Source organism: Pseudomonas sp. TTU2014-080ASC (assembly GCF_001446935.1).
GTDB lineage: Bacteria > Pseudomonadota > Gammaproteobacteria > Pseudomonadales > Pseudomonadaceae > Aquipseudomonas.
The window spans coordinates 975,603-1,028,249 of the sequence record NZ_LKKK01000002.1; the positions used below are offsets into that span (position 1 = coordinate 975,603).

56 protein-coding genes (1 of these 56 cut by a window edge) are annotated in these 52,647 nt (G+C 58.9%); 22 read left to right on the plus strand and 34 right to left on the minus strand.

What is annotated here, in order from left to right; all coding sequences use genetic code 11:
• The 12 genes in view from AO726_RS09945 to AO726_RS10000 are tightly spaced (at most 11 nt apart) and all read right to left on the minus strand, a layout consistent with a single transcriptional unit that may run on beyond the window.
• Positions 1 to 405: the 5' portion of an MMPL family transporter gene (locus AO726_RS09945; RefSeq protein ID WP_058067902.1), read on the minus strand. Its footprint begins 1,935 nt before the window's first position; the window shows 405 of its 2,340 coding nt (coding positions 1–405); the start codon lies at positions 403 to 405; its stop codon lies beyond the left edge, outside the window.
• The gene (locus AO726_RS09950) at positions 395 to 1,003 is read right to left on the minus strand and encodes an outer membrane lipoprotein carrier protein LolA (protein ID WP_058067903.1); all 609 of its coding nucleotides are present in this window, start codon (positions 1,001 to 1,003) and stop codon (positions 395 to 397) included. The genes AO726_RS09945 and AO726_RS09950 overlap by 11 nt, the downstream gene beginning before the upstream one ends.
• Positions 1,000 to 1,425 (minus strand): acyl-CoA thioesterase, encoded by a 426-nt coding sequence (locus AO726_RS09955; RefSeq protein ID WP_058067904.1) that lies wholly within the window; start codon positions 1,423 to 1,425, stop codon positions 1,000 to 1,002. Before AO726_RS09955 ends, AO726_RS09950 begins: the two co-directional genes overlap by 4 nt.
• A complete protein-coding gene (locus AO726_RS09960; protein WP_058067905.1) occupies positions 1,418 to 2,959 on the minus strand; it encodes an HAL/PAL/TAL family ammonia-lyase in 1,542 nt (513 codons plus the stop codon). Before AO726_RS09960 ends, AO726_RS09955 begins: the two co-directional genes overlap by 8 nt.
• The gene (locus tag AO726_RS09965) at positions 2,940 to 3,875 is read right to left on the minus strand and encodes an LpxL/LpxP family acyltransferase (protein ID WP_058067906.1); all 936 of its coding nucleotides are present in this window, start codon (positions 3,873 to 3,875) and stop codon (positions 2,940 to 2,942) included. Before AO726_RS09965 ends, AO726_RS09960 begins: the two co-directional genes overlap by 20 nt.
• Positions 3,872 to 4,654 (minus strand): glycosyltransferase family 2 protein, encoded by a 783-nt coding sequence (locus tag AO726_RS09970; RefSeq protein WP_446737416.1) that lies wholly within the window; start codon positions 4,652 to 4,654, stop codon positions 3,872 to 3,874. Before AO726_RS09970 ends, AO726_RS09965 begins: the two co-directional genes overlap by 4 nt.
• Positions 4,599 to 6,284 (minus strand): acyl-CoA synthetase family protein, encoded by a 1,686-nt coding sequence (locus AO726_RS09975; protein WP_058067908.1) that lies wholly within the window; start codon positions 6,282 to 6,284, stop codon positions 4,599 to 4,601. The genes AO726_RS09970 and AO726_RS09975 overlap by 56 nt, the downstream gene beginning before the upstream one ends.
• Positions 6,281 to 6,826 carry a COG4648 family protein gene (locus AO726_RS09980; protein WP_058067909.1) on the minus strand — a complete coding sequence of 182 codons (546 nt, stop codon included), beginning with the start codon at positions 6,824 to 6,826 and terminating at the stop codon, positions 6,281 to 6,283. The genes AO726_RS09975 and AO726_RS09980 overlap by 4 nt, the downstream gene beginning before the upstream one ends.
• A complete protein-coding gene (locus tag AO726_RS09985; protein WP_058067910.1) occupies positions 6,826 to 7,086 on the minus strand; it encodes an acyl carrier protein in 261 nt (86 codons plus the stop codon). The genes AO726_RS09980 and AO726_RS09985 overlap by 1 nt, the downstream gene beginning before the upstream one ends.
• An 11-nt stretch (positions 7,087 to 7,097) precedes the next feature.
• Entirely contained in the window at positions 7,098 to 7,358 is a 261-nt protein-coding gene (locus AO726_RS09990; protein WP_058067911.1) for a phosphopantetheine-binding protein, read from the minus strand.
• Positions 7,333 to 8,142: a lysophospholipid acyltransferase family protein gene (locus tag AO726_RS09995; protein ID WP_177330545.1), complete on the minus strand. Its 810-nt coding sequence runs from the start codon at positions 8,140 to 8,142 to the stop codon at positions 7,333 to 7,335. The genes AO726_RS09990 and AO726_RS09995 overlap by 26 nt, the downstream gene beginning before the upstream one ends.
• Positions 8,121 to 8,837 carry a beta-ketoacyl synthase chain length factor gene (locus tag AO726_RS10000; RefSeq protein WP_058067912.1) on the minus strand — a complete coding sequence of 239 codons (717 nt, stop codon included), beginning with the start codon at positions 8,835 to 8,837 and terminating at the stop codon, positions 8,121 to 8,123. The genes AO726_RS09995 and AO726_RS10000 overlap by 22 nt, the downstream gene beginning before the upstream one ends.
• A gap of 203 nt (positions 8,838 to 9,040) precedes the next feature.
• Here AO726_RS10000 and AO726_RS10005 point away from each other — a divergent pair, with 203 nt between their 5' ends.
• Complete coding sequence (locus tag AO726_RS10005) at positions 9,041 to 9,811, plus strand: ParA family protein (protein WP_058067913.1); 771 nt, start codon at positions 9,041 to 9,043, stop codon at positions 9,809 to 9,811.
• 103 nt (positions 9,812 to 9,914) lie between these two features.
• On the opposite strand, the gene AO726_RS10010 is transcribed toward AO726_RS10005, so the two are convergent.
• From AO726_RS10010 to AO726_RS10030, 5 genes are all read right to left on the minus strand, one after another.
• Positions 9,915 to 10,709 carry a universal stress protein gene (locus AO726_RS10010; RefSeq protein WP_058067914.1) on the minus strand — a complete coding sequence of 265 codons (795 nt, stop codon included), beginning with the start codon at positions 10,707 to 10,709 and terminating at the stop codon, positions 9,915 to 9,917.
• Positions 10,710 to 10,794: 85 nt separating this feature from the next.
• Entirely contained in the window at positions 10,795 to 11,238 is a 444-nt protein-coding gene (locus AO726_RS10015; protein WP_058067915.1) for a YiiD C-terminal domain-containing protein, read from the minus strand.
• Positions 11,239 to 11,332: 94 nt separating this feature from the next.
• A complete protein-coding gene (gene trxC, locus AO726_RS10020; RefSeq protein ID WP_058067916.1) occupies positions 11,333 to 11,767 on the minus strand; it encodes a thioredoxin TrxC in 435 nt (144 codons plus the stop codon).
• Between the two features lie 110 nt (positions 11,768 to 11,877).
• Positions 11,878 to 13,152: a bifunctional O-acetylhomoserine aminocarboxypropyltransferase/cysteine synthase gene (locus AO726_RS10025; protein ID WP_058067917.1), complete on the minus strand. Its 1,275-nt coding sequence runs from the start codon at positions 13,150 to 13,152 to the stop codon at positions 11,878 to 11,880.
• A gap of 135 nt (positions 13,153 to 13,287) precedes the next feature.
• The gene (locus AO726_RS10030) at positions 13,288 to 14,268 is read right to left on the minus strand and encodes a sulfite exporter TauE/SafE family protein (RefSeq protein WP_058067918.1); all 981 of its coding nucleotides are present in this window, start codon (positions 14,266 to 14,268) and stop codon (positions 13,288 to 13,290) included.
• Between the two features lie 246 nt (positions 14,269 to 14,514).
• Between AO726_RS10030 and AO726_RS10035 the strand changes: the two genes are divergently transcribed.
• Positions 14,515 to 15,210, plus strand: coding sequence for an aspartate/glutamate racemase family protein (locus tag AO726_RS10035; RefSeq protein WP_058067919.1), 696 nt, complete (start codon positions 14,515 to 14,517; stop codon positions 15,208 to 15,210).
• A 692-nt stretch (positions 15,211 to 15,902) separates the two neighbouring features.
• On the opposite strand, the gene AO726_RS10040 is transcribed toward AO726_RS10035, so the two are convergent.
• Entirely contained in the window at positions 15,903 to 16,349 is a 447-nt protein-coding gene (locus AO726_RS10040; RefSeq protein WP_058068005.1) for a thioesterase family protein, read from the minus strand.
• 397 nt (positions 16,350 to 16,746) lie between these two features.
• On the minus strand, positions 16,747 to 17,673 hold the full coding sequence (locus AO726_RS10045) for a transcriptional regulator GcvA (RefSeq protein ID WP_058067920.1): 927 nt from the start codon (positions 17,671 to 17,673) through the stop codon (positions 16,747 to 16,749).
• A 141-nt stretch (positions 17,674 to 17,814) separates the two neighbouring features.
• Between AO726_RS10045 and AO726_RS10050 the strand changes: the two genes are divergently transcribed.
• From AO726_RS10050 to AO726_RS10075, 6 genes are read left to right on the plus strand one after another with little or no spacing between them, the layout of a single operon-like run.
• Complete coding sequence (locus tag AO726_RS10050; protein WP_206542509.1) at positions 17,815 to 19,110, plus strand: aminotransferase class I/II-fold pyridoxal phosphate-dependent enzyme; 1,296 nt, start codon at positions 17,815 to 17,817, stop codon at positions 19,108 to 19,110.
• 26 nt (positions 19,111 to 19,136) lie between these two features.
• A complete protein-coding gene (locus tag AO726_RS10055) occupies positions 19,137 to 20,009 on the plus strand; it encodes a TauD/TfdA dioxygenase family protein (RefSeq protein WP_058067921.1) in 873 nt (290 codons plus the stop codon).
• On the plus strand, positions 20,006 to 21,040 hold the full coding sequence (locus tag AO726_RS10060; RefSeq protein ID WP_082629102.1) for a hydroxyacid dehydrogenase: 1,035 nt from the start codon (positions 20,006 to 20,008) through the stop codon (positions 21,038 to 21,040). The genes AO726_RS10055 and AO726_RS10060 overlap by 4 nt, the downstream gene beginning before the upstream one ends.
• 15 nt (positions 21,041 to 21,055) lie before the next feature.
• A complete protein-coding gene (locus AO726_RS10065) occupies positions 21,056 to 21,355 on the plus strand; it encodes a hypothetical protein (protein WP_058067922.1) in 300 nt (99 codons plus the stop codon).
• Positions 21,352 to 22,860, plus strand: coding sequence for a UbiD family decarboxylase (locus AO726_RS10070; protein ID WP_058067923.1), 1,509 nt, complete (start codon positions 21,352 to 21,354; stop codon positions 22,858 to 22,860). The genes AO726_RS10065 and AO726_RS10070 overlap by 4 nt, the downstream gene beginning before the upstream one ends.
• Positions 22,847 to 23,413: a UbiX family flavin prenyltransferase gene (locus AO726_RS10075; RefSeq protein ID WP_058067924.1), complete on the plus strand. Its 567-nt coding sequence runs from the start codon at positions 22,847 to 22,849 to the stop codon at positions 23,411 to 23,413. The genes AO726_RS10070 and AO726_RS10075 overlap by 14 nt, the downstream gene beginning before the upstream one ends.
• A gap of 167 nt (positions 23,414 to 23,580) precedes the next feature.
• On the opposite strand, the gene AO726_RS10080 is transcribed toward AO726_RS10075, so the two are convergent.
• Complete coding sequence (locus tag AO726_RS10080; protein ID WP_152987266.1) at positions 23,581 to 24,954, minus strand: MFS transporter; 1,374 nt, start codon at positions 24,952 to 24,954, stop codon at positions 23,581 to 23,583.
• Between the two features lie 99 nt (positions 24,955 to 25,053).
• Here AO726_RS10080 and AO726_RS10085 point away from each other — a divergent pair, with 99 nt between their 5' ends.
• The 4 genes from AO726_RS10085 (at position 25,054) to AO726_RS10100 (ending at position 27,575) form a co-directional block, all read left to right on the plus strand.
• A complete protein-coding gene (locus AO726_RS10085; protein ID WP_177330546.1) occupies positions 25,054 to 25,980 on the plus strand; it encodes a LysR family transcriptional regulator in 927 nt (308 codons plus the stop codon).
• A gap of 154 nt (positions 25,981 to 26,134) precedes the next feature.
• Positions 26,135 to 26,746, plus strand: coding sequence for a glutathione transferase GstA (gstA, locus tag AO726_RS10090; protein ID WP_058067926.1), 612 nt, complete (start codon positions 26,135 to 26,137; stop codon positions 26,744 to 26,746).
• A 6-nt stretch (positions 26,747 to 26,752) separates the two neighbouring features.
• Positions 26,753 to 27,181, plus strand: a complete 429-nt coding sequence (locus AO726_RS10095) for a Rid family hydrolase (protein ID WP_206542510.1) — start codon at positions 26,753 to 26,755, stop codon at positions 27,179 to 27,181.
• On the plus strand, positions 27,171 to 27,575 hold the full coding sequence (locus AO726_RS10100; protein WP_058067928.1) for a nuclear transport factor 2 family protein: 405 nt from the start codon (positions 27,171 to 27,173) through the stop codon (positions 27,573 to 27,575). Before AO726_RS10095 ends, AO726_RS10100 begins: the two co-directional genes overlap by 11 nt.
• A 43-nt stretch (positions 27,576 to 27,618) precedes the next feature.
• On the opposite strand, the gene AO726_RS10105 is transcribed toward AO726_RS10100, so the two are convergent.
• The gene (locus AO726_RS10105) at positions 27,619 to 27,906 is read right to left on the minus strand and encodes a hypothetical protein (protein ID WP_058067929.1); all 288 of its coding nucleotides are present in this window, start codon (positions 27,904 to 27,906) and stop codon (positions 27,619 to 27,621) included.
• Positions 27,907 to 28,044: 138 nt separating this feature from the next.
• Between AO726_RS10105 and pbpC the strand changes: the two genes are divergently transcribed.
• Positions 28,045 to 30,399 carry a peptidoglycan glycosyltransferase PbpC gene (gene pbpC / locus AO726_RS10110; protein ID WP_058067930.1) on the plus strand — a complete coding sequence of 785 codons (2,355 nt, stop codon included), beginning with the start codon at positions 28,045 to 28,047 and terminating at the stop codon, positions 30,397 to 30,399.
• On the opposite strand, the gene AO726_RS10115 is transcribed toward pbpC, so the two are convergent.
• The 4 genes from AO726_RS10115 to rloA3 all read right to left on the minus strand — a co-directional run bounded on the left by AO726_RS10115 (position 30,396) and on the right by rloA3 (position 33,576).
• Positions 30,396 to 31,454: a GGDEF domain-containing protein gene (locus AO726_RS10115; protein WP_241492085.1), complete on the minus strand. Its 1,059-nt coding sequence runs from the start codon at positions 31,452 to 31,454 to the stop codon at positions 30,396 to 30,398. The two genes, pbpC and AO726_RS10115, sit on opposite strands and share 4 nt — an antisense overlap.
• Positions 31,455 to 31,683: 229 nt before the next feature.
• Complete coding sequence (locus tag AO726_RS10120) at positions 31,684 to 32,133, minus strand: DMT family transporter (protein WP_058067932.1); 450 nt, start codon at positions 32,131 to 32,133, stop codon at positions 31,684 to 31,686.
• Between the two features lie 58 nt (positions 32,134 to 32,191).
• Positions 32,192 to 32,890, minus strand: a complete 699-nt coding sequence (locus tag AO726_RS10125; RefSeq protein WP_058067933.1) for an SDR family oxidoreductase — start codon at positions 32,888 to 32,890, stop codon at positions 32,192 to 32,194.
• 167 nt (positions 32,891 to 33,057) lie between these two features.
• A complete protein-coding gene (gene rloA3, locus AO726_RS10130) occupies positions 33,058 to 33,576 on the minus strand; it encodes a retropepsin-like aspartic peptidase RloA3 (protein ID WP_082629103.1) in 519 nt (172 codons plus the stop codon).
• A 157-nt stretch (positions 33,577 to 33,733) separates the two neighbouring features.
• Here rloA3 and AO726_RS10135 point away from each other — a divergent pair, with 157 nt between their 5' ends.
• Complete coding sequence (locus AO726_RS10135) at positions 33,734 to 34,615, plus strand: hypothetical protein (RefSeq protein WP_058067934.1); 882 nt, start codon at positions 33,734 to 33,736, stop codon at positions 34,613 to 34,615.
• On the opposite strand, the gene AO726_RS10140 is transcribed toward AO726_RS10135, so the two are convergent.
• From AO726_RS10140 to AO726_RS10165, 6 genes are all read right to left on the minus strand, one after another.
• Positions 34,609 to 35,097, minus strand: a complete 489-nt coding sequence (locus AO726_RS10140; RefSeq protein ID WP_058067935.1) for a GNAT family N-acetyltransferase — start codon at positions 35,095 to 35,097, stop codon at positions 34,609 to 34,611. The genes AO726_RS10135 and AO726_RS10140 overlap by 7 nt on opposite strands.
• A 12-nt stretch (positions 35,098 to 35,109) precedes the next feature.
• Positions 35,110 to 35,664 carry a DUF4136 domain-containing protein gene (locus tag AO726_RS10145; RefSeq protein ID WP_058067936.1) on the minus strand — a complete coding sequence of 185 codons (555 nt, stop codon included), beginning with the start codon at positions 35,662 to 35,664 and terminating at the stop codon, positions 35,110 to 35,112.
• 20 nt (positions 35,665 to 35,684) lie between these two features.
• Positions 35,685 to 36,287 (minus strand): DUF4136 domain-containing protein, encoded by a 603-nt coding sequence (locus AO726_RS10150; protein WP_058067937.1) that lies wholly within the window; start codon positions 36,285 to 36,287, stop codon positions 35,685 to 35,687.
• 49 nt (positions 36,288 to 36,336) lie between these two features.
• Positions 36,337 to 37,086: a methyltransferase gene (locus AO726_RS10155; protein ID WP_058067938.1), complete on the minus strand. Its 750-nt coding sequence runs from the start codon at positions 37,084 to 37,086 to the stop codon at positions 36,337 to 36,339.
• On the minus strand, positions 37,079 to 37,387 hold the full coding sequence (locus AO726_RS10160) for a MazG-like family protein (protein ID WP_058067939.1): 309 nt from the start codon (positions 37,385 to 37,387) through the stop codon (positions 37,079 to 37,081). The genes AO726_RS10155 and AO726_RS10160 overlap by 8 nt, the downstream gene beginning before the upstream one ends.
• A gap of 73 nt (positions 37,388 to 37,460) precedes the next feature.
• Complete coding sequence (locus AO726_RS10165) at positions 37,461 to 38,213, minus strand: hypothetical protein (RefSeq protein ID WP_058067940.1); 753 nt, start codon at positions 38,211 to 38,213, stop codon at positions 37,461 to 37,463.
• A 344-nt stretch (positions 38,214 to 38,557) separates the two neighbouring features.
• Here AO726_RS10165 and AO726_RS10170 point away from each other — a divergent pair, with 344 nt between their 5' ends.
• From AO726_RS10170 to AO726_RS10190, 5 genes are read left to right on the plus strand one after another with little or no spacing between them, the layout of a single operon-like run.
• Positions 38,558 to 39,496, plus strand: coding sequence for a pirin family protein (locus AO726_RS10170; protein ID WP_058067941.1), 939 nt, complete (start codon positions 38,558 to 38,560; stop codon positions 39,494 to 39,496).
• Between the two features lie 38 nt (positions 39,497 to 39,534).
• Positions 39,535 to 41,682, plus strand: coding sequence for an FUSC family protein (locus tag AO726_RS10175; RefSeq protein ID WP_058067942.1), 2,148 nt, complete (start codon positions 39,535 to 39,537; stop codon positions 41,680 to 41,682).
• Positions 41,672 to 41,875, plus strand: a complete 204-nt coding sequence (locus tag AO726_RS10180) for a DUF1656 domain-containing protein (protein ID WP_058067943.1) — start codon at positions 41,672 to 41,674, stop codon at positions 41,873 to 41,875. Before AO726_RS10175 ends, AO726_RS10180 begins: the two co-directional genes overlap by 11 nt.
• The gene (locus AO726_RS10185) at positions 41,872 to 42,831 is read left to right on the plus strand and encodes an HlyD family efflux transporter periplasmic adaptor subunit (RefSeq protein WP_058067944.1); all 960 of its coding nucleotides are present in this window, start codon (positions 41,872 to 41,874) and stop codon (positions 42,829 to 42,831) included. Before AO726_RS10180 ends, AO726_RS10185 begins: the two co-directional genes overlap by 4 nt.
• 55 nt (positions 42,832 to 42,886) lie before the next feature.
• Positions 42,887 to 44,263 (plus strand): OprD family outer membrane porin, encoded by a 1,377-nt coding sequence (locus tag AO726_RS10190; RefSeq protein WP_446737423.1) that lies wholly within the window; start codon positions 42,887 to 42,889, stop codon positions 44,261 to 44,263.
• A 35-nt stretch (positions 44,264 to 44,298) separates the two neighbouring features.
• Here the strand turns inward: AO726_RS10190 and AO726_RS10195 are convergent, their stop codons facing one another.
• Positions 44,299 to 45,150 (minus strand): MaoC family dehydratase, encoded by an 852-nt coding sequence (locus AO726_RS10195; protein WP_058067946.1) that lies wholly within the window; start codon positions 45,148 to 45,150, stop codon positions 44,299 to 44,301.
• Between the two features lie 176 nt (positions 45,151 to 45,326).
• Between AO726_RS10195 and AO726_RS10200 the strand changes: the two genes are divergently transcribed.
• The 3 genes from AO726_RS10200 (at position 45,327) to AO726_RS10210 (ending at position 49,965) form a co-directional block, all read left to right on the plus strand.
• Positions 45,327 to 46,319 carry an AraC family transcriptional regulator gene (locus tag AO726_RS10200; protein ID WP_058067947.1) on the plus strand — a complete coding sequence of 331 codons (993 nt, stop codon included), beginning with the start codon at positions 45,327 to 45,329 and terminating at the stop codon, positions 46,317 to 46,319.
• Positions 46,320 to 46,538: 219 nt separating this feature from the next.
• Complete coding sequence (locus tag AO726_RS10205) at positions 46,539 to 47,039, plus strand: hemerythrin domain-containing protein (RefSeq protein WP_058067948.1); 501 nt, start codon at positions 46,539 to 46,541, stop codon at positions 47,037 to 47,039.
• Between the two features lie 187 nt (positions 47,040 to 47,226).
• A complete protein-coding gene (locus AO726_RS10210; protein WP_058067949.1) occupies positions 47,227 to 49,965 on the plus strand; it encodes an inverse autotransporter beta domain-containing protein in 2,739 nt (912 codons plus the stop codon).
• 600 nt (positions 49,966 to 50,565) lie between these two features.
• Here the strand turns inward: AO726_RS10210 and AO726_RS10215 are convergent.
• Together AO726_RS10215 and dmpG are read right to left on the minus strand one after the other, a co-directional pair.
• Positions 50,566 to 51,579 (minus strand): flavin reductase, encoded by a 1,014-nt coding sequence (locus AO726_RS10215; protein WP_058067950.1) that lies wholly within the window; start codon positions 51,577 to 51,579, stop codon positions 50,566 to 50,568.
• Between the two features lie 252 nt (positions 51,580 to 51,831).
• The coding region (gene dmpG / locus AO726_RS10220) for a 4-hydroxy-2-oxovalerate aldolase (protein WP_058068009.1) at positions 51,832 to 52,647 on the minus strand (816 nt) is incomplete at its 5' end.

Consider the following 52,647-nt stretch of genomic DNA (forward strand, 5'->3'; position numbering starts at 1 on the left):
GATCAGCTGGTGCGGGTGATTCAGCAGCAGTTCGCGGTCAGCCGCAGGCAGCAGCGACAGACGATTGTTGCGCAGGTAGTCGCGCAGGCTGTCGAGGTCGTCGTTGACCTGCCACTGCACTTGGCTGAAGCGTTCACTGGCCTGCAATTGCCCGGCAACCTGCTGCGCCAGTGCAATGGCCTGATCTCGCTGGGCATGGCCGACTAACAGCAGCAGCTCGCGGTTAAGCGGAGCCTGCATGCGATCTTCGGCTTGCTGGATCAGGGTGTCGTCGCTGCCTTTGGGCAGCAACGCGAGCATGTCGGCTGCCACCGGCGGACCGGCGCGCCACTGCCATGCGGCCAGCACCAACAGGGCCAGCAGCAACAGCAGAAAGGCGCGGGGCAGCAGACGCTCACTGTTCAAAGTCGCGCAGCTCCTGTTCGCTCAAGGCGTCACCGGTCTGGCTGTCCGGCAGGTGCAGGACGGTGCGGTCGCCCTGGGTTTCGCTCAGTTCGATCTGCTTCACCAGCGCGCCGCCTTCAATCTGAATGCGGGTGAAGATTTGTTTGAGCAGCAGCGAGTTGGGCGTCAGGCTCAGTTGCCAGTCACCCGCAGTGCCGCTCAGCTCAAGCTGAAAGTCACGGGCAAGGCCAGTGTGATCGCCCTTGAGCACGGCCAGAAACAGGCGGCTTTGCTGGGCGGCGACATCTTGCCCCGGCTGCTGTTGCCAGCCGTTGGCGGTGCGCTTGGCGATGCCGTTCTGGTTGATCCGGTAGTCCTGCTTAAGCGGGCTTTGCAGCTGCCAGAGCAGGCCGTGTTCGCCACTTAAAACGAACTGGCCACGGCTGGTCAGGGGCTTGGGCAGGGCACGCAGGTGTTTCTCCTGAATCAGCGGGCCGCGCACCACCGCCGGCTTGGCCAGCTGGGCGCTGAGCTGATCCAGATCGAAGGCTTGGGCGGCGGTTGCCAGCAACCCGAGCAGGACGATGGAGACACTTCTGGTGACTGCCCGTAAGGTCATTGCATGGCCCTCTCAACGGCGTCGGTAAAGACTTTCGGGCAGACGAACTGCATCTCGCGGCTGGCGATTTCCACCGCCACCTGCACGCTGCTGCCACGGGTCATGCGCTCGCCGGTTTCGGCGTCGACGATCAGGTAGTTGATCTTCAGGCGGTTTTCCCACTCCACCAGATCCGCGCGGACGATCAGTTTCTGGCCGAACTGTGCACCGCGCATGTAGCGCACCTGCAGGTCGATGATCGGCCAGGCATAACCGGCGTCGCGCATCTGCGTGTAGTTGTGGCCGAGCTTGTCGAGCAGGGCACAGCGCGCCTGCTCGAAGTATTTGACGTAGTGGCCGTGCCAGACCACTTCCATCATGTCGACGTCGTAGAACTGGACTTGCAGCTCGATCTCCGCCTGCACTACACCTTTGCTACGCATACAGGCTCCAGTGTTGCTCGCGGATACGGGTCAGGCACAGGCGCAGCTCTGCTTCCAGTGCGCGGTCTTCGATCACCGGCGGGAAGTCGCTGGCCAGTTGCTCGCGCATGCTCAGCAGCGGTGCCGGGATGTCGTTTTTACCGGCCTGCTGACGCAGCCACACGCCTTGGTTGGCGGCCAGCAAGGTAGCGGCGGCCACCTGCTCGGCCAGCTCCAGGCTGCGCAGGGCGTCGCGGGCGGCGATGGTGCCCATGCTGACTTTGTCTTGGTTGTGGCATTCGGTGGAGCGTGAGAACACGCTGGCTGGCATGGTGTTTTTCAGGGCTTCGGCAGTCCAGGCGCTGGCACCGATCTGCACAGCCTTGAAGCCGTGGTTGATCATCGCGGTTTCCGCAGGCGCGCCAGACAGGTTGCTCGGCAGACCGTGGTTGTAGCGCACGTCTACCAGCAGGGCGAGTTGGCGGTCGAGCAGGTCAGCAACGTTGCCGACCAGATTCTTCAGGCTGTCCATGGCGAAGGCGATATGGCCGCCGTAGAAGTGGCCGCCGTGCAGCACGCGCTCGGCTTCGGCATCAATCAGCGGGTTGTCGTTGGCGCTGTTCAGTTCGGTTTCGATGAACTGGCGCAGCAGGCCCAGGCTGTCGGCCAATACGCCGAGTACGTGCGGGGCGCAGCGCAGCGAGTAGCGATCCTGCAGGCGATGCAGCGGCGCAGTCGGCGCGTTGATCGCTAGGTCTTCACGCAGCCAGGCGGCGACTTGAGTCTGACCTGGATGGGGTTTGGCGGCGAACAGGCGCTCGTCGAAGTGCTCCGGGTTGCCCTCCAGCGCCACCACGTTCAGCGCGGTGATGCGGGTTGCCAGCTTCAGCAGATAATCAGCGCGGGAGTAAGCCAGGCAGGCCAGTGCGGTCATCACCGCAGTGCCGTTCATGAGGGCCAGCGCCTCTTTCGGGCGCAGGGTCAGCGGCGTCCAGCCCAATTCGGCGTGAACTTCGGCAGAGCTGCGGCGCTCGCCTTTGTAGAGCACGTCGCGCTGGCCAGTTAAGGTCGCAGCAACGTAGGACAGTGGAGTCAGGTCGCCACTGGCACCCACCGAGCCTTCTTCCGGGATCAGCGGCAGAATGTCGTGTTCCAGGAACGCTTGCAGGCGCTCCAGCAGTTCTACGCGCACACCGGAAACGCCGTGGCACAGCGACTGCAAACGGCTGGCCAGCACAGCGCGGGTGCTCGGTGCATCCAGCAGTTTGCCGAGGCCGCAGCCGTGGAAGGTAAACAGATGACGCGGCAGCGCCTCGACCTGATGCAGCGGCACGGCGACCACGCAGGAGTCACCGTAGCCGGTGGTGATGCCATAGATCTCGCCTTCGCGGTCCAGCAGGCTGTCGAGGAAGCGGGCGCCTTTGGCGATTTTCTCCCGGTAGGCGGCGTCGTCCTGCAGCTGCGCCGGAGCGCGGCGCTGAGACAGGGCAACGATCTGTTCGATGCTCAGAGCATGTTCGCCAAAAACTACGGGATCAGGCTGGTGTGTCGTCATCTTTATTCCAGAACGGGTAGAAGTTGAACCACTGCAAAGGGGCGCTCAGGCAGCGTTGTGCCAGACTGTCGGCATAACGCTGGGCCCAGTGTTGGATTACCTGATCACGCTCGCTGCGCTTCCATTCGATGCGCTCGGCAAACGGTTCGATGGAGACGGTGTAGCGGCCATCAAACTTCAGGCAATGAATCAGGTTAACCGGGCATTGCAACAGTCCCGCCATCAGCCACGGGCCTTGGGGGAACGCGGCCTGTTGGCCGAGAAACTCCACAACGGCTTTGCGGCTGCCTTTGAGCGGGACGCGATCGCCGGCAATCGCCAGCCACTCGCCCCGATCCAGGCGTTCGGACAATTGCATCATGGTTGCGGCATCCAGTTCGCTGACCTGGATCAGGCGCATTTGGCTGGCACCGGATTCGCTCAGCAACCGGTTGAAGTGTTCGGCGTGTTTGGTGTGCAACAGGACGTTCATGGTCACGTCTTCGCCGATTTCGGCCAGGGCGCGGCAGACTTCCGGGTTGCCTAAGTGCGAAGCCACCAGAATCTGCCCGCGGCCTTGCTCATATAACTTGCCGCAGATGTTCTCCGGGTCGACCAGCTCCAGACGCTCCAGGCCAATCCTGCTGCTCCACACATCAAGCTTGTCCAGCAGCGTGTCAGCAAAGGCCATGAACTGGCGGAACACGGTCAGCTGGGTGGGCTTGAGCTCAGGGCGGGCGCTCCACTGCGCCAGGTTCTGCTGGTATTCGAAAATGCTGCGTCGGGCGGTGCCGCCGAACAGGTAAAAGTAGGCGACGATCAGGTGCAGCAGCGGGCTGATCAGACGACGGCCAAGCAGGCGCGAGAGCATGACCGTCAGCTTCATCAGGATGTAGCTGCCGCGCTCGCGCTGTCTGGCCCAGTGTTGACTGCTCATCGCCAGCACCTTTGCCAGAGGATGCGCGGGGCGCGCAGGAGCATGCCGAAGAACAGCTTGGCGTGCATCTTCGAGATCAGCGCGTTGTCGTGCCACAGACGGAAGTGGGACAGGCCATCTTCCGGGTAGTGCACGCGGGTGGGCAGCCAGTGCATGGGCTGGTTGCGCCAGGCTAGGCGCACCAGTATTTCGGTGTCGAAATCCATTCGTTTACCGATGTTGACGTGGTTGATCAGCGCCAGAGTCGGCACCAGTGGGTATACGCGGAAGCCGCACATGGAGTCGCGGATTTGCAGTGACAGGGTGTTGATCCATACCCACACGTGGGTCAGGTAGCGCGCATACAGGCGACCTTTCGGCACGCTGGCGTCGTACTGTGGATAACCGCAGATCAGCGAATCCGGCGCAGCCTGCGAAGCAGTGATAAAGACGCTGACATCATTCAGGTTGTGCTGGCCGTCGGCGTCTACCTGCAACGCGTGAGTAAAACCGAGGCGAGCGGCTTCGCGCAGGCCAGCCATGACGGCTCCGCCTTTGCCCTGGTTCTGCGGCAGCCGCAGCAGGTGAGTGTCGGCCTGGGTGGCGAGTTGATCCATTACAGCTGCGCAGTCGGCGCTGGAGGCATCGTCCACCAGTACGCAGGGCAAGCCCGCTTTGTGCAGCTCGGCCACCACCGCAGGCAACGTGCGCCCGTGGTTGTAGACCGGAATCACCGCGCAGGCCTTATACACAGGCAGCTCCCAGCAGGATACGGCCAGACGAGCAGGCGGCCTCGCCATTGCGGAAGGCGAAGTACAGCTTGCCGCGCTCGGCGTCGAAACGCAGGCTCAGTTGCAGGCGGTCGCCGGGGCGCACCAGTTGCTGGAACTTGAGCACTTCCATACCGCCAAAACGCGGCGGCAGATCAGGCATCAGGCGGCGTGCCAGCTGTTGCGCCCAGTCCACCTGCACTACGCCAGGCAGCACCGGGGTTTGCGGGAAGTGGCCGGTGAAATAGGCCAGATCCAGTGGAATCTCCAGCTCCAGTTGCCATTCGCCGTCTTGTTCAACCGCTGACAGTGGTTCGACAGCTTTTGGACGCGGCGCTGCGAGCAATTCATCCACACAGACTTGCGTCAGCTTGCCTTGCGCGTTGTACGGCAGTTGCGCGAGTAGCCGCCAGCGGCGCGGCAGGGCGATGGCTTCGGTGTGTTGGGCGAGGTGCTGGCGCAGGGTTTCCGTGACGGTGCGGCGGCCTTGGTTGCGTAGCGCATGCAGCCCGGTTGGCGTCAGGCTGATCAGTGCGCCGAGGTAGGCGCGGCCTTGCTGGATCACGCCTAAACGGGCATCGCTGACCCATTCATGATTGATCAGAGCCTGTTCCAGCATGGGCAAGGAGATGCGCTTTTCTTCCAGCTTGATGATGCGATCCAGACGACCGAGCAGGCGGAAGCGGCCATCGGCCTCAAAGCTCACCGCATCGGCGGTCTGCTCGCGGTGGCCTTCTGGCAAATAAGGCGAGGTCAGGTTCAGTGCGCCGTCCTCATTGCTGCCGGTTTCAACCCCTGCAAACGGCGTCCACAGCTCGCCACCTTGGCGCCAGGCGATGCCGCCGGTTTCCGAACTGCCGTAGATTTCAGTCGGCCACTGACCGAGCAGGCGGTGCAGCTCCGTGGCGCTTTCAGCAGACAACGCACCGCCGGAGGAAAACACCTGACGCACCTGTTGCAGCGCGGCCCAGTCGAGGTTGTCACCCATGCGTTTGAGCAGGGCGGGGCTGGCGACCCAAGCGAAACGCTTGCTGCTGTCTTCGCGGATCAGGTTCAGGCTTTCGCGCTGTAAATCTTCCGGGAACGGCAGCGCACGGGGGATAAAACAGCGCCCGGCGCACAGCGGCCACAGCACGCGGAACAGCAGACCGTATATATGTTGCGCGGCAACGCTGCCGAAAATGGTCGCGCCGGCAATTTGTTCGCCCCAGAGGGCTTCCAGTGCTTCGACTTCGTTGCTCAGCTGACGCAGGGATTTGTCGATCAGCTTGGCTTCGCCGCTGGAGCCCGAAGTGCTCAGGGTCAGACGGCAGTTATCTACAGCCAGTAGCGCTGGTTCCAGCGCCGGGCTGTCTGCTGTGATCAGGCCGTCCAGGTTATCCAGCCATAGGTCGCACGATGTGCTCAGGCGCTGGCGGGTGTTGGCTTGCGCATCAGCGGGCAGCACCACGGCAATACCCGCACGCCAAGCGGCGAGCAGGGCAATGGCCAACTCACCGGCGTCTTCCATATGCAGGGCCAGTCGCTGTACGCCGCGCTGTTGCAGAACAAAGGCCAATTGCAGGGCCTGTTGCAGCAGTGCGGGATGCTCCAGCTGCGGCGTCACCTGACGGCCTGGCTGGGCAGTTTCTAACAGGCGCTCAAGGGGCAGCCAGTTCATTCGTGTCTCCTTACGTGCTGGCGTACCAGCCACTCACCGACAAACAACAGGCCCATCAACACATAGGCAATCAGGCCGGTGTACAGCGTCCACCAACTTAGCGGGGCCCAAAAAATCAGCGCCACAACCACCAAGCCGTTGAGCAGGAAAAACAGCGTCCAGACCTGCGTGACCCGCCGTATGTGGCGGATGGCGACCTCGGGCAGATAGGGCTCACGAATACGTGCCAGCCGCTCAATCAGCGGCGGGCCATATTTCAGGCTCAGGCCGAATGTCACCATCAGCAAGCCGTTGAGCAGCACTGGATACCAGCGCAACAGCTGTTCCTCAGCTGAGAGCCCCAACAGCAGGCAGAAGGCCAGGGCGATGGCAGTCATCCACAGATTTCCGGGCTTACCCCGCTGCGAAAGCGCACGGGCCAGCCACAGCACGCCGAGGCATACGGCAAACCACTGCGGCGACAGGTGCTCCATGCCGTAATACACGGCAAACGGGTAGAGCACTCCGGCAATCAGCAACAGCAGGCCAAACAAACGGCCCATTATTCAGCGGCTGGGCTGTTGACCAGTTGGAACACGGCTTCAACCACATCACCCACGGTGCGCACGGCTTTGAATTCTTCAGCCGCGAGCTTTTTACCGGTCTGGCGTTTGATGTGGTCGATCAGGTCGACGGCATCGATGCTGTCGATTTCCAGATCCTGATACAGGTTGGCTTCGAGCGTGACGCGCTCGGGCTCCAGTTCAAACAGCTCTACGAGGGCGTCGCGCAGGGTGTTGAAAATATCCTCACGGGTTTGCATCGGCGCGATCCTCAGGCAGGTTGTTGCGATGACACGAACGCTGCCAGGCTGGCGACGTTGGCGAAGTGCTTGCGGGTGTCCTTGGCTTCGGCGTCGATCTTGATACCAAAACGCTTCTGGATGGCCAGGCCCAGCTCCAGGGCGTCGACTGAATCCAGACCCAGGCCTTCCCCGAACAGGGTCAGGTCCGCGGCGATGTCTTCAGCGGTCATGTCTTCAAGGCCCAGGGCGTCGATGATCAGATTTTTAATTTCTAGTTCTAGATTGCTCATCTTGGGCGAGCTCCTTCAGAAAGTGCTGGTGCAGAAATTGGTTAAGTTTTCGGGATGCAACCGGAGCGGGGCCGGCGGCGTTAAAGGCTGCTGGGGCGATATCCTCACCTACGCGCAAACGGAAGTGAAAACGTCGCGACGGAATGCTGTACCAAGGTTCCGCCTTGGTTAGGGTTGTCGGCGTGACATCGATCACAACTGGCGTTACAACCCGCGCCCCGCGCAGAGCAATGGCGGCAGCGCCGCGATGAAACTCACGAAATTCACCCGGTGTCGTTCGGGTGCCTTCGGGGAACACAATTAGGGTCTGGCCTTCACGCAGGGCTCCTGCCGCCTCTTCAAGCATGTCCAGGCTACCGCTGTTGCTGATGTACTGCGCAGCGCGGATCGGGCCGCGCATAAAGGGGTTGTGCCAGAGGCTTTGTTTAACGATGCAGTTGGCGTCGCGGATAAAGGCAATCAGCACCACCACATCAATCAGCGAAGGGTGATTGGCGATGACCATCTGCCCCGGCTGACCCAGGCGCTCAATGCCTTCCACTTCATAGGTGAGCACGCCGGTGCGGTACATAAAACGTACAAAGTAATAGAAGGTGGCGCTGACTACCGCGCGGGAGCGGGTGCGATGGGCGACAGCATCGCCAGGCAGCAGGCGTAACAAGGGGAAGACCAGCACGCGCAGTATCACGCCGCCGATACCGAACAGGCTGAAACTCAGGGCAGTTGCAATTAAGCGCCACCAATACGGATGGCTGTATGAACTCAGACCTTTTCTCTCGACCATGTCCACTTCCGGTTCTTCCAGTGATGCTGCAATACCGTCTGGCCACTGCACAGTGCGCGTACCAGACTCAGAGCGTGGGGCCACTGCGAGCGTGGTCCGATTTCCTTGCTCAATTGCAGGTTCCAGTCGTCGCCAGCAGTAAGCAGCAGGGCAACGGCATACGGGAATGGCACGTCCTCTATGTAGGGACGGTAGAGCTCAGGCGGTGTTTCTTCGGCAATCACCAGCAGCACTGCTGGAGCGCCTTCCTGAAGCAGGCCACAGGCCTCAAGCACCGCGGTTTCCAGGCCGTCGCCTTCACCGGCCAGGGCGGTCATTTCGCTGGTGTCACCGCGTTGAATCGACCACAGACCAATAATCGCGTTATGCACAGATAGGCTGAACTGTGTGGGAGATAGCGGCTCGTTATGCGCAAGATCGCTGAGAATCGCCAGCGTTCGCGGTGTTTCGCCATGCCTGCTGGTGAATACCATAGGCAATTGCGGGTGCTGTTCAGCCAGCGGCCAGGCGACGTGAAATGCCATGCGCGCCAAACGACTCAAGCGGCGGCGTTGCATGGGCGGCAGGACGCTGACATCGGGTTGTTCGCCCTGATCGACAATGCACGACGGAGCCTGATGCCAGGCAAGCCAGTCAGCCGTACTGTCCACGCCCGGTGCCCAGGCGCGCCATTGTTCGATCAGAAAGTGTGTCACGCGGGTAAGTCCAAATATTCCTACGCCTAGTCAAACCCGCTTAGGACGGCATTCTCGTTGGCATTATGGAGGCATTATCCAGTCCCGATACAGACTGCGCAAATCATTAGGGAAAGATAGTCAATCAGACGTTTCCGTAATTCCTTCATCCTTTTCTGTAATTGTGCATAGAATCACTACAGTTTTGGGTTTAGGAGGTGCCGATGCGACGTGTGATCTTCAATCAGAAAGGCGGCGTGGGTAAGTCCAGTATCGCCTGTAACCTGGCCGCTGTTAGTGCTTCGCAGGGCTATCGCACACTGCTGATCGACCTTGACGCTCAGGCCAACTCAACCCACTACCTGACCGGGCTGACCGGCGATGACATCCCCATGGGCATCGCCGAGTTTTTCAAGCAGACCCTGTCAGCCACCTCGTTCCGAAAAAATAAGGTGGACATCTATGAAACGCCGTTCGAGAACCTGCATGTGGTGACCGCGACGGCGGAGCTGGCCGAACTGCAGCCCAAACTCGAGCAGAAGCACAAGATCAATAAGCTGGCCAAGCTGCTCGACAGCCTGAGCGAGGATTATGAGCGGATCTATCTGGACACGCCGCCCGCACTGAACTTCTATACCGTTTCTGCTCTGATCGCAGCGGATCGGGTGCTGATCCCCTTTGATTGCGACAGCTTCTCCCGTCAGGCCTTATACGGGCTGCTGGGGGAGATCGAAGAGTTAAAGGAAGACCATAATGAAGCGCTGGAGGTGGAGGGCATTGTCGTCAACCAGTTCCAGCCAAGGGCGAGCCTGCCGCAGCAGATCATTGACGAGCTGATCGAAGAAGAATTGCCGGTGTTGCCGGTGCATCTGATGAGTTCGGTGAAAATGCGCGAATCCCACCAGGCCTGCACTCCGCTGATCTTCTTGGATCGCAGCCACAAGCTGACTCAGCAGTTTGTTGAGTTGCATGATTTGCTGAACGAGGCAGATTGATCGCTTGTCGGCGCTGCGTATGCCTTGAAACCGCATGGTGAGTAACCCGCTGTGCGGGCTTACGCTACCCTGCGGTAGCGTTACCTACCTTGGGACTTGAGGGCTACCTCACCACCAGCACATCACACGGTGCTTTGTGCAGAAAGTGTTGAGCCAGGCTTCCCAGTAAGGCCTGGGACAGCGCGCTGCGGCCATGACTGCCAAGGATCAGCAGATCATTACTGTGTTCTTTCAGGTGATCCTGAAGGGAGCGCAGGATTCCGCCTTGCACGATGGAATGGCTGAGCGTGGGGCCCTTCTCTGGCAGGTACTGCTTTTCATCTTCCAGCAACTGATCAATTAACGCCTGCTGGGTCGCCAGTTGCGCTTCGACCTGTTTGGGCGTGCCTTTGCCGGGATCAAACACATGCACCGCATGCAGCGTCGCCGTTTCCGGCAGCAGGCGATAACCGTGTCCCAGCGCACTGCAGGCACACAGGGAAAAGTCGATAGCGGCCAGGCCGCGCTGGTACGGGCGGAAGTCGTTGCGGGTCACCAACAGCAGCGGCACCCGACAGTTGCGCGCGATGCGGTCTAGGCTGGTGCCGGGAAACAAGTCGTGGCGCTGATTATGGCTGCCTAAAACCAGCAGATCGCAGCCAGTTTCAATCACCTGTTGCAGCACCACGTCTGAAGGCTTGCCGCTGCGGATCAGCAATTCGCTTTTCGGGGCGTACAGGGTGAGGCTCTTGTCCAGCGCCCGCTGCGCCTGTTCCTGCTCCTGTTGGCTGGCATTCGGCTTGAGCACGTGCAGTACGCTCAGGCGAGCACCAAACTGTCTGGCCAGCTGCACGGCACGGCACAACGCAATGTCTGCGGTGTCGCGCAAGTCATGGGCGATCAGGATATGACTGGTCATTGCGGCGATCTCCTGCGGCGTGATGCTGCTTAATTATTATGGCCACAAGTGATAGCTGCATTTTCGTGCCAGAACAAGGCCAGATTCAGCGAGTTCGTAACTGATAAAGACCAACACTCTCTGCAACGACCTCGCCGGCTTCGTTGGTCAATTGCAGCTCCAGGGTGAATTCGGCTTTGCCCTGATCTTCTGCCTCACGCTGTAAACGCTCTATCTCGTTACTTTCGAGGCGGGCTTCTACTCGAATATCGCCAGTGGCCGGGCGGCGGAAGCGCAGATTCATCTCTTTAACAATGGGATAGAAGCGCTGAACGTCGAAGCTGGTCAGAAACAGCGCACCGCCAGGTAGTTCCGCCAGCGTGAACAAGGCACCGGCATACATGCTGCCAATGTGATTCTGATTACCCGCCAGTGGCATGCGCAGCCGTACAAACCCAGGCTCAAGCACCTCGGCTTTGAGGTTGCTGCGTTTAATAAAGGCGATCTGCTCTTCAGTGAGTTGGCGCACCAGCTCGACGGGCATGGACATGAGGCGACTCCGCTCTAGTTGTTATGTGGGCAGACTAGCGGCTGCTTATGTCGCCGTTAATGACCATGCCGTCAACGTAGGTTGACCAATTCGCTCAGATGCCTTGTTGGCGTAGCCAGCCAAGCAATTGCGGCAGCGGCATGGCGCCACTCTGGCGGGCCACTTCAACACCGCCTTTAAACAGGATCAGACTGGGAATTGAGCGGATGCCCAGTTGCCCGGAAAGCTGCGGGTTGTTCTCACTGTCGAGCTTGCCCAGACGGCAACGACCTTGGAGCTGTTGTGCGGCTTGCTGGAAGATTGGGGCAAAGCTGCGGCACGGACCGCACCAGTCGGCCCATACATCCACCAGCAAAGGCAGATCACCTTTTAATTGGCTGGCGAAGTTGCCCTGAGTCAGCTCGAAAGGAGCCGCCGGCAGTACTTCACTTTTGCAGCGCCCACAGCGTGGTGCATCACCAAGGCGCTCGGAAGGAATACGGTTGAGCCCGTTGCAGCTGGGGCAAGGGATAAGCAGAGGGTTGGACATGACGGACTCCGAAGCAGGATTAGCCCTTATCTGGAGTCTTTTAGTCGGATATCAAGTCTGGAATTGCGTGCTGTGGGTAAGTTGCTATCCACAGCACGGCAGTACAAACCTTACTTCGACGCCTCCAGCGCCTGTTCCAGGTCGGCGATGATGTCGTCGCTGTGCTCGATGCCAATCGACAGGCGCACCATGTCGCGCGGTACGCCGGCTCTTTCCAGCTCTTCATCATTGAGCTGACGGTGCGTGGTGGATGCCGGGTGGCAGGCCAGGGACTTGGCGTCGCCGATGTTGACCAGACGCACCACCAGTTTCAGCGCATCAATAAAGCGTGCGCCAGCTTCCTGGCCGCCCTTGATACCGAACGACAGAATCGCCGCTGGCTTGCCGCCGGTGTAGCGCTTAGCCAGTTCGTGTTCCGGGTGATCCGGCAGACCGGCGTATTTCACCCACGCCACTTGTGGGTGGTTTTGCAGGTAGTGGGCGACCTTCAGGGCGTTTTCGGTATGACGCTCCATGCGCAGGGCCAGGGTTTCCAGACCTTGCAGGATCAGGAAGGCGTTGAATGGCGACAGCGCCGCGCCGGTGTTACGCAGCGGCACCACGCGGCAGCGGCCGATAAAGGCGGCTGGGCCAAAGGCTTCGGTGTAGGTCACGCCGTGGTAGGACGGGTCCGGTGTGTTCAGCAGCGCGAAGCGCTCTTTGTTCTCGGCCCACGGGAACTTGCCGGAGTCGACTACGATGCCGCCAATGCTGGTGCCGTGGCCGCCGATGTATTTGGTCAGGGAGTGCACGACGATATCTGCGCCGTGTTCGAACGGGCGGCACAGAATCGGCGTAGCCACGGTGTTATCCACAATCAGCGGTACGCCGTGACGGTGTGCTGCGTCGGCCAGGGCTTGCAGGTCGACAATGTTACCGGCTGGGTTGCCGATGGATTCGCAGAACACGGCTTTGGTTTTATCGTCGATCAGTGCTTCCAGCCCGGCGATATCGTCGTGGGAAGCAAAGCGAGTTTCGATGCCGATGCGCGGCAGGGTGTGGGCCAGCAGGTTGTAAGTGCCGCCGTAGAGTTTGGCCACGGAGACAATGTTGTCACCGGCTTCGGCCACGGTTTGAATCGCATAGGTGATGGCAGCCATACCGGATGCGACCGCCAGAGCAGCAACACCGCCTTCAAGCGCGGCGACGCGTTCTTCAAGCACGGCGTTGGTTGGGTTCATGATGCGGCTGTAGATGTTGCCCGCAACCTTCAGGTCGAACAGGTCGGCACCGTGCTGAGTGTCGTCAAAGGCGAATGAACTGGTCTGGTAGATCGGGACTGCAACGGCCTTTGTTGTTGGGTCTGGGCTGTAACCGGCGTGAATGGCCAGAGTTTCCAGTTTCATGCGGATGTTCCTTTACTATGGCAGTTAAGAAAAATCGCAGCATCGCCAATGGCAAAGGGCCGGTCAATGCGCTGAGGCAATGAACCGGCCCTTTTTCTAGATCGTTTTAGCTGAGGCTTATAGCGCGCTGCGCCCTCAGTTCAGCGCCTGGAAGATGTTGAAGGCGCTGATGGCAGTGATCAGACATCCCACAATCGTCATCAGCACACGGGCTGGCAGGTGTTTGCACAGCAGCGCGGCAAACGGCGCGGCGAACATACCGCCCAGCACCAAACCTGCCACCATCTGCCAGGTGGATGGCTCGCCTGCAAGCAGGATGAACGAGGCGGCGCTGGTGATGGTCAGGAAGAACTCTGCGAAGTTAACCGAGCCAATGGTGGTGCGTGGGTCGCTGCCGGAACCGAGCAGGCTGCTGGTCACAACCGGGCCCCAGCCGCCGCCACCGGCAGCGTCAACGAAACCACCGAACATCGCCAGCTTGGCCACGTGCTTAGGCTCTTTGCGCTGTTGCTGCACATGGCGATACGCCTTGCGCAGAATGTACAGACCCATGATCAGCAGGTAGGCGGAGATGAAAGGCTTCATCACTTCGCCATCGAACGTGGTAATCAGCACTGCACCCAGAATCGCACCGATCATGCCCGGCAGCAGCAGGCGCAGGAACAGGGATTTGTTCACGTTGCCCAGCTTGGCGTGAGAGATGCCGGACAGGCCGGTGGTGAACACTTCAGCAATGTGCACGCTGGCGCTGGCTGCGGCGGGCGAGGCACCGGCAGTCAGCAGAAAGCTGGTCGCGGTGATGCCATAGGCCATGCCCAGTGCGCCATCAACCACCTGGGCGAGGAAACCGACGGCGACAGCGCTCCAAAACGCCGGGCTGTGCAGGGTGTCTTCGATGATTTCGAAGCCGCTGTGGCCACCGTGATCACCAAAGAACAAACGCCAGGCCAGGAAGGACAGCAGGCCAAGCATAATCAGCGCCGCAGCCCACACAGCTGCACGCAGTACAGGGTGGTTGTCGGGATGGGTAACGAAGTCTTCTACGGGTGGTAGCCCCAGCGCCTCATGCTCTTCGTTGAGTGGGCTTTGGCTGAGGTCCAGATTGCGGATTTTCATAACGAACAAGCGCGCCTGACAGTGGGTGGTAGAACAGGGCGAAAAGCAGGCGGCGAGAATAAACGCCTTTCTTTATATGGTCTAAGAATGTTTGGGAAGGTTTATATAGCTTTTCGATTTAACAGATAGGCTGTTCGCCTGTTTCAGTCTCCAGCTGTGGCTGTGTCTATCCGGTCTTGCCCAATAGGCTCTATCAGCATAGCCCGCGCCGTAATGGCTTGGGGCGTTAGTTAGCAGGGAGAAGCAATGCACACATTGGGCATATTGGGCGGTATGAGCTGGGAGTCCACAGCCACTTACTATCGGCTGTTGAATCAGGCAGTTCGTGATGTGCGAGGCGGACTGCACTCAGCGCCTTTGCTGATTCATTCGGTGGATTTCGCCGAAGTAGCGGCTCTGCAACGCAGTGGGGACTGGCAGGCTGCCGGCGAGCTTTTGGCCAATGCGGCACTGGGCCTGCAACGGGCAGGGGCGAGTGCATTACTGCTGGCTACCAACACGATGCACAAGGTCGCGGCGGCAATAGAGTCCGCTGTGGATATCCCGTTGCTGCATATTGGCGATGCAGTGGGGCAGTCGTTGCAGGCTCAAGGCGTCAGCCGTGCCGCGCTGCTAGGGACGCGCTTCACCATGCAGGAAGACTTTTACCGGCAGCGTTTGCAGGACCGTTTCGGGATCGAAGTGATCACGCCGTCGGTGACGCAAATGGGCGAAATCGACCGGGTGATTTTTGCCGAGCTATGCCAAGGGCAGTGCCTACCTGCCTCCCGTGATTTCTATTTGGCTGCTGTGGAGGAGCTGAAAGAGCAGGGCGCTCAGGCGGCGATTCTGGGCTGTACCGAGATCGGGATGTTGCTGGAAGGAAGCCATGCAGCGTTACCGCTGGTGGACAGCACCGAACTGCATGTGGGGATGGGGGTGGAGTGGGTGTTGCGGGAGTGATTTCGGTCTGAGTGTCAGGGCTTGGGGATGGGTTTCGCCCTTTCCGGGCGAGCCACTTTGATTCGCTGCGCTAACCCCTTCGGGACCGTGCTGAAGCACGTTCAACCTTCGGCTGTCTTGGGAAAAGTAGCCAAAACCGCCTGCCCCGTCGTACGGCCCTGCAGCTTCGCTGCGGGTTCGTTCCCAGAATCACCGCTCCAGAGGCCTGCCGCGAAGGGCCGTCGCTGGCCCATCGCCACTCTCGCGGCATCCATGCCGCTCAACCTCTTCCACGGTAATTCCGGTCACCCTCCTGAAGGGGCAGTTGGCGGTGTTCTTACGATAGTGAGCCACCCACGCGGCGTGTGTTTTTGTAGGGTGGTGTAAGGCCATAGGCTTACCCACCGTTACGTCAGTTGCATCCGGGCAGCTTGAGTTTTTTCATGCCGGCCAACTCCAGAATGAAACCGCAGAAAACAAAAAAGGCGTCCCGCCAGTCACCTAGCGAGGACGCCTTTGTCCAGGTCCCGTTATCTCGGGAAATACAGCCATCGTCGTTGACGGCCACATTTTTAAACTTGTGCAGTGCTTAAAGCAGAGAGTGTGCCAACTGCAAGGCAGGCCTGTTTCGGGACCTTATTGGTTGTAGATGGGCAATTCGGTGTGGGCTTTTGCACCGTTTAAAAGCGTGTTGTGCGCTATTGGTGCGCAGTTTAAGAACTGAGCCAGTTTACCGAGGGGAACGCTTTGATAAAGGCCTCAGGCATGGCCGTGACCTTACCGAGCTTGTAGTTGAAAAAGACAAAGCCGGACTTAGCCAGCGCGATCAAAGTGTCATCGGCGGGGCGAGTGATACGGAAGATGATGTCGCCGCCGTATTTGTTGAAGTCCATGACGCCGACTTCAAACAACAGCTGGTCACGAGCATGGGCTTCGGCGCGGTACATGGTGGCCAGATCGGTGACGATAATGCCGACGCCATCTGCGGACGCATCCTCAATGCCGAAATCGAACAGAAAGCGGGCCCGGGCTTCGGAGATCATCGAAATCATCGAGTCGTTGCCGAGGTGGTTGGCAGCGTTGATGTCCGTCACCCGGACTGTCAGTTGAGTGCTGTAACAAAACTGATCTTCGGGGAGTTTGAGTGTTAAGCGCGCCATAGCCATGACCTGAAAGTAAGAGAGCCTATAGCATCCGTTATGGGCTCAGGATTAAGACGGACTGAGTAACCACATTTTACGATATGGCACTTATGAACATTGTGTGGGTTGTGGCAACTGCCCTTATAGCGGGTCAAATCTATCTCCCGGAATGGCTTCTGATTTTCTAAAACCAGAGAAACAACTGGCTGATCAACTCACAGAGCTTGAATCGCTGAAAAGTGATTAAGGCCTGCAGCAAGCCCCGAGGAACAGCGCGTTCAGGAGGACGATCAGAGTGCTGAGCTTTGCGGTCTACGTACTGAGCTTGAGTGGGGGCGCATGCTTTGGCGATATCACACCCGCCCGAGATTGATACGGACCTTGGGTTTGATGCCTACCCAGACAAACGCAGAGCTTATTTAAGGATTTCGGAAGCTGAAGTAGATTCGGCGTTCTGCACCAGATCGATCAGCCAGGTGCGGAACGCCACGACTTTTTTCGAGTTGGCGATTTCCAGCGGCGTCACCAGATAAAAACCCAGCTCAGACTTCAACTTGAGATTGAACGGCGCCACCAGTGTGCCCGCCTTCAAGTCGTCGTCAACGTAGGTGGAACGTCCGATGCACACGCCCAGACCGTCGATGGCGGCCTGCACCGCCATCATCGCTAGGTCGAAGGTCAGCCGCGTGCCTTCGGCGAGTTTCTTCGGCTGCCCCGCCGCGCTCAACCACATGTTCCAGTCGTTGCTGGTCATGCCGCTGACTTGCAGCAAGGTGTGATTGGCCAGATCGACCGGGCTTTTCAAGGCTTTGGGGCCGGTCAGCAGTTTGGGGCTACAGACCGGAAAAATCTCGTCGGACATGAGCCAGTCCGCACGCAAGCCTTTCCAGTCGCCAAAACCGTAGCGGATCGCCGCGTCGATGCCGCCCTTGCGAAAATCTACCAGTTCGGTGGATGCGGTGACCCGCACGTCAATGTTGGGGAACGCGTTCTGAAACGATGCCAGACGCGGCAGCAGCCATTTGGAGGCCAGGGACACCAGGGTGCTGATCGTTAAGACGCTGTTGTTGGTTGATTCGAGCAACATCTCCGTGGAGTAACGCAATTCATGGAACGCCGAGCGAATGCCGGGCAGGTACGCATGACCTTCGGTGGTCAGCGCCAGACCATCCTTGAGGCGCAGAAACAGGCGAATGCCCAGTTCATCTTCCAGTCGGCGGATCTGATGGCTGATGGCCGTCTGCGTAACGTTCAGCTCTTCGGCGGCCTTGGTAAAGCTCATATGCCGGGCAGCCGCTTCGAACGCTTTCAATCCATTGAGAGAGGGAATCCGAGCGACCATAAGATTTCGTAATGCTCATGAGATTTTGTCATAAGGTAGCACTCAAGAAGTCCTTTGCAAAATGTTTCAGAGGTCGTGGATTCTGGTGTCGCTTACAAGCCACAACGACCTGGAATCGACCACTCAAAGGATGAGATCACAGTGAATAAGACAGTTGAACTCAACAGCAGCCCGGACGAAAAAACGCCACAACTGAAAGCTCGCAATGCCTCGAGAATGGCTGAAATCAGCCGCCCGCATTTCGACGCCGCGTATGAAGAGGGTCTGATGGGGGTTTCCTGCCGTGTGCTCGACAACCGCCGTATCGAAATCGCAACCAGCGGCAAGGAAGTGATCGACTACACCCGCTGCGGTTACCTTAACTTGGACTCCCACCCCAAAGTGCTTGCCGCCGCCAAGGACTTGATGGAAGAAATCCCCTCGACGCACTTTTCGGTTGCCCGCACCCGGCTGGCCGCCGAGCCGCTGGTACGCTTGGAGCACACCCTGACCAAGCTGTTCGATGTCAACGGCGTGGTGGTGTTTCCAACCGTAGCCGCTGCAAACATGGGTGCCTTGCCGCTGCTGGCCGCTGGCCTGTTCACCGGTGGTGAGAAGCCGCTGATTGCGTTCGACCGTTTCGCCCACGTGACCTTGCAATACCACATCCCGGTTCTGCGCGAAGAGACCGAGGTGATCGTCATTGAGCACAACGACCTCGAACATCTGGAGCGTCTATGCCAGAGCGGTCGCAAGGTCGCCTACGTCGGTGACGGCGCGTACTCGATGGGTGGCGCGGCACCGGTTCGTGAACTGCGTGCGCTGCAAGACAAATATGGCCTTTTCGTCTACCTGGACGATGCCCACGGCATTTCGGTAGTCGGCAAACACGGTGAAGGTTTCGTCCGTTCACAACTGGACGGCCTGGACGAGAACACCATCGTCGCCGCCTCCTTGGGCAAAGGCTACGGCGCCGCCGGTGGCCTGCTGATGCTGGGCACGAAGCACATCGAAAACTCGATCCGCCGCTACGCTCCGACTTACGGGTTCTCCTGCGCACCGAATATCGCGGCCGTGGGCGCGGCACTGGCCTCGGCGGAAATCCACCTCACGCCAGAACTGCACAAGCTGCAACACGCGCTGCGCAACAACATGAAGCTGTTCGACAACCTGGTCCCGACCGAAACCAGCGGCAGCGAACTGCCGATCCGCATTGTGCGAATCGGTAACGAAGAAGCCGCCATCGCCAAGGGTAAACATCTGCTGCAACAGGGTCACTACGCTTCCGTGGTGTTCTTCCCGACCGTACCGCGCGGTCAGGCAGCCCTGCGCATGTCGCTCACTGCCGCCCACGACCCGGCCGACATCCTCGACCTGAGCCTGATGCTCAAGAGCAGCGATGTGCACTTGGACAGCGGCCCGACCGCCGCCGAGCTCCAGCCTGCGCTGGCCGTTTGACTGATGTCGTACAGGAGACTTTTACCGTGAAGCGAACTGATTTAGCAGAAACCTTCGTCACGGCAGTGACGGACTTCGATATCAACACGGCTTCGCTGGATGAGATTCGTGGCATTCAGGAGCTGCTCTACGAGCGCAAAGTGGTGGCGCTGAAAAACCAGACGTTGACCCGTGAGGGCTATCAGCAGTTCGCGGCGTGCTTCGGCGAACTCGAACAGTTCAAGCTCAAGAGTTACCACGATCCGGCGTACCCGAACATTCTGGTGATCAACAACCGCAACGGCTCCGGCGCTGTCGGTGCGCGCAAACTCGGCAACATGTGGCACAGCGACTCCAGCTATCTGACCGAGCCCCTGCCTCTGACCATGCTCCATGCGCAACTGCTTCCAGAAGCGGGCGGTGACACGCTGTTCGTGGACATGCAGTCGGTGTATGACGACCTGCCAAAGGAGTTGTACGAGCGGGTGAAAAATCGTCAGGCGGTACACGACGTGCGCTGGACCTACAAAGTCAAGGAGGACGATGTCGGGGAATCGATCCAGGAAATCTTCGCGCGCCTGGAGCAGACCTTTCCGGCCAGTACCCACCCGACCGTTGCTGTACACCCGCGCACCCATCGAGAAAGCCTCTACGTCAATCCGGGGTACACCACGTGCATCAGTGGTTATTCGCAGGAGCAAAGTCGAGCCCTGCTTGATGAGCTGTTCGCGTTTGCCCTGACGCCGGAGCGGATCTTCAACTACCAGTGGGAGCCCAACGACCTGCTGATCTGGGATAACCGTTCGGTACTGCATTGCGCAACCGAGTTGCCGCGCGACGCCCAGCGGGTGATGTTCCGCATCGGCGTTAACGACGGTGAGTTCTTTGCCCCGAGCGTGCTGCAGGAGCATGTCGCATGAGCAAGAAGCGCGTACTGATCGCCCATATTCTGGGCGCCGAAGGCAAGCAAATGCTGCGCGAGCGTGACGACATCGAAGTGGTGGAGTTTGCCAACACCATCGAGCAGGACCAGTTCCAGGTCCTGCTCGAGAGCTTCGATGAAGTTCACGGCGTGATTCTCGGCCTGACCCGCTTCGGCAGCGCCGAACTGCAACGCACCCCGGTTTTGCAAGTGGTGTCGCGGATCGGCGTCGGCTTTGACGCGGTGGATATTCCGGCGATGACCGAGGCAGGGATTCCGGTAATGGTTTGCGCCAACGCCAACCACCGGGCCGTGGCGGAACACACCCTGGGCTTCATGCTGTCGCTGGCCAAGCGCACCGAAGCGCTTACCGATCTGGTACGCGACGGCAACTGGCATCAGCGCTACGACTACCTGCCTACGGAACTGGAAGGTCGCGAAGTGCTGCTGGTCGGCTGCGGGCGGATCGGCGCCCGTGTCGCCACGTTGCTGGTGGCGCTGGGGATGCGGGTCAAGGTGTACGACCCGTACCTCTCGCCACGCCAGTTGCCGCAAGGCGTGGAGCAGGTCGCCGTGCTGGAACAGGCGTTGTCGAGCGCTGATTATGTGAGCCTGCACTGCCCGAAAACCGCCGAAACGGTCGGCCTGCTGTCTGCCGAACGTCTGGCCCTGATGAAACCGCATGCCTACGTGATCAACACCGCCCGTGGCGGCATCGTCGACGAGCAGGCGCTGTATCAGGCGCTGGTAGAAAAACGCCTCGCCGGTGCGGCACTCGACGTGTTCCTTCCTGAGCCGCCGCCATACGGCACCGGCCTGCTGAGTCTCGACAGCGTGATCTGCTCGCCGCACCTGGCCGGGGTTTCGCGCGAGGCGGTCAGCCGCATGGCGAAACTGGCCGCCGGCAACGTGCTCAACGTTTTCGACGCCGTACCGAACCGCGACAACGCGGTGAACCCGCAGGTGTTCGACCGGGCGACTCACCTGGTGCAAGCGGATTCCGCCGAAGCGATCCCTTACCCGATCTGACTTGTGAGCAATGGAATGCACTTACGCAATCAGCTGTTCGATGACCAGCGTGACGCGATGACCCCGATCCTCTACGGCTACTTCGGTTTCAGCTTCGTCACCGACCACGGCAGTTTCGTGACCAACCTCATATCGGTGGATGCATCGATTCCGGAGTTCACTGCGATCGTCGTCACCATCGTCGAACTCTCCGATGAACTGGCCCTGCTGTTGGGCTTCTGGATCGGGCCGATCGCAGCGCTGTTCGTGCATTTCTTCAAGAACGTGAGCATTGCCGCCGTTTTTCTATTCAGTCCCTGCGGATACTCAATATGAACGATTTGATTGCACCGGTTGCCGACCTGCGCGACTGGCTGGCACGGGCCGAGAAAATCGGCGAACTGCAAACCGTCTCGCAAGCCGTCGACCCGATTGAAGAAATGAGCGCTATCACTTACCTGGTGGCCCGCCAGCCCGCCTCACCGGCGGTGCTTTTCGATCAGGTGGATTCGCCACTGGGTCTGCGTCATTTGTGGAACATCTTCGGCCCGAGCGTGGCGCGCACCGCGATCACCCTCGAAGAGGCCCCGGACACGCCGGTCATGGAACTGATCCAGCGTACCAAGGACAAGCTCAAACACAGCATCGCCCCGCTTGAGATCGCCGCCGAAAGCGCGCCGATCTACCAGAACACCCTCACCGGCAATGACATCGACCTGACCCGTCTGCCGATCCCCAAACACTGGCCGCGCGACGGCGGTGCCTACGCTGGCACGGCAGACGCGGTGTTCACCCGGGATCTGGAATCCGGTTACCTCAACGTCGGTACGTATCGAATGATGATTCAGGGACCGCGCGAGGTTGGCCTGTCACTGGCACCGGGCAAGGACGCTCTGCGGCATATCCATCAGGCCTGGGCCAGAGGTGAAGCACTGCCCGTTGCGGCAGCATGGGGCGTCGATCCATTGATGATGGTGGTGGGGTCGCAATCGTTGCCGCCGGGCGTCAGCGAGTACGATTTTGCCGGTGGTATCAAGGGCAAACCGGTTGAAGTGGTGCGTGCGAAAAACTCCGACCTGCTGATTCCGGCTGCGGCGGAAATTGTCATCGAGGGCGTTATCCGCCCGGGCTCGACCCGCGAAGAAGGGCCGTTCGGCGAGTTTACCGGCTACTACGGCTATAAAGACATCGACTGCCCGCTGATCGAAGTCACCGCCTTGCACTATCGCACCCGACCGATTCTGACCAGCGCGCTGATGGCCGATTTCCCGTCGAACGAGCAGAGCGCGTTTTTCTCCACCATTCGCTCGGCGAAGATCTGGAACGACCTCGACAAGCTCGGCATCCAGGGCATCAAAGGTGTGTACTGCCCGCCAGCCGCTGCCGGCGCCTTCGGCATGATTGTCATTAGTCTCGAACAGAAATACGCCGGGCATGCCGCACAGGCTCTGTCCCTCGCCGGCCAGGTGCCGGGTGGTGCGTACATCACCAAATGGATCGTCGCAGTGGACGAGGACGTCGACCCGACCGACATGAATCAGGTGCTGTGGGCCATGGCCACCCGCGCCACGCCGAGCGATGACATCGACATACTGCGCAACACCCGTGGCTCGCCGCTGGACCCAGCACAGAACCCGCCGGAAAAACGATTCTTCGGCTCCAAAGCCCTGATCAACGCCTGCAAGGACTACCGCAACATCCGCAATTTCCCGACCCGCACGCTGCTACGTCAGTCGGTCTACGAACGGGTGCGCGAGCGCTGGAGCGATCTGGGGCTGCCGGGCGAAGCCCCGGTGGTGACTGCCTTCGACACGGCGGTGGATACCCATGAGCACCCCTGAACGGCGCATCGTGGTCGGCATCAGCGGTGCCAGCGGGGTGATTTACGGCGTGCGCACTCTGGTGCTGCTGCGAGAGCTGGGCATCACCACGCATCTGGTGATGACCAAATCGGCGCAAGTCACCCTGGCTCATGAACTCGACATGAAAGTGGCGGATGTCAAAGCCCTTGCCTGCGTCGTCCACGATCCGGCGGACATCGGTGCTTCGATTTCCAGCGGCTCGTTCAAGACCCTAGGCATGGTGGTGACACCCTGTTCGATCAAAAGCCTTTCGGAAATCTCCAGCGGCATCACCGGCAGCCTGCTCAGTCGCGCAGCCGACGTGACGCTTAAGGAGTGCCGGCCCTTGATTCTGATGGTGCGGGAAACCCCGCTGCACCTGGGGCACCTGCGCAGCATGACCCAGGTCTGTGAAATGGGCGGCATCGTAATGCCGCCGGTGCCGGCGTTCTATGCCCGGCCGCAATCCATCGAAGACATGGTCGACCACACGGTTGGCCGCATGCTTGATCTATTGGGACTGGACACCGGGACGGTACGTCGCTGGGGTTGAAACATCGCGCTGGGCTGCACTTTCGACAAGCGTGCTTCGGCGCCTTGCCGATTCGCTCTTTCACAACCTGACCACACAACAGCGTTGCATTTGCCTGCCCGATACAGGGCAGGCAAATGCAACGTCGATTCACTGTAACACTCACCGGCTGCGCTTCGGCGCGTCGGTCAGCATTCACTCACGACATCGACCTCGTCGGTGTATAGCCACAACACGGTCAACAGGCCGGCAGCAACAAACGCCAGAGCTATGATCGACAAGGCGCCAGTGGCGCGTCCTGGCCCTTCGAGGGTGGCGCCGAGCAAGGCGATACCGGTTACCCCGCCACATTGGCGCGCGGCATTGAGTACCCCAGAACCGACGCCGACCTTGCTGCTCGGCACGCTCGCCAGACAAGCGCCGACGATCACTGGCAACGTTGCACCGCCCAGGCCGATCAGCAGCCCGCCGATCACTAAGCTGACGCGATCCAGACCATACAACGCCAGCAACGCCGCCCCGAGCGCGCCGCAGAGCATGCCGGCTGCGCCCATCGATCGGGCTCCGAAGGCGTTGGACAAACGCCCTGAAAGGCTTGCCATCACCCCGGTGGCAATGGTCATCGGGATCATTGCCAGGCCAATCTCCACCGGCGTGCGGCCCTGGCCTTGCAACGCGAAGGGCAGGACGAACAGGCTGCCGTAATACGCCAGGGTTTGCAGAAACCCGGCACCGATGGCGACAGAAAAGGTTCTCGACTCGAACAGATTCAGCGGCAGCATCGGTTCACGCTGGGCACGCTGCGAATAGATGAACGCTGCAGCGCAAACCAGCGCCGCCAGCAATGTCGCGATTATCCAGACGTTGGCCCAGCCCCACACCGGCCCTTCAATCAGGGTAAAGATCAACGACACCAGCGCCAGTGCCGAGAGTAGCTGCCCCACCCAGTCGATAGCACGCGGCTGGATGCCAATGCGACTGCTGCGTATCGCGCAACAGCCCAAGGCGATCAGGCTGAACGGTACGTTCAGATAAAAAATCGAACGCCAGTCGACCAGTTCCACCAGCATGCCGCCAAATAATGGACCGCTCACCAGCGCGAGCGCCGAGATCCCACCCCACAAGGCCACTGCCTTGGCTCGCTCCTTGGGACCGGGATACGCCCCGACCAGCAATGCCATGGAGCTGGGCAGCATCAGCGCCGCACCGATACCCTGAACCGCCCGTGCGGCAATCAGCTCGACCACGCCTTGCGCCAGAGCGCAGGCTACCGACGCACCGGTAAACACCAACAGGGCGAATAGAAACACTCTCCGCGCGCCCAGCCGATCGCTCAGCGCCCCAGCGGACAACAGCAGACTGGCAAACACAAGGGTGTAGGCGCCGGCAATCCATTGCAGACGATCCATCCCCGTTGCCAGGTCATGCCCAATGCTTGGCAGCGCCACGTTCAGCGCCGTTACATCCATTGCGACCATGAACGAACTCAACGCCACGCTCACCAGAACCGGAGCCGCCGAAGCAGGTCTGGCCGCCAGATCCATTGACAGGGTTTTGCCCACTTTCAACACCTCACTGTGTATTCAGGTGTGATCCTGAGTCGGAGCGGGTGCTCCGTAAAATTAAATCTCGATTAGTCGAACATAAGAGGAACTACTGAGATGATGAACCTAATGCATTGGCGCCTGCTGGTTGCCGTGGCTGACGCCGAAAATGTTTCCCGCGCCGCCGAGCGCTACGGCATTACCCAGTCGGGCGCCAGTCAGGCCCTGACACAAATGGAAGAAGCGCTGGGGGTGAAAGTCTTCGTGCGCGACCGCCGCCAGACCACCGTGACCGCCATCGGGCAACAGATCGTTGAACGCGCGCGGCGCATGCTCAGCGAGTTCGAATCAATCCAGAATTTGGTAGATGCCTCGCGCGGTTGCCATCTGGGGCGGATCAAACTCGCCAGTTTTCCTTCGGTGTTCGCCAACCTGCTGCCGCCGCTGCTGCAAAGCTTCAGTCGACTGCACCCCGGCATTGAGATCGTTACCCTCGAAGGCACTGACGAGGAAGTCGAGCAATGGCTGGCCAACAGCAGCATCGACCTGGGCGTGGTGATGAACCCCAGCCCTTCCAGTGGCGCACTGCTGCTGGGCCGCGACTCGTGGGTGGCTGTAGTGCCCACCGATCACTACCTGGCGCGCAAGTCCTCGTCCAGCACCGTGGCCCTCAAGGATCTGGTGGAAGAACCGTTCATCCTCGCTACCGGTGGTTGCCACCTCAATGGCCAATCACTGGTCGAACGCGAAGGCCTCAAGCTCAAGGACATCAAGATCACCGTGCGCGACTGGACCACGGCGTTTGCGCTGATCAGCGAAGGCATGGGCATTTCCATCGTGCCGGCCTCGACCCTGCCGGTGGACCGCCGGGGCATGCGGGTCTTCGAGTTGAGCAAGCCGATCTATCGTGAGTTCGGCTTGGTGTGCTCAGCTGCTGGCGAACGCACGCCTTCTGCCCTGGCGTTTCTCAATGAAATCCGCAAATCGACCCTCAGCAACGACATCCCGATGACCGTTCGCAGTACCGAAGTGAAAGTCGCCTAAATGGCCATAAGAGCACCTAATGATGGGCTCATAAGATCGTAATTTTACCGATCAATGCCATGACACCAATATATCTGGGACGAGGCTCACAGCCGTTTCCGGCCTAGAACATCACTCGTTCGGGGACGTGTGGCCCATTTATAAGGAGATACCTATGAAACTGTACTTTGCCCCCATGACTTGCTCCCTTTCGCCGCATATCGTACTGCGTGAACTCGGCCTGCCTTTCGAACTGATCCGGGTCAACAATAAGACCAAGGCCACAGCTGACGGCCGTGACTTCCGCGACATTAACCCAAAGGGTTACGTGGCCGCGCTGGTGCTGGACAACGGCCAGGTGCTGACCGAAGGCCCGGCCATCGTGCAATACCTGGCCGACCTGGTGCCGGGCAATTCCCTGGCACCGGCCAACGGCACTTGGGAACGCACCCGCCTGCAGGAAATGCTGAACTTCATCACCTCGGAAATCCATGGTGGTAGCGCGCCGCTGTTCAACGCCGACATTCCTGAACAGACCAAGGAAATCTTCCGCCAGAAGCTGTTCAAGCGTCTGGACTACCTGAACAAGGGCTTGGTCAATAAAGACTTCCTGCTGGGCACCTTCGGTCTGGCCGACGCCTACTTGTTCGCCGTGCTCAAGTGGCTGCCGTTCTTCAATATCGATGTGAAGGACTGGCCGGAACTCGCTTTGTTTATGGAGCGCATCCAAGCACGCCCAAGCGTACAGGCCGCGATTGCCGCGGAAGAGGCAACGCAGCTGGTTTAATCACGGATGACAGAGGCCAGTCGCTGCTGGTCTCTGCCCACTTCAACCTGGATGAAGACCTCTATGCAGACCATTGAACGCGTCCCAAGTGGCCACGCAGGACGTAGTCGTTCCTGCGCCTACGCCAACATCGTTTACACGGTCGCAACCTCCCCGGACACCTCGCTGGACATCGTCGGGCAGACCCACCAGGCTCTCGCCGCCCTGAGCGCCAGCCTCGAAAGTCTCGGCTCCCACCCTTCGCGCATGCTCTCAGCCCAGGTGCTGCTGGCGGACATGGGCAGCAAAACCGTGGTCGATGAAATCTGGGCCCGCTGGATCGGCGACAACCCGCAGCACTGGCCGCAGCGCGCCTGTTACGGCGTCGACCTGGGCGGCAAGCTGCTGATCGAAATCATCGTCACCGCGGCTCGAGAAACGGCATATGACGCATAACGATCAAATCGAGCAGGTGATCCGCTCCTGCGAAGCACAACGCAGTGCCGCCATGCTCGACGGTCAACTTGATATCTTCAGCTATCTGTTCCACCCGAACCTGACCTACGTCCACTCCAGCGGTGTGGTCGACGATCTGAAGAGCTACCTTGAGAAATGTCGCTCCCGGGAGTTCATCTATCACACCTTGAACCATCAAATCGACAAAGTGACCCGAGCGGGTGAACTGGCGATCGCGGCTGGGGAAATGGTCGCCACTGTCACCTCCGGGGGCATGCGAAAACAACTGCATAACCGAACGCTCATGGCGTGGAAGAAGACCGATGAACAATGGCAACTGCTGGTCTATCAAGCGACGCCGCTCAAGCCGGCCTTGGTCCCCGAAGTAACGTGAGCGACTCGGTGTGTGCCAGCTCTCGGAGCAGTCGGCGGGATGCTCAGGAAATTAGCCCGCTGAGCAACCAGAGGCCGAGCAGCAGCCAGATGATTCCGGCAATAAAGGATTTGCGCACGAACGCCCGGCACCCCACATACAGCAGCCACAAGCCAAGCAGCAGGACTACCAGGCTGAGCAGCGAGGGGGTTACTCCCAGGGCATTAGACAGACCGGTGATAAAACTGCCGATGATGCCGCCCATGGCACTGAGTAGTGCACCGAGGTTTTCCACGATAAACCGAATAAAGGTGCCTACGGCCTCGCCGAGCGTTTCGAAAAAACCATCCACTGTCGTCGTTCCTTAATTACGGTCAGTTTGCCTGTAGAGTGGGGCGCGAAATGAGGCGGTCATTTGACACAATGTGTGCGTTGTTGTCGATTGCATCCGATCTCGCACGCTCTGCATCAGTCAAGGAATGAAGTGTCAGTGAGCTGGACCCAACATTTTGCCGCGTACGCCCGACGCCCAGGCTACAGATGGCTGGCGCTGCCGCTGGTTGTCGTCGTGCTGTTATGGGGCGCTGACCGGCTGTTTCCGCTGCCGCTGCCCGAGGATGATCTGGCTCGTGTGGTGCTGGCCGAAGATGGCACGCCGCTGTGGCGTTTTGCAGATGCGGACGGTGTTTGGCGTTATCCGGTCAGCCCGCAGGAGGTGTCGCCCTATTACCTTGAAGCGCTGCTGACCTATGAGGACCGCTGGTTCTACCAGCATCCGGGGGTTAACCCGCTGGCGCTGGGGCGTGCGGCGTGGCAGAACCTTAGCGGTGGGCGCGTATTGTCCGGCGGCAGCACCTTGTCGATGCAGGTGGCGCGGCTGCTTGATCCTCACTCGCGCAGCTACGTCGGCAAGCTCAAGCAACTGTGGCGAACTCTGCAGTTGGAATGGCACCTGTCCAAGGATGAAATCCTCACCCTGTACCTCAACCGCGCACCGTTTGGCGGCACCTTGCAGGGAGTTGCAGCGGCCAGTTGGGCCTATCTGGGCAAATCGCCGGCGCAACTGACCCGCGCCGAAGCTGCGTTGTTGGCGGTGTTGCCGCAAGCGCCGAGCCGCCTGCGTCCGGATCGTCATCCTCAGCGGGCGCAGGCTGCGCGGGACAAAGTGCTGCAGCGGCTGGCCGAGTTTGCAGTGTGGCCGTCAGCAGCAGTGGACGATGCGCTGCAGGAACCGGTGATTCTGGCTCCGCGTCAGGAGCCGAAGCTGGCTCCGCTGCTGGCGCGCCGGTTGAACAAACCCGGCAGCCCGCCGCTGATCCGCACCACGGTGGATGCGGCCTTGCAGCTGCGCCTTGAAGACTTGCTACTGGGCTGGCGGGCACGTTTGCCGGAGCGCACCTCGGCAGCGATTCTGGTGGTGGAGCATTCGAGCATGGCGGCTCGGGCGTATGTCGGCTCGGTGGATATTGCCGATGCCAAGCGTTTCGGTCATGTGGACATGATCCGCTCGGTGCGTTCACCGGGCTCAACCTTGAAGCCCTTCTTGTTTGGCATGGCGCTGGATGAAGGGCTGATCCATTCCGAATCTCTGCTGCAAGACGTGCCCAGACGCTATGGCGACTATCGCCCCGGCAACTTTTCCAGCGGCTTCAGTGGGCCAGTGGCCGCGAGCTCGGCCCTGGCACGCTCACTCAACCTGCCTTTTGTGCAGTTGCTGGAGGCATACGGGCCGAAGCGTTTTGCCGGAGAAATGCGCGCAGCCGGTGTGCCGTTGCGCATTCCACCTTTAGCACAGCCAAATTTGGCGCTGATTCTCGGCGGCGCTGGCAGCCAATTGGAAGAACTGGTGGCGGGCTACAGCGCTTTTGCCCGCAGCGGTAAAGTCGCCGCTGTGCGCCTGCAGCCGCAGGATCAACTGCGTGAGCGGCAGCTGCTTTCCCCCGGAGCTGCGTGGATCACCCGGCGCATCCTCAGTGGCCAGGCGCGACCAGATCGTGACCCGACCACCGCACTGCTGGAGCGTCCGCAACTGGCTTGGAAAACGGGCACCAGCTATGGCTTTCGCGATGCCTGGTCGATTGGCGTGGGGCCGCGCTACCTGGTTGGTGTGTGGATCGGTCGCCCCGACGGTACACCGGTGCCTGGCCAGTTTGGCTTGGCTTCGGCGGCACCCTTGATGCTGCAAGTGCATGACCTGCTGAGCAATCGGGGCGAACAACGGGCTGCCACGCTGCCAGCGGATATGCAGCCGGACTCGGTCGGTGTGGCGGCGATCTGTTGGCCCGCCGGGCAGCCGATGGACAGACACGACGCCAACTGCCGCCAGCAACGCTTTGCCTGGACGCTGGATGGTACTACGCCGCCGACGCTGCTCGCGCAGGACCAGCCTCTGGGCCAGGGCCTGCGTGAGCGTTATTGGGTCAACGCGGCTGGCCTACGGGTTGATGCCGCCTGCAACGACGCTCGCGAGCAGACGCTGCTGCTGTGGCCGGCCGCGCTTGAGCCGTGGCTGCCGCGCCGCGAATGGCGCAGCGCCCGTTTGCCTGCAGTGGATGCACAGTGCCCGCCGCAGCACGCCAGAGCAGTTGCGCCGCTGTCGGTGGTCGGGGTGAAGGAGGGCGATCGCCTGCGCCGTCCGGCCAATAGCGTGGAGCCGCTGCGCCTGCGCCTGTCTGCATTGGGCGGCAGTGGTCGGCTGTGGTGGTTTGTGGATGGCCAGCCGGTGGCTGAGACAGCGGCTGAGGCTGCGTTTGAACACAGCTTCAGCCGCAACGGGCGTTATCAATTGAGTGTGCTGGATGAAACCGGACAGACTGCCAAGGTGCAGTTCAGCCTGTTTGATTAGACAGTCACCAGCGAATTACGTCCGGCGTTTTTGGCCTTATACAGCGCATCGTCGACGCGCTTATAGAAGGCCGCGGCAGTGACATCCCGCTCCAGCTCAAAGCAGCCCACACCCACACTCGCGGTCAGCACAATCTGCTCACTGCCTACAGCGAAGTAGCTGCTGGCCAGCTCTATACGGAACTGATCGGCCATGGCCTGGGCATGTTCCAGCTGGGTGTTGGGCATCAGTACGCCGAACTCTTCCCCGCCTAAACGCAGCAGCGCGTCGCTGGCACGGCGAAAGTGCAGACGCATACGCTCGGCAAATGCACTCAGGCATTCGTCACCGCAGGCGTGGCCGTATACATCATTGATCTGCTTGAAATGGTCGATATCCAGCAAAACCAGTGATAACGGCTGATTCTGTCGTTGTGCTGAAGCCACCATATTCGGAAACAGGCTGTTGAACTGGTAGCGGTTGCCCAGCTGGGTCAGGCCATCAGTGCGACTGAGTTGGTCGAGGTGTTCCTGCTGGCGCAGCAACTGTTGCTCCAGCTCAATCGTGCGGCGGTAGCCTCGGTGACTTTTGCGCAGGGCCAGCAGCAGGTAGCTGGCGTAGGCCAGCAGCGACACCAGCAGCGGATATTGCTCGCGCCAGTCGATGGCCAGGCTGATCAGCGGAGGCACATACAGAAGCAACAACGCCAGCACGACAGGCAGTTTGCGCAGACCGAAGTTGAAGACAATGGCGGTACTGAAGGCGACGGTGCTGAGCGTGGCAATGACCTCAGACTTGCCAAACAGATCGTGAGTTAACGCTGCTGCATTGACTACGCCCCAGCAGAGGGCGGTAGACAGGATTAACGCCCATTGCACTTTCAGCCAGCGCTTAAGGATTTGCGGGCTTTGTGACGTAGGCGGCTGATGGCGCAGGTGCAGGGCGAACAAGGTAACGGAAACAGCTACCCCGATCAGGCCGGGCACCATCAGGGCCTGAGGATCGTTACTGAACAACCAGATAAGTGGCCAGGGCAGCAAGTAATAGATACCGGCCATGGCTGAGCGGCCGTGCATATCTTGCACTTCTCGCCAGAGTGCGAACTCTGCGGGATGCCGGGGAACTTGACGAAGAGGCATGGGGAAAAAATCACACTAAAGACTAGGTGAGGATACCCGTTTCGCCAGAAAAAAGCTGTCAAAAAGCCAGCATTTAAGACGAGCGTAACTGTTTTGCCCCAAATGCCTTATCTGACTGGCCGCAGAACGCCTTTGTGCGTGATTTTAACTAAGCCCGAGGCATGTCTCAGCCACGACGAATCAGCCAAATTCCGCCAATGATCAGCAGCAGTCCGGCGATTTTTCCCAGGCTGACCGGTGACTCGCGAAAGCCTACCCAGCCGAAGTGATCCAACAGCAAAGCAATGCTGAGCTGCCCGGCAATTACCAGCGCCATGAACAGCAGGGCACCGACTCTGGGGCCGGCGAAGGCGGCTGTTGCAATAAAGAACGCCCCCAGCAGGCCACCGCTCCAGTGCCACCAACTCAGGCCCTTGAAGGCCGACAGGAGCGGCACCTCGCGCTGCCAGAGAGTCAGCAGCAGCAGTGCGAGGGTACCGACTACAAAGGAGATCAGGGCTGCTGCCAGCACACTGGAAATGTGTTTGGCCAGTTGGCCGTTGATACCGGCTTGTAGCGGCATCAGTGCTCCAGCCAGTAAAGGCAGGGCAAGTAACCACCAGGGCATAGCAGGCATTGGGCAGACTCCTGAAACAAGGGCGGCGGATTATGTCGCAAAAAGCCTCAGGCGGCTGTCACCAAGGCATGGTCTTGTTCTCATAATCGACAAAGGCACAGTGGTTGAGCCCCGCGTGGGCAGTTAATACCTGCAGGATCCCCTGAGTACTTTCTTCCACACTGAGTGTAGCGTTTGCACCACCCATGTCCGTGCGCACCCAGCCCGGATGAATCGCCAGTAGGCTCCAGGGCAATTGTTCATATGTGCTGCTCCAGCTCAACAGCAGGCTGTTCAGTGCTGCCTTACTGGCACCGTACAGAGGCATGTGCTGAGCCCGGTTGAGCTGCAGGCTGCCCATTTGCGAACTGGTAAAGGCAATCACTCCGCCGGGCTCGACGAGGTCCGTCAATTGCTGCGCCAGGGCGATGGGCGCCACCGCGTTAACCTGAAACAGCGTGCCGATATCCGTCGCCGTGGCTTGTTGCGGGTCCTGATGCTCAGGGCCGGAAATTCCTGCATTCAGCAGCACGGCTTGTAAGCGCTGCGGGCCGATGGCGTTTTTGATGAGCTGCGCCGCATTCGCCTGGAGCAGGTCGCACTCAATCAAACTCACCTGACGGCTGTGCTGCTCAGCTAGGGCCTTCAACTCTGCGCTGCCAGCCAACGATCTGGCCAGCGCATAGACCGTCCAACCTGCGTTGACACAAGCTTTGGCCAGGCCAAGGCCAATACCGCGGGATGCACCGACAATCAAAATATGGGGATGACTCGACATGGTCTGACTCCGTAGGGGCAGTGATGAGCAGAAACAGCACGCAGGGCATGGGGGAGGCGTGCTGCTGCAAGGGTGACGAGTGAGGGCAAAAACAGTTGATGCAGCCCAGACAGGCAAGACTATCAGCGGGAATACCCGGACGCTCTATTCAGGGGATGAGAGGGCGGTCACAAGTTGCAGGAAGGCTCCTGAGTAAACGTCCGCGATACATCCACGGCGCCCAGATGCTCCAGGGTGCGGCGGCCGATCAGGACGGGGTAGAGCATGTCGCCACGGTCTTTCAGGGAGAATTGTTCGTGGTAGACCTGATCGCCGATGCACAGGCTCATTTTGACCACCGGGCGGCTTTCTGAGCCGCCAGCACCACGGACTTTGACGTTGCGTTCAATCTTGCGCTCGAACGGGATGTTGGTCTGTTTACCGGTCTTGCTGTCTTTCACGTCGACATTGAAGCGTACCCATTGCTCGCCATTTTTATCAAAGCGTTCCAGGTCTTTGGCATCCAGTGATGAGGTCAGCGCGCCGGTATCCAGCTTGATTTTCAGCGTTGCCTTTTCCGGCATCAGGACGCCTTCTTCAATCCAGCCCAGCACTTTGGGCGGCGCTTCGGTGGCTGCCAGGCTGAGCGGGGTTATAGCCAGGGCCAGGAAAAGAGTGAGCAGCTTCTGGGCGAGTGTTCTGGTCATTTCGGACTCCGCAAAATTCAGGAACAGCCAGTTTGGACAGCACCATGTGATGAAACCGTGAAGCGTTTGCCGATTAATTGTTGAGTGAGATGACGCTTTCTTCACATCCCCGTGCGTAGCCTGCACGTGTGATGGACCAATGATTGAAGAGGACGGAATGTCAGGCTTATTGCGTGGGCGAAAGGTGCGTGCGCTGGTCGTATTGTTGGTGTTACTGATTGCTGTGGCGGCTTATTCAGCCTTGCGCCATTTCTATCCGGTGACGGCCGCTGAAGGCTGGGACTATTCGGTGTACGCGCAGCACATCCCTATGGTCAGTGCGTTGGCGAAAGATGGGAAGAACGGGCCTTTTTTCAGCGAAGAACTGGCCGGTCAGCGCGGCAGGATCATGCAATTGCAGCCTGACGGCTCCATGAAAGAGGTGCTTTCCGGTCTTTCCAAGCCCGACGGGCTGGTGATGTTTAATGGCGGTCTGGTGATTGGGCAGGAGGGCGGCGATCTGCCGTTGCTGTTCGAGCGTAATGGCACGTTCACCACGCTGTTTGAAGGCAAGAGTATTGAAGGAGTCGCCACTGACGGGCATCTGCTGTACGTCATTGAGGACCGTCAGCAGGATGGCCGACTGATGAGCTACGACCCGCAGAACGGGCAGCTCAACGTATTACGTGAGGGGCTGGTTCAGGCTGAGGGTGTGGCGGCTTGCCCGGACGGGCAGCTGTATTACACGGAGAAGACCCATGGCGTGGTCAAACGCTGGTCGGCAGATGGGGTAGACCCAATAGTGGCCAGTGATCTTAATGCGCCGGGTTATGTGCAATGCTCCAGTGACGGCTTGTGGATAACTGAAGATGCCACCCACGGTGCGCGCCTGTTACTGCTGGGAAATGATGGTTATCTGCGCACAGTGCTCAGCCATTTGCGTTCAGCGCAAACCATCATTGAGCTAGAGCCGGGCCACTACCTGCTATCTGAGCAAGGTCGTGAGCGCATTCTGGAAGTGTTTCAGCGTGGTGACGCCAGAGCTGACAGGCTTTATTGAAGGGGTTTGCTGAACTGGATCAGGGCAACCCGCTCTGCATCCCGGCTGCGCTCAACCACTGCAACTGGCTGGTAGCCCAGTTTCGGATACAGCAGTAAACCGGCGCTGTTGCCGTTAAAGCAGGAAACCCGCAGTTCTTTGGCGTGGTAATGCTGCTGGGCCAGCTCTTCCATTACCCCGATCAGGTACTGGGCAACGCCTTTGCTTCTGGCCCAGGGCGCAATCATCAGGTTGCCCAGAGCGCAGTGGTCGTCATATTTCCACTGAAAGAAGTTGGCAAAGCCGGCGATTTTGCCATCCACCAGCGCCACGGTACTGTCGCGGCGTTCGGCCATGGTGGCGGCTAACTGGCCGATGGTCAGCGGCCAGTGTCCTTTGGGGTAGCAGTAAAAGAGCTCGTCCGCGTTCTGCACAAAACCGATGATGTCCCCCAGATCACTGGCGTTGACGGGGCGGTGGCTGAAATGCGGGTTATGGCTCATTGCTTCACCTGATTAACGTGGCGGGTATTGGCTCAGGACTTCGGCAACGGCCTTGCGGATCGCTGCGCTGCGCTCGGCAGGGCCGGGTTGGTTGTCACGCAGCACTTCTTGCTTGCTGCCGCGCCAGACCAGTTTGCCGTCCTTGCCGTCGTACAGGTCAATTTGCAGGGTTCCGACCTGATAGTCCAGCGTGCGGGTTTCTACGTAGCCCGCACCGCCCCAGTATCCCCACGGATAGCCCCAGCCAGCGTTGGTGTTGGTGATCTGCTCCTGACGGTTATCCACAATAACCCAGGCCTGTACCTTGAGGTCGGCACTGCTGCTCTGTGTCGCAGGGCGTAGGCCGCGCTGTTCGAGTTGCTCGTTAACGGCGCTCTGAATGCGCTGGCTGGTGAGGTCGCTGGTCAGGCGTGGGTCGTTGGGTTTGAACTGCACCGCTGACTCGTCCCAGCTGAAGCTGCGGTAAGCGGCAAAGTCGCGGTTGGGGTCAAAGTCCCGGTCCAGTTGCATGCTCTGGCAGGCGCTGAGTAGCAGAATAAATGGCAAAAGCAGTAGTGACTTGCCCATGGCAGTCTCCTGATGGTGAGTCAATAAGGCGGGTAATCATCCAGCGCGAGTTTTACAGCCTGATGCAGCGTCTGGCTGCGCTGATCTTTATCTGCAAGCGACTCCGCGCTGGTGCTCCATACAAGCTGACCGGTCGTGCTGTCGTAGAACTCAATGCGCACCACCAGCACGTCTTCGCGGTAAGTCCGCACAATTGGTGCGCTGCCCCACATGCCATAGCGGTCGCCGTAGTGACCTGGGCCGTAATAGCCGCGGCCATAGTAACTGCCGTAATCATCAACGACTTGGCGCAGGCGCTGTTCCTGTCGCAACTCGGCCTTAATCAGCAAGTCGCTGGCCGCATCACTTTGCTGAGGGCGCAAGTCGCGCTGGTCCAGGGCGTTGCTGACAGCCTGCTGGATTTCCTCTGAGCTGGCCCAACTGGTTGCAGCAGGCAACTGCTGCCAGCGCCAACTGCGGTAGCGGGCGAAATCCAGTGGTGTAGCAGGATAGGCGCTGCGGTCGACGTGGTGCGCCACCGCAGCTGGCGGCGGTGGCAACGGTTTACCGTCTGCCACGTAAGGATTCTGGCTCTGGCAGGCGGTCAGGCTAATCAGCAGTAGTAGCGCACCGAGCAGTTTCATTTGGGTTTCCTGCGGTTATCACGCAGCGGTTGGTAGCGGTTTTGAAAGCTTAGCGTGGCCTGCAGATCCAGTGCAGATAACGCCCGAGCCCGGCAAATGCCGGATGGCGACGGTGTGCCAGTTCCATCTCCAGCAGCTCGGCCAGCTCAGCTTTGGCCTGAAAGTGTTGTGGCATGTAGTCGTGGAAGACGCGCACACCACTCTTACTTTCGATATGCCAATCGACCACAAGTCGGGATTCCAGTTCACGGGGATCAAGCGGTTTCTGCGGCGTCAGGCTCTGCTTCTCGCCGGCGAATTCTTCTTTGCGCAGTTTGCGGAAATGGCCTTTGAGCAGGTTGCGGTAGATCAGCGCATCTTTGTTGTAGAAGGCCAGCGACAGCCAGCCATCAGGCTTACACAGTTGATGCAGCACCGGCAGGATGGTCTGTGGTTCGGCGAGCCACTCCAGCACGGCGTGACACACTACGAGATCGTAGGGTTCATTCAGCAAATCCGGCAGTTCTTGCCAAGGCGCTTGAATAAACTCGGCTTGTTGTCCGGCTGCGGCAAAGCGCTCGCGAGCCCCGTTAAGCATCGGCTCGGCCGGTTCGGTCAAGGTAATGCTGTGGCCTTGTTCGGCTAGCCACAGGGACATATGGCCAAGGCCCGCGCCAATATCCAGTACCCGCAACGGTCTGTCGGGCAGGGCTTCTGTAAGGTCGGCCTGCAACACGGCGAGGCGGATTGCGCCTTTGGCTCCGCCGTAGATTTTCTCGGCAAAACGGGTGGCAAGTTCGTCGAAATGGCGGTCAGTCATGGGCAAAACGCCTTTCGCTGTCGGCCAGTTTGGCACGTACCACTTCGTTCATATCCAGCCCAAGTTCGCTGCACAGAAGCAGAAGATAGAGGACGATATCCCCGACTTCCTGGCCGGCATGGGCGAGCTTTTCAGGAGGTAATTGGCGTGATTGGTCTTCGGTCAGCCACTGGAAGATTTCAACCAGTTCGGCCATTTCCACGCTGGCGGCCATGGCCAGGTTTTTCGGACTGTGGAACTGCTTCCAGTCGTTTCGATCACGAATGGCATGCAGGCGTGTGGTTAATTCACTGAGATTCATGGGCGCTCCAGGCAAGAGCGCATAGCTTCGGGCTTTGCCGGCCTGTCTTCAAGCTGGCAAAGCCCGAAACGGATTACGGATAGCCGGTTTCGTTCGGGTTGCTGGTGATTTCCATCACGCGCCAGACGTTGGCGTACACGCTTTCCTGGGAGAAGACGATGCGGCCTTTGCCTTTGTACAGGTGGACGATGCGGGCTACGTCCTTGCCTTTGAAGTTGAAGGGGTTCCAGGCCTTGCCGGTTTGGTGTGAATAAGTGCCGGTCGGTGCACCGAGCAGGGCGTTGACTTCATCCATGCTCATGCCCTGACGGACGTTGGCAAACGCGCCGGTGCCGCTGACGCTGACAGTTCGGGCGGGCGCAGCGGCGGCTGTCGTATTGGCAGCTGGTTTACCTTGGCCGTTACGGTAAGCGTTTAGGTTGACGCTGCCTTTAACGTAGGTGGAGGCGCCAGCGCTCAGACTGCCTGCTGCTTTCTGGCAGTGGCGGTTCATTTTGCGGTTGTTGGAGTTGGCGACCACTTCATCCAGCACCGCTTTGTAGCGGCCGTTGCCGGAGCTGGCCAGCGCCTTGCAGACCCAGGCAAGGGCGTCACTGGTGGTGTTGTCGCTTGCGTTGCGGTAGCGCTGCAGGAGTACTTCGGCTGCAACGTCGAGGGTTTCCACATCACGGTAACCACTGTGATAGATGCTTTGGGCGGCATCGCGGATGGATACCGCACCGCCTTGTACCAGTTGTTCTACGTAGCGTTGGCCGGACGGATCAAGGGCAAACGCAGTGGTGGCGCTGCAACAGAGGGCGGAAGCGAAAATGAAACGTTTCAACATGATGTGCTCGCTGGCTTATAGGTATGTCTGGCAGGTGAAGTCCTGTATTTGTTCGCAGGCTTGTGGTCGAGTGTGGCGACGAACGGTATCAGGAGTCTGAAAGATAAGGTCAGTAAGGCAAAACACCAAGACTATGGTGCAAATTTGTGCGCCCCAACCCGCTTTAGCAGGGCATTACACAGGTTTTGACCGGGTACGCCATTTGGCGACAATGAAACAGGACTCAAAGTACAGAACGCTGGGGGCTGGGCGCTCAGCGTGAACGGCTGAAGTGTAGCCGCACGCTAGTTTGGTTAGACTGTTAACCGGTTCACGAAAGCCTGCGAAGATAAGAGGACTGTCTGATGAGCAACCGGGATGTTGAATGCGAGCTTTATACCTCTGCTGACTGCCCTGTAGAGAATGGTGTACGCCAGATTCAGCGTATTACTGCGCGTGGTGCAACGATTGGCGGAGGTATCCGTGTCAGCCGAGTGCTGCCTGATGCGCAGCGCAAAACGATTGGTGCCTGGTGTTTTCTGGATCATGCCGGGCCTGCTGAATTTTTCGGCAGCGAAGGCCTTGATGTAGGGCCGCACCCACACATCGGCTTGCAAACCTTTACCTGGATGATCCGGGGTGAAGGTCTGCACCGCGACAGCCTGGGCAACGAGCAAATGATCCGCCCCGGTCAGGTGAACCTGATGACAGCCGGCCGCGGCATCGTTCACACCGAAGAATCCCCCGAAGGCGAGCGCCATTTGCATGCGGCGCAGTTGTGGATTGCTCTGCCCAAGGCGGATAAAGATTGCGATCCGGCATTTGATCATTATCCGGACCTGCCTGTGTGGGTGGATAACGGCCTGCAATTCACTTTGGTGGCCGGCGCCTTTGAGGGCCGCAAGGCACCGACCCGCATCTTTTCGCCATTGATGGGCGTAGACCTGAGCTGGCAAGTCTCAGGCAGCAGCCAGCTGAGTCTGGATAAGACCTTTGAATACGGCGTGCTGGTGCTTGAAGGCAGTGTCCGCATCAACGGCCAGGACTTCACCGCCAACGAGCTGGCCTTTGTCGGCCGTGGCCTGACGGAAATGGATATTCAGGCAGAGCAGGGCGCACGGGCGCTGCTGTTAGGTGGTGAACCGTTTGAAGGCCCGATCTACCTGTGGTGGAACTTTGTCGGCCACAGCAAAGCGGACATCCAGCAGGCTCTGGCTGACTGGAACAGTGAGAACACTGAGCGTTTCGGGCATGTTCCCGGCTACAACGGTGAGCGCTTGACGGCCCCGCGCTTACCGGACTGACCACTCCATCGATTTGCGGACTCAAGGATTGAGACCCAATGCAGCCACTGCTCAATTACTTTAAGGCGGTCTTCAGCCCGAATCTGGCTGTGGCGTTGTTCGCTTTGCGCACAACGCTGGCTGCGTTGCTGACGATGTACCTGTCATTTGTTTTCGATTTGGCCGAGCCCAAATGGGCGGTTATGGCGGTCTTTATCGTCAGTCAGCCGCTGGCTGGGATGGCGTTGCAGCGCAGCTTTGCCCAAGTGGTCGGGACAACGGTCGGGGCTTTGGTGGCTGTGGCCATCATGGCGGTATTTCCCCAAGCGCCGATTCCGTTTCTGGTCACGCTCTCTTTGTGGCTGGCGTTCTGCACCGCGGGTGGCACGCTGCTGCGCTACACCAGCTCGCATGCCTTTGTGCTCAGTGGTTTTACGGCAGTTGTGGTGGCCATGCTGGCGGTGCCGGAACAGCAGAACACTGTGATGCTGGCGATCACCCGGGTGACTGAAACCCTGCTTGCGGTGGTCTGTGTGGCGGTGGTCAGCCTGCTTACCGCCCGGCCCGGCGCGGTGGCCCGTGGTTATTTCGCCAAGACCGATCAACTGATCAAGCTGATGGCCGAGCATGCGGCACAGGTGATCCGTACAGATGAAAGTGAAGAAGCTTTCCAGCAGCGGCAGATGCAGCTGCTTGGGGAGATCAACGCACTCGAAGGGTTGCGCCGTCATCTGTATTTCGACGCGCCGCGTCTGCGCAAAGCCAACGGCATGGTGCAGCTGTTGCGCAATGAGCTGGTACTGCTGACTTCAAGGCTAACGGTTTTGCGGCATCAGCGTGTGCTGATCAAAGACCGCTGGGTGGGCGATCTGCCGTTGGAGATCCAACAGCTGCGGGCCGATGAAATTGAGTTTCTGGAGGAATTAGCTCAGCACGGCCGGGCCCTGCCTCAAGCTTCGCGGGATAAATTCAAACACCTGCAGCAACGTTTTGACGACCTCGCCCGGCGCGCTGAAAACCTCAGTGATCCGATTCCTGATCATTTGCGTTCGCTGGCCTGGGCATTGCGTTGGGAGCAGGCACGTCTGTTGCAACAGCTGGATGAAATCCTGCAGCTGAGCGATGCCATTCAAAACGGGCGTGAGGCCAGTTGCATGTACCCGCAGCAGCTGAGCAATCCGCTGCATATGGATTACCGGCTGGCCGGGATGAATGCCGTGCGGGCCTTTGTCGCCCTAATGGTGGGTGGTCTGGTGTGGATTGAAACTGGCTGGGAAGGCGCGCGTGCCGGGATGATTCTGGTGGGCGTGCTGTGCTCACTGATGGCCACCTTCCCGAGGCCGCTCTTGGCCAGCCAAAACTATGTGCGCGGCCTTGCTCTGGCACTGGTGGCGTCGGCGATATACCAGTTCGCGCTGCTGCCGTCAGTGGGCGATGTTGAAATGCTGGTGATGTTCCTGATCCCGCTGCTGTATGTGGTTTCGGCAGGCTTGGCCAGCCCGCTGACCGCTGGCATCAGCATGGGCCTCGGGCTCTCTACGTTCCTGATGGTAGGGCCACAGAACATCGGGGTCTGGCATAACAGCGCCACGCAATGGCTGGAGTTTGTCGGCGCGTACATCTTTGCCGGCGTGCTGTCGCTGATGGTGTATGTGCTGGTGTTCCCCTTCAATCCGCTTAAACGCATGCAGCGGCTGTACCGCGAAAGCCGTGCACAGGTCTGGCAGTTGCTACAGGCCCCGACAGGGGATGCCCACCGTTTCTCATTTGAAAGCCGCATGGTTGATCGCCTGACCATGATGCTGGCTTTGCTGCCTGCGACGACTGATCCGGCAGGCAAACGTCTCTACGAAGTCAGTCTGGCCTGCATGTCGGTAGGGCTGGCGCTGCATCAGCTCAAGCAGCAGGCGCAGCAGGGCAATTACCTCGGCAGCGAGCTGAAGGCCCGTCTGCATGACATGGTCGATCAGGTCGCCGGGCTGATGATCAATCGCCAGCGCATTGATCACGTCCGGCTTGCCGCGCAATTACGTGAGTTCGGAGCTGAGCTGGATCAGCGCCACAGCCTGGCGGTTGCCACCGGGCAGGAACAACTCTGGTCGCTGTTTCGTATCAACGTCGCGCTGTTGATCGTGGCGTCCTTCATCGAGCGCTACAGCGACTTCATGCAGCCAGAACAGATTGGAGAGCCGCAACTTGCCCATTGACTTCGAAATCGGCGGTTTGTACCTGCCGCCCATTGCTCAGGCCATTTTGCTGGCCTTGCCGATCTTTCTGGTGCTGGACTGGCTAGCCCGCAGCAGCGGCCTGCTCAAGTTCGTTTGGCACGAGGCGCTCTTTGAAGGCGCGTTATATGCCTGTGTGTGTGCCGGTGTGATTTTGTGGATGGGGAATGTATGAACTTCAAAAAACTCGCAGCAACGCTGATCACTCTGTTGGTGGTGGCGCTGGCGTTCATTCTGGGCTGGTTTGCCTGGGAGCATTACACCCGTTCGCCGTGGACCCGTGATGCAAGGGTGCGGGCTGATGTGGTGACGCTCTCGGCGGATGTCTCTGGGCGCATCGTCAGCCTGCCGCTGCACGACAACCAGCATGTGCAAAAGGGCCAGTTGCTGCTGCAGATTGATCCTGAGCCTTATCAGCTTGCAGTCGAGCGCGCCCGTCGTTCGGTGGACGTGGCCAAGGCCGGGCTGGGGCTGGTTCAGGCGGCAATCAGCTCCAGTAGCGCGCAGCTGGCCCAGCGCCAAAGTGAGGAGCGCCGGCGCAAGGTGTTGGCGCAAGCATCATCGGTATCCCGCGAAGAGTGGGAGCGTTCGCGCACTGATGTGAGCGTGGCGCAGGCCGAATTGCTGCGTAATCAAGCTGATTTGGCGCTTGCCGAGGCGAATGTGCAGTTGGCCGTGGCTGCACTGCATCAGGCTGAGCTCGACCTCAAACGTACGCAGGTTGTGGCTCCGGTTAGTGGTTATGTCACTAACCTGCTGACCCGTGAAGGTGACTACGCGACCGCTGGCGGCGGCTTGCTGGCGCTGGTGGACAGCGACTCCTACTACGTCAGCGGTTACTTCGAAGAAACCAAACTGCCGCACATTGTTGAAGGCCACCGCGTACGCATTCAGTTGATGAGCGGCGAGACCTTTAACGGCACCGTGCAAAGCATCGCCTACGCCATTACTGACCGCGAAAACACCGCCGGCAGCCGGTTGCTGGCGAACATTAACCCCAGTTACACCTGGGTCAAGCTGGCGCAGCGCGTACCTGTGCGCATTGCCATTGACCCGGATTACCCCGGCAGGGAACGACTGCGCGCCGGTACTACCGCCACCGTTACGGTGTTGGATGAAGAAGCAAAGTGACAAGGAATGCACAATGAATAACGGCTGCAAAAACGCGCTGCGCACCAAGGCGCTGATGGGCATGAGCCTGATTGCGCCCATGGCGCTGGCTGACAACTCACTGAACCAGCGTGATGACATCAACAGTGATGTGAATCTGCGGCAAAAGGCAGAAATGCAGGTGACGCCAGGGTTCGTAGAGGGCTCTTCATTTCGCGGTCTGCTGCGTAACTACTATCAATCCCGCGATAACCATGAGCCGGGTAGCCGCGACCCTAAGGAGTGGGTGCAGGGTGTGTTCCTCTCGTTTCGCTCGGGCTACACCGATACGCCGATTGGCGTCGGCCTTGATGTGCATGGTTTCTATGGCCTGAAACTGGATGGCGGCGATGGTTCGGGCGGTGTGTTGGCAATGCCGCTTAATAGCAAAGGGGAGCCTGAGTCGGAGTTCTCCGCAGCGGGGGCCGCTGTTAAGTTCCGCGGTCTTGGCAGCCTGATGATTGCCGGTGACCAGATCGTCGAAAATCCGGTGGCCGGTGGTGGAATGGGCCGGGTTTTTCCACAGACGCTGCGGGGCATCAGTCTGCGTAATTATTCGGTAGAAAACCTGACTCTGGATGCCGGCTGGGTCGATGCGTTCCGTCTGCGTAACCAGAGCGGGCGCAGCGACTTGACGAGTAATTACGGCTCGCGCAACAAGGCTGGCGAGCTGGCCGATACAGAGAGTTCATCGCTGTCGTGGTTGGGTGCATCGTATAGCGCGCCACAATCCTTCTCGCTGCAGCTATACACCGGTCGGTTCAGTGATATCTGGCAGCAGAGCTATGCCGGTATCAGTTGGCCGCTGCAGTTAACCCCACAGTGGAGCCTGACTCCGTTTGCTAACCTCTACCACACCCGCGATACCGGCAGTAGCCAGCTCGGGCGGATTGATAACGACACCTACAGTGGCGGGCTGACGGTGGCTGGCCATGGCCACAGCCTGACGTTCAGTGTGCAGAAGGTCGATGGCAATACCCCGTTCGACTACCTCAGCCAGTACGACCGCACCTTCCTCTATCTGCCTAACTCCCAGCAGTATTCGGACTTTAACGCGCCGGGCGAACTGTCCTGGAAGCTGCAATACGCCGCCAATCTGGGTTTTATCGGGGCACCTGATTTCCAGTTCACCGCTTCTTACGCTCGGGGCGAGGCGGACCTGACCAAGGTCGATCCGAACAGCAAAGGATACGGGTACATCTACAACGCCGATGGCAAAGACGGCAAACACTGGGAGCGCGATCTGGGTTTGCGCTATGCCGTACCCTCAGGCAAAGCCAAGGGCCTGACCGTTACTGCACGTTGGGCAACGCATCGTAATGGTCAGGGCTACACCGCCTCGGGCAACACGCGGGGTAATGCGGATGCGGATGAATACCGCGTTGTGGTCGATTACCCCTTCAGCATCTTCTGACCGTTAAGAGCCGGTTGGCCGCAATGGCCGCCCGTTCAGCCAATACGCCAGTAGCCACTGAAGTGGCTCTGGCCTTTGTCTCCGGTCAGAGAGAACTGGCCGCTATCGGCAGCGTCGCTGGCGTGCAAATGCACTTGGCTGGGCAGCAGTACTGGCTTCTGGAAACGTACTCCGACTTCATAGCCAGCCTTGGGCAGGCGTTTATCCAATTCAGCCAGTGCACGACCTTTGTTCCACAGGCCGTGGGCAATCGCGCGGGGGAAGCCAAACAGCTTGGCGGTTACGCCGAACATATGAATCGGGTTGTAGTCCCCGGCGATGAGCGCATAACGACGACCGATGTTGGCGGGAGCATTCCAACTGCTAAGCGGACTTTGCGGCAGCGGCTCTTCAACCGTGCGCTCTGCAGGCTGCTGATCGGGTTTGACTGCGCGACACAGATAGCGGCTGTCGCCCTCCCAGAGCAGGCCCAACTGATCGTGCAGCTGGCACAGCGCACTAAAGGTAACGCCTTTGCTGTGAGGCTGCAGATCCTGCAGTTGCACGCTTAAAGTGAATGGCCCAAGCCCCGCCAGCGGGCGTACAACGCGGATGCGGTTTTCCACATGCACCAAGCCCAATAGCGGGAAGGGGAAGCGCTTGTCCGTAAGTAGCTGCATCTGCAAGGGAAATGTCAGCAGGTGCGGATAGGTGGCCGGAAGATGATGTTCATCGGTAAAGCCACAAATTGTGCGGTAGCGCTCAAGGTGCTTTGCATCGACCGTTACCGGGCAGCGCACACCCAGATTGGGCAGCTCGCGTCCTGTCACCTTACGGCGCAGAGCAGAACGGATAAAAAATCCCGCCAGACCTGGCGGTGCCGGAAGATCGAGCCATTCAGTGGTCATTCGCTAACTCCTGGTAACCGGATGCGCAGCATAGATGTCTGAGGTGATCCTACATTGGCCGTTTCGCCCGTGTGAACGGCGAGTCAGTCAATTACAAGGTAAATACTGCCTTGAGCCTGCCCCCCAAAGCTTAATAAGATGCCTGCATTCACGACTTAGAAGAATTACAAAACACTATGCGTGACCTCACCGACGACGTGTCGTTGATGCGCCTGGCCATGGATGCATTACGGGCCAGCGGCAACGATCCAGATCAGGTCCTGAAACGCCTTGGGCTACCAGCCTCCGGTTTACCCTCCGGGCGCTTTCCTCATGGGGCTCAAGCCTTGTTTTGGGCAGCTGCGGCTGAAACCTGTGACGAGGAAAATGTCGGGTTGTACCTGGCCCGACACCTGCCGCCGTTCCACGGTTTATTGCTCGAGTATCTGTTCCTTTCCAGCGAAACCTTTGGCGATGGTTTGCGCCATGCCCTGCGTTATGCGCGGCTGTTGTCCGACACGTTAAGCGCGTCGCTGCAGGTGGAAGGTGAAGAGGCCGTGCTGGTGCTGGGGCTGCTGCCGAATACGCCCCGGCACTTCCCGGAGATGCTCGCCGCAGCGGTTATCCGCTTATTCAGTGCACTGACCGAAGGGGAGTTCCGCTGCCGTAAGGTGCAGTTCATGCATGCCAGCGGCGCTCCGGCGCAAGACTATGAACAGGTCTATGGCTGCCCGGCTGAACTGGGCTGTGAGCGCAATGCGCTGCTGTTCAATGCTGCCGTACTGAGCAAGTCTTCCCGCCATGCCGCGCCTGAGTTGCTGCGAATGCACGAATCACTGGCGCGGCGGCAACTGGCGGAAGTGGAGCGCCTGGATCTGGTGCGTCAGGTGCATGAGTTGATCGGCGAGCTGCTGGTCAATGGCGGAGCCACTCTCGAACAGGTTGCTGCACGCCTGGATATGCCTGCCCGGCGTCTGCGTGAGCGTCTGACCATGGCCGGCGTGCGTTTTAACGATCTGGTCACCGATTACCGTTGCCGTCTGGCCAAAGATTTATTGCTCAACACCGATGAGCGCATTGAAGTGGTGGTTGAGCGCACAGGCTTCTCAGAGCCCAGCACCTTTTACCGGGCGTTCAAACGCTGGGTCGGCGAGACGCCGGTGGAGTTTCGCAAGCGCGGCAAAGGGTAAAGCCATAACGCATCGCTTCAGAGGGCATAGTGGCAGACCGGCTATTGAGTCGATCAATGGCATGCTTGCTGAGTCGCGCCACTGTTTTCCTTATCTATCCTTGATGATCGGACACCTTTACTGAACATCCATTTGTTCAGCAAAGGGGACGGCACGTTGCATTCGAAATGGAGCAGAAAGTCTCCGTCATCTGAACCGTGAGCAAGGAGTGGAAACACCATGGCTAACATCGGCAGTAAACCCAAGACCAAATTCCGGGGTGATCCGGCGATCTTCGGCACCCTGGTGGAGGATCACGACCATCACCGTCAACTCATTGCCCAGATCGAAGAAACCCAGGGCGCCTCTGAGGCCCGCAAAGCACTGTTTGCTGAGCTGACCGCCGAAATCAAAGGCCACGCAGCTGCAGAAGAACAGGCTCTGTGGTCGACCGTATTACGCAAACCGGAGATCACCGAAGATGGCCGTCACGCGGTGGCGGAGCATAAGGAAATGGATGATTTGCTGGAGGAGCTGGCAGAAACCGATATGGCTTCTGGAGGCTGGTTGCAGCGTTTCCGCAAGGTCAAGGAAGAGTACCTGCATCACATTAAGGAAGAAGAGCAGGAACTGTTCGTCTCGGTTGAGAAGCGTCTTACACAAGACGATAAATCCTATATGGACAGTGTGTTCAAGAGGCGCAAGGTGGCGGAAAAGGCCAAGGTAAAAAAAGCATCCTGAGCCGCTTGCTACGGGGCCTATGGCCCCGTTTCAGCATTAAAAGCAGATGTTTTTGTGCCTGTTCCAGGCATATCCTTAGTGGTCTTTAAGAACTTTCCTACACGGCCTTCAGGCTGTGCTGGCTCTATTAGTGAGAGCTGATCCGAATAATCGAAGCCATCCAGTTACACACAGAGATGGTTTCGCTATGAGCAATCAGATCCACTTCCGCGCTGATGCCGCCCAAAGCACCTCTTGCGCGCATAACAAAGGTAAAAGAACACCTGCCTGGGCCGGTATGGTTCTGTTTTTCTATGGCTATGAGGTTGCCCTGGCTCCATTGGCAGTGGCAGCTAGCGCCAGCGAGCTGTCTTCCAGCCAGACCAGCTTTTCTGGCGAGAAAGAATATGCGCTGCACGTTGCCCAAGGCGAAACCGCTGCTCAGATCGCCCAGCGTTTCGATGTGCCGGAAGCTGAACTGCTCGCAGTGCGGGCTCAGATGAAAACCTTGGGGTGGGATGAGCATGTATGGCTGATTCCTAACCGTCATACGGCTGCCACCGCAGGCTATCCATCATATGTGTTGCACGTGATGCGTCAGGGCGAGAGCGTTGCCTCCCTAGCCCTGGCCAATAACCGTTCAGTCAACGAGCTGACGCGTCTGAATAGCCTGGCGATGGGCAAAACCAACGCCTCCGTGCTGAAATCCGGCGACCTTATTCTGCTGCCTGCGCCACTGCAGCAAGCCACCGCTGAACGTACCGAAGGCGAGCGCCGTCAGTATCAGATGTACGAGCAGCGCGTTGCGCAGATGCTCTCCAGCATCGGCACGGCCCACGAAAATCGCGCAAAAAACGACGGTCAGGGACAAGACACGGCTGACCTGTTGGCGCAGCAAGCGGCTGCCGGTGCCAGTGCGGCTCTGTCGCAGGGGGCCGAGAACCTGCTGGGCAACTTTGGCCGCGCGCGCGTCAACGTGCGCACCAATATTGACACCCATGATACGGATCTTGAGCTGGATTACCTGCATCCACTGCTGGAACATGACAAGGGCATTGCCTTTGCTCAGGTCGGTACCCGTACCGTTGGTGAGCGCAATATCGGCAACCTCGGTGTCGGTTACCGCCATGAGGTTTCTTCTGAGCTGATGGTCGGCGCGAACGCTTTTGTTGATCAGGATTTCACCCGCGATCACACCCGTGGCAGCGTGGGTGTTGAAGCCTGGGGCAACAGTGCGCGTCTGGCTGCCAACGTCTACGCCCCGATCAGTGGTTGGAAAGAGTCGGGTGAGGATCACCTGAACAAAGACCCTGAGCTGTTTGACCTTTACGAGCGTCCTGCCAAAGGCTGGGATGCCCGTGGTGAAATCGCACTGCCCGGCGCACCGCAGCTTGCTCTGACAGGTAAGTACTTCCAGTGGAAAGGCGAGGGCGTGGACGTCAACAGCAGCGGCTCGCTGGAAAAGGACCCACGCGGTCACAGCTTTGGTATGAAGTGGCAGCCCGTCCCGCTGCTTGGTTTCAGTGCTGAACACCAGAAGATCAATGGTGGTGAAGGCAACTGGATTGTGGGTGCGAACCTGAACTGGAGCTTCGACCTGACTCTGGACGAGCAGCTCAACACCCAGAAAGCCGCTGCAATCCGCCCGCTGGCCGAAGCCCGCAAAGACTTCGTAGAACGCGACTACAGCGTGGTCCTGGACTACAAGCATAAGGAGAAGCAAGTCGAGCCGTTCGAGTTCGTCTTCAGTGTGCTGTCTCTGACTGCGCCAGTTCCGTCAGCGCCTCAAGCCCTGGTTAGCCCAAGCCCTGAGTTGCGCGGTGGGATCAAGAATGCCCAAGTGCGTTATGAACTCGGCGCAGTTGTTTCTGGGCGCAATGGCAAGGCTGCAAGTGGTTTGAAGGTGACGATTGATCCTCAAACTGGTCTGGTCACTATCCCGCCAGGCATCCGTGCTCATTCAGTTCAGGTTATTGCCTATCAAGAAGTCGGCGGTCAGGTTAAGTCCACCGCGACCTACCAGTTGAGTGTTACGGAGCCGTTGGACAGTGATGGTGACGGCCTGTACGACGTGGAAGAGGAACAGTACGGCACCGATCCGCACAATCCGGATACCGATGGCGACGGTATGACCGACAAAGAAGAAATCGATGCTGGTCTGAATCCGCTGGACCCGAATGACGGCGTGGACACTGACGGCGACGGCATCAGCGACGCTGAAGAAGAAGCGTTGGGTACCGATCCGAACAACCCGGATACCGACGGTGACGGCATCCCCGATGGCGAAGAAGTAGCTAACGGTGGCAATCCGCTGGACCCGAAAGACGGCGTCGATACTGACGGCGACGGCATCAGCGATGTTGAAGAAGGCAACCTGGGTACCGATCCGAACAACCCGGATACCGATGGTGACGGCATCTCTGACGGCGACGAAGTCGCCAACGGTGGTAACCCGCTGGATCCGAAAGACGGTGTGGATACCGACGGCGACGGCATCTCTGACGGCGACGAAGTAGCCAACGGCGGAAACCCGCTGGATCCGAAAGACGGTGTGGATACTGACGGCGACGGCATCAGCGATGCATTAGAAGAGACCCTGGGTACCGATCCGAACAATCCGGATACCGACGGAGATGGTTTAACTGATAAAGAGGAAATTGATGCAGGCCTGAATCCGTTGGATCCAAATGACAACCCCGCAGCCCCGTCTGCAGTTGTTATTAACGGATTAGATGCGCAAGGTCACCCTAAAGTAGGGCAAGTGTTGACTGCTGAAGTGACATGTATCGGTACTTGTGCGCCAGAGCTGAAATACCAGTGGCAGATTGAGAGTGTGGTAGGCAGTGGTGAGTTTACCAATATAGGTGAAGCGACAACTGTTAATACCTATATCCCTAAAGCCAGTGATCAAAAGAGAAAGGTTCGAATTTTAGTTTCACTGCCTTAAGTAGCTGTCGGTGGTGGGCCTTTAGTGCCCACCACTGACAATCAGATTAGGGGTGTAGATTGATTTTATTTAGGCGACTCCCAAAGACTTTTTAAATGTTCTGGTTTTAGCGGTGAGAATGCCCAGGAACTACGAGGATTTTCATGAATAAGTTAAATATCTTATTTTCGCTTCTTTGCGACGGCGAGGCATCTGCGGCTAGTACAGAAACGACGACAGAGGTTAGAGGCGCTTTCCAGTAATGGCGTTCATGTGAAGGAGATGTACACGCCACCGAAACAATATGTTCATCCCACAAATGAATATGGCAGCCATCAGACGATTTGGGGCGGTGTCGATAGTATCTGCAAGTCCCTTGTTGGTAATGGACTTACTCAGCATTATCCCTGCTGCTTTGTGTCGGATGACTATGCGAAGGTTTTTTTAAAGCTACTGAAAATAACTCGATTAGCGCATTCCGGGCGTCAGCAATACGGAAGTTTAAGGCCACCATTCCGACAGGTTAAATGGAGCATTTTCGAGGGGGGTAAGATAGGGAACAGATCATTGGCTGGCTGATTTTTTGAATTATCAGCCAGCTTCATGTCTGTCATTTTCAGGCTAGAACCAACGGTAAGGAATCGATGGGTTGTGTATGCGAATAAAGCGACTGAGTAATGTCCTCAGGGCAATCGTTTCTGGCACACCCAGACTGGTCATGATCTGTTCTTCGGCGCGGTTGCTTTCATCGAATATCTGCTGGACCAGATTATGGCCAGTCGGTGTAAGCACAATCGCAGCGTGATCATCTTCCGGGGCGTGAAGGTCATCAGCCTCATGAATATCAATCAGCCCTCTGGCTACCAGATCGTTGATAACTTCTGGTCCGAAGTCAGTCCCCGCATAGCCGGCCAGCGTGACCAGTTCGTGATAAGTGCGGCCTTCTCTAGTGCCCAGCGCGCTCAGAATCAGGTATTCAGTGCTGCTGAGGTTGAGTTTCTCGGCGGACTCTTTGGATTTACCCACGAAGTGGAAATAGGCGGTTGCCAGCAAGTAGCCGATTGGGCTTTTCTCACTGAAGTTGCGCGGGTCTTCTCCCGGTGGTGGTGCGGTATTCACTGCGGTGCTGGTCGCGATGGCGTAACTGCCGCGCTGGAACACCAGTGGTGCTGTGTCGGTTTTGTCGTAGGTGAGGACTTCACCGACCAGAATGATGTGATCACCACCATCAAAAATATTTTTGGTGCGGCACTGGAGCCTGGCTGTGCAGCCTGACAGTAACGGAGCGTTGCCCAGTCCGTCCTGGTACTCAATGCCGGTGAACTTTTCCTGGCCGCTGACGCTGCGGGCGAAATGCCCGGAGAGCTTGTCCTGATCGTGCGCCAGAATGTGTACAGCCCAATGAGAGGCCGACTCAAAAGTAGGCAGGCTGTTGGATTTTCGCGCCAGACTCCACAGCACCAATGGTGGATCCATGGAGACCGAGTTGAAGCTGTTAGCGGTTACCCCGGCTGGCGTACCGTCTTCACCTCGCGCGGTGATAATGGTTACCCCAGTCGTAAAGGTCCCGAGTACTTGGCGAAACTCTTTTGGGTCCAGAGTCGTATTTGATTGTTGCACGGGGGGCTTGATCATGGTGTTCACGTTCAGTCCTGTGAATCTTTGTGGGGTTACTGATTGAGGATTTTGAGTATTCCTGTCACCCGTTGCATGCTCAGAACGGACGAGGGATGAGCATGTCTTTAATCATTTTTTGTAAGTAAATGAGCTAGGACTGCAGCGAACGCCCAAAAAAAACCCCCTTTCGGGGGGTGGTAGAAGCGTGAGTTCTTACCGAGGTTGCGAGTTGCTACGTGATGTGGCGTTCTGCTGCTGTATGGCGTGTACTTAGCCGGCATTACGCTGTTTAGCCAGCGTCATTGCCGTGTCTTCGATCATGTCTTCCTGACCACCGACCATGCCGCGGCGGCCCATCTCCACGAGGATTTCGCGGGCGGAAACGCCATATTTCTTCTCGGCACGTTTGGCGAACAGCAGGAAGGAACCGTACACACCTGCGTAGCCCATGGTCAGAGCGTCGCGGTCGCTGCGGATAGGGAAATCCATGATGGGGAAAACCCGGTCTTCAGCCACGTCCTGGATGCCAAATACCGACACACCGGTTTCAATGCCCATGCGATCGCATACCGCGACCAGCACTTCCATTGGGGTGTTGCCGGCACCGGCGCCCAGGCCCGCACACGCTGCGTCGATGCGGGTAGCACCGGCGGCGATGGCGGCAATAGAGTTAGATACGCCCATGGACAGGTTGTGGTGGCCATGGAAGCCGATTTCAGTTTCAGGCTTCAGCGCAGCACGGATAGCGGCTACGCGGGCGCTCACGTCATCCGGCAGCATGTAGCCGGCGGAGTCGGTGATGTACACGCAGTTGGCACCGTAGGACTCCATCAGCAGGGCTTGTTTGACCAGACCTTCCGGGCTGTTCATGTGCGCCATCATCAGAAATCCGACAGTATCCATGCCCAGCTTGCGGGCGAAGGTGATGTGCTGTTCAGACACATCCGCTTCGGTGCAATGCGTGGCAACACGGATGGTGTTAACCCCCAGATCGTGAGCCATTTTCAGGTGATCGACTGTGCCGATGCCGGGCAGCAGCAGGGCCGATACTTTGGCCTTTTTCATCAGCGGGATCACCGCCGAGAG

Excerpts from the sequence above, each read along its gene's own strand:
- AO726_RS09950 (WP_058067903.1), bottom strand. The coding sequence starts at position 1,003 with ATGACCTTACGGGCAGTCACCAGAAGTGTCTCCATCGTCCTGCTCGGG.
- AO726_RS09955 (WP_058067904.1), bottom strand. The coding sequence starts at position 1,425 with ATGCGTAGCAAAGGTGTAGTGCAGGCGGAGATCGAGCTGCAAGTCCAG.
- AO726_RS09960 (WP_058067905.1), bottom strand. The coding sequence starts at position 2,959 with ATGACGACACACCAGCCTGATCCCGTAGTTTTTGGCGAACATGCTCTG.
- AO726_RS09965 (WP_058067906.1), bottom strand. The coding sequence starts at position 3,875 with ATGAGCAGTCAACACTGGGCCAGACAGCGCGAGCGCGGCAGCTACATC.
- AO726_RS09970 (WP_446737416.1), bottom strand. The coding sequence starts at position 4,654 with ATGGCGAGGCCGCCTGCTCGTCTGGCCGTATCCTGCTGGGAGCTGCCT.
- AO726_RS09975 (WP_058067908.1), bottom strand. The coding sequence starts at position 6,284 with ATGAACTGGCTGCCCCTTGAGCGCCTGTTAGAAACTGCCCAGCCAGGC.
- AO726_RS09980 (WP_058067909.1), bottom strand. The coding sequence starts at position 6,826 with ATGGGCCGTTTGTTTGGCCTGCTGTTGCTGATTGCCGGAGTGCTCTAC.
- AO726_RS09985 (WP_058067910.1), bottom strand. The coding sequence starts at position 7,086 with ATGCAAACCCGTGAGGATATTTTCAACACCCTGCGCGACGCCCTCGTA.
- AO726_RS09990 (WP_058067911.1), bottom strand. The coding sequence starts at position 7,358 with ATGAGCAATCTAGAACTAGAAATTAAAAATCTGATCATCGACGCCCTG.
- AO726_RS09995 (WP_177330545.1), bottom strand. The coding sequence starts at position 8,142 with ATGGTCGAGAGAAAAGGTCTGAGTTCATACAGCCATCCGTATTGGTGG.
- AO726_RS10005 (WP_058067913.1), top strand. The coding sequence starts at position 9,041 with ATGCGACGTGTGATCTTCAATCAGAAAGGCGGCGTGGGTAAGTCCAGT.
- AO726_RS10010 (WP_058067914.1), bottom strand. The coding sequence starts at position 10,709 with ATGACCAGTCATATCCTGATCGCCCATGACTTGCGCGACACCGCAGAC.
- AO726_RS10015 (WP_058067915.1), bottom strand. The coding sequence starts at position 11,238 with ATGTCCATGCCCGTCGAGCTGGTGCGCCAACTCACTGAAGAGCAGATC.
- trxC (WP_058067916.1), bottom strand. The coding sequence starts at position 11,767 with ATGTCCAACCCTCTGCTTATCCCTTGCCCCAGCTGCAACGGGCTCAAC.
- AO726_RS10025 (WP_058067917.1), bottom strand. The coding sequence starts at position 13,152 with ATGAAACTGGAAACTCTGGCCATTCACGCCGGTTACAGCCCAGACCCA.
- AO726_RS10030 (WP_058067918.1), bottom strand. The coding sequence starts at position 14,268 with ATGAAAATCCGCAATCTGGACCTCAGCCAAAGCCCACTCAACGAAGAG.
- AO726_RS10035 (WP_058067919.1), top strand. The coding sequence starts at position 14,515 with ATGCACACATTGGGCATATTGGGCGGTATGAGCTGGGAGTCCACAGCC.
- AO726_RS10040 (WP_058068005.1), bottom strand. The coding sequence starts at position 16,349 with ATGGCGCGCTTAACACTCAAACTCCCCGAAGATCAGTTTTGTTACAGC.
- AO726_RS10045 (WP_058067920.1), bottom strand. The coding sequence starts at position 17,673 with ATGGTCGCTCGGATTCCCTCTCTCAATGGATTGAAAGCGTTCGAAGCG.
- AO726_RS10060 (WP_082629102.1), top strand. The coding sequence starts at position 20,006 with ATGAGCAAGAAGCGCGTACTGATCGCCCATATTCTGGGCGCCGAAGGC.
- AO726_RS10065 (WP_058067922.1), top strand. The coding sequence starts at position 21,056 with ATGCACTTACGCAATCAGCTGTTCGATGACCAGCGTGACGCGATGACC.
- AO726_RS10070 (WP_058067923.1), top strand. The coding sequence starts at position 21,352 with ATGAACGATTTGATTGCACCGGTTGCCGACCTGCGCGACTGGCTGGCA.
- AO726_RS10075 (WP_058067924.1), top strand. The coding sequence starts at position 22,847 with ATGAGCACCCCTGAACGGCGCATCGTGGTCGGCATCAGCGGTGCCAGC.
- AO726_RS10085 (WP_177330546.1), top strand. The coding sequence starts at position 25,054 with ATGATGAACCTAATGCATTGGCGCCTGCTGGTTGCCGTGGCTGACGCC.
- gstA (WP_058067926.1), top strand. The coding sequence starts at position 26,135 with ATGAAACTGTACTTTGCCCCCATGACTTGCTCCCTTTCGCCGCATATC.
- AO726_RS10095 (WP_206542510.1), top strand. The coding sequence starts at position 26,753 with ATGACAGAGGCCAGTCGCTGCTGGTCTCTGCCCACTTCAACCTGGATG.
- AO726_RS10100 (WP_058067928.1), top strand. The coding sequence starts at position 27,171 with ATGACGCATAACGATCAAATCGAGCAGGTGATCCGCTCCTGCGAAGCA.
- AO726_RS10115 (WP_241492085.1), bottom strand. The coding sequence starts at position 31,454 with ATGCACGGCCGCTCAGCCATGGCCGGTATCTATTACTTGCTGCCCTGG.
- AO726_RS10120 (WP_058067932.1), bottom strand. The coding sequence starts at position 32,133 with ATGCCTGCTATGCCCTGGTGGTTACTTGCCCTGCCTTTACTGGCTGGA.
- AO726_RS10125 (WP_058067933.1), bottom strand. The coding sequence starts at position 32,890 with ATGTCGAGTCATCCCCATATTTTGATTGTCGGTGCATCCCGCGGTATT.
- rloA3 (WP_082629103.1), bottom strand. The coding sequence starts at position 33,576 with ATGACCAGAACACTCGCCCAGAAGCTGCTCACTCTTTTCCTGGCCCTG.
- AO726_RS10135 (WP_058067934.1), top strand. The coding sequence starts at position 33,734 with ATGTCAGGCTTATTGCGTGGGCGAAAGGTGCGTGCGCTGGTCGTATTG.
- AO726_RS10140 (WP_058067935.1), bottom strand. The coding sequence starts at position 35,097 with ATGAGCCATAACCCGCATTTCAGCCACCGCCCCGTCAACGCCAGTGAT.
- AO726_RS10145 (WP_058067936.1), bottom strand. The coding sequence starts at position 35,664 with ATGGGCAAGTCACTACTGCTTTTGCCATTTATTCTGCTACTCAGCGCC.
- AO726_RS10150 (WP_058067937.1), bottom strand. The coding sequence starts at position 36,287 with ATGAAACTGCTCGGTGCGCTACTACTGCTGATTAGCCTGACCGCCTGC.
- AO726_RS10155 (WP_058067938.1), bottom strand. The coding sequence starts at position 37,086 with ATGACTGACCGCCATTTCGACGAACTTGCCACCCGTTTTGCCGAGAAA.
- AO726_RS10160 (WP_058067939.1), bottom strand. The coding sequence starts at position 37,387 with ATGAATCTCAGTGAATTAACCACACGCCTGCATGCCATTCGTGATCGA.
- AO726_RS10165 (WP_058067940.1), bottom strand. The coding sequence starts at position 38,213 with ATGTTGAAACGTTTCATTTTCGCTTCCGCCCTCTGTTGCAGCGCCACC.
- AO726_RS10170 (WP_058067941.1), top strand. The coding sequence starts at position 38,558 with ATGAGCAACCGGGATGTTGAATGCGAGCTTTATACCTCTGCTGACTGC.
- AO726_RS10175 (WP_058067942.1), top strand. The coding sequence starts at position 39,535 with ATGCAGCCACTGCTCAATTACTTTAAGGCGGTCTTCAGCCCGAATCTG.
- AO726_RS10185 (WP_058067944.1), top strand. The coding sequence starts at position 41,872 with ATGAACTTCAAAAAACTCGCAGCAACGCTGATCACTCTGTTGGTGGTG.
- AO726_RS10190 (WP_446737423.1), top strand. The coding sequence starts at position 42,887 with ATGGGCATGAGCCTGATTGCGCCCATGGCGCTGGCTGACAACTCACTG.
- AO726_RS10195 (WP_058067946.1), bottom strand. The coding sequence starts at position 45,150 with ATGACCACTGAATGGCTCGATCTTCCGGCACCGCCAGGTCTGGCGGGA.
- AO726_RS10200 (WP_058067947.1), top strand. The coding sequence starts at position 45,327 with ATGCGTGACCTCACCGACGACGTGTCGTTGATGCGCCTGGCCATGGAT.
- AO726_RS10205 (WP_058067948.1), top strand. The coding sequence starts at position 46,539 with ATGGCTAACATCGGCAGTAAACCCAAGACCAAATTCCGGGGTGATCCG.
- AO726_RS10210 (WP_058067949.1), top strand. The coding sequence starts at position 47,227 with ATGAGCAATCAGATCCACTTCCGCGCTGATGCCGCCCAAAGCACCTCT.
- AO726_RS10215 (WP_058067950.1), bottom strand. The coding sequence starts at position 51,579 with ATGATCAAGCCCCCCGTGCAACAATCAAATACGACTCTGGACCCAAAA.